The sequence below is a fragment of the uncultured Campylobacter sp. genome, assembly GCF_937996225.1.
In the GTDB taxonomy this organism is placed as follows: domain Bacteria; phylum Campylobacterota; class Campylobacteria; order Campylobacterales; family Campylobacteraceae; genus Campylobacter_B.
Window position 1 is genome coordinate 1 of sequence record NZ_CALKTC010000010.1, and the last position, 57671, is coordinate 57671.

40 protein-coding genes (1 of these 40 running past the window's edge) are annotated in these 57671 nt (G+C 46.9%); 4 read left to right on the top strand and 36 right to left on the bottom strand.

Features of this window, described 5'->3' with window-relative positions; translation table 11 throughout:
* Positions 1-367: 367 nt before the first annotated feature.
* From Q0174_RS01090 to groES, 11 genes are all read right to left on the bottom strand, one after another.
* The gene (locus Q0174_RS01090) at positions 368-2449 is read right to left on the bottom strand and encodes an RNA degradosome polyphosphate kinase (protein WP_298041065.1); all 2082 of its coding nucleotides are present in this window, start codon (positions 2447-2449) and stop codon (positions 368-370) included.
* A gap of 113 nt (positions 2450-2562) precedes the next feature.
* Entirely contained in the window at positions 2563-3348 is a 786-nt protein-coding gene (locus tag Q0174_RS01095) for a hypothetical protein (protein ID WP_298041066.1), read from the bottom strand.
* 187 nt (positions 3349-3535) lie between these two features.
* Positions 3536-4072 carry a hypothetical protein gene (locus Q0174_RS01100; protein WP_297944650.1) on the bottom strand — a complete coding sequence of 179 codons (537 nt, stop codon included), beginning with the start codon at positions 4070-4072 and terminating at the stop codon, positions 3536-3538.
* Complete coding sequence (locus tag Q0174_RS01105; RefSeq protein WP_298041069.1) at positions 4069-4608, bottom strand: hypothetical protein; 540 nt, start codon at positions 4606-4608, stop codon at positions 4069-4071. The genes Q0174_RS01100 and Q0174_RS01105 overlap by 4 nt, the downstream gene beginning before the upstream one ends.
* Positions 4609-4617: 9 nt before the next feature.
* Complete coding sequence (locus Q0174_RS01110; RefSeq protein WP_298041071.1) at positions 4618-4815, bottom strand: hypothetical protein; 198 nt, start codon at positions 4813-4815, stop codon at positions 4618-4620.
* Between the two features lie 11 nt (positions 4816-4826).
* Positions 4827-7019 (bottom strand): hypothetical protein, encoded by a 2193-nt coding sequence (locus Q0174_RS01115; RefSeq protein WP_298041073.1) that lies wholly within the window; start codon positions 7017-7019, stop codon positions 4827-4829.
* Entirely contained in the window at positions 6973-9054 is a 2082-nt protein-coding gene (locus Q0174_RS01120; protein ID WP_298041075.1) for a replicative DNA helicase, read from the bottom strand. Before Q0174_RS01120 ends, Q0174_RS01115 begins: the two co-directional genes overlap by 47 nt.
* 992 nt (positions 9055-10046) lie before the next feature.
* On the bottom strand, positions 10047-11114 hold the full coding sequence (gene ispG, locus Q0174_RS01125; RefSeq protein ID WP_298041076.1) for a flavodoxin-dependent (E)-4-hydroxy-3-methylbut-2-enyl-diphosphate synthase: 1068 nt from the start codon (positions 11112-11114) through the stop codon (positions 10047-10049).
* A 629-nt stretch (positions 11115-11743) separates the two neighbouring features.
* Positions 11744-12808, bottom strand: a complete 1065-nt coding sequence (locus Q0174_RS01130; RefSeq protein WP_298041078.1) for a hypothetical protein — start codon at positions 12806-12808, stop codon at positions 11744-11746.
* A gap of 586 nt (positions 12809-13394) precedes the next feature.
* Positions 13395-15032 (bottom strand): chaperonin GroEL, encoded by a 1638-nt coding sequence (gene groL, locus Q0174_RS01135; RefSeq protein WP_298023126.1) that lies wholly within the window; start codon positions 15030-15032, stop codon positions 13395-13397.
* A 12-nt stretch (positions 15033-15044) separates the two neighbouring features.
* On the bottom strand, positions 15045-15308 hold the full coding sequence (gene groES / locus Q0174_RS01140; protein WP_298041081.1) for a co-chaperone GroES: 264 nt from the start codon (positions 15306-15308) through the stop codon (positions 15045-15047).
* A gap of 207 nt (positions 15309-15515) precedes the next feature.
* Here groES and Q0174_RS01145 point away from each other — a divergent pair, with 207 nt between their 5' ends.
* A complete protein-coding gene (locus tag Q0174_RS01145; RefSeq protein ID WP_298041083.1) occupies positions 15516-17762 on the top strand; it encodes a hypothetical protein in 2247 nt (748 codons plus the stop codon).
* A gap of 379 nt (positions 17763-18141) precedes the next feature.
* Here the strand turns inward: Q0174_RS01145 and Q0174_RS01150 are convergent, their stop codons facing one another.
* From Q0174_RS01150 to alaS, 11 genes are all read right to left on the bottom strand, one after another.
* Complete coding sequence (locus Q0174_RS01150) at positions 18142-18777, bottom strand: hypothetical protein (protein WP_298041086.1); 636 nt, start codon at positions 18775-18777, stop codon at positions 18142-18144.
* Positions 18778-18829: 52 nt separating this feature from the next.
* Positions 18830-19447 carry a hypothetical protein gene (locus Q0174_RS01155; RefSeq protein ID WP_298041087.1) on the bottom strand — a complete coding sequence of 206 codons (618 nt, stop codon included), beginning with the start codon at positions 19445-19447 and terminating at the stop codon, positions 18830-18832.
* 134 nt (positions 19448-19581) lie between these two features.
* Complete coding sequence (locus Q0174_RS01160) at positions 19582-20025, bottom strand: GatB/YqeY domain-containing protein (RefSeq protein WP_298041089.1); 444 nt, start codon at positions 20023-20025, stop codon at positions 19582-19584.
* A gap of 287 nt (positions 20026-20312) precedes the next feature.
* The gene (locus Q0174_RS01165) at positions 20313-22550 is read right to left on the bottom strand and encodes a nitric-oxide reductase large subunit (RefSeq protein WP_298041092.1); all 2238 of its coding nucleotides are present in this window, start codon (positions 22548-22550) and stop codon (positions 20313-20315) included.
* Between the two features lie 317 nt (positions 22551-22867).
* On the bottom strand, positions 22868-28276 hold the full coding sequence (locus Q0174_RS01170) for an Ig-like domain-containing protein (RefSeq protein ID WP_298041093.1): 5409 nt from the start codon (positions 28274-28276) through the stop codon (positions 22868-22870).
* 22 nt (positions 28277-28298) lie between these two features.
* Positions 28299-30050, bottom strand: a complete 1752-nt coding sequence (locus Q0174_RS01175; RefSeq protein WP_298041094.1) for a Calx-beta domain-containing protein — start codon at positions 30048-30050, stop codon at positions 28299-28301.
* Positions 30037-30627, bottom strand: coding sequence for a hypothetical protein (locus Q0174_RS01180; protein ID WP_298041095.1), 591 nt, complete (start codon positions 30625-30627; stop codon positions 30037-30039). The genes Q0174_RS01175 and Q0174_RS01180 overlap by 14 nt, the downstream gene beginning before the upstream one ends.
* Before the next feature lie 145 nt (positions 30628-30772).
* A complete protein-coding gene (locus Q0174_RS01185; RefSeq protein WP_298041096.1) occupies positions 30773-32683 on the bottom strand; it encodes a PBP1A family penicillin-binding protein in 1911 nt (636 codons plus the stop codon).
* The gene (gene maf / locus Q0174_RS01190) at positions 32677-33222 is read right to left on the bottom strand and encodes a septum formation inhibitor Maf (protein ID WP_298041098.1); all 546 of its coding nucleotides are present in this window, start codon (positions 33220-33222) and stop codon (positions 32677-32679) included. The genes Q0174_RS01185 and maf overlap by 7 nt, the downstream gene beginning before the upstream one ends.
* Positions 33222-33731 (bottom strand): hypothetical protein, encoded by a 510-nt coding sequence (locus Q0174_RS01195; RefSeq protein ID WP_298041100.1) that lies wholly within the window; start codon positions 33729-33731, stop codon positions 33222-33224. The genes maf and Q0174_RS01195 overlap by 1 nt, the downstream gene beginning before the upstream one ends.
* Positions 33728-36271 carry an alanine--tRNA ligase gene (gene alaS / locus Q0174_RS01200; protein WP_298041102.1) on the bottom strand — a complete coding sequence of 848 codons (2544 nt, stop codon included), beginning with the start codon at positions 36269-36271 and terminating at the stop codon, positions 33728-33730. Before alaS ends, Q0174_RS01195 begins: the two co-directional genes overlap by 4 nt.
* 121 nt (positions 36272-36392) lie before the next feature.
* On the opposite strand from alaS, the gene Q0174_RS01205 reads away from it, so the two are divergent.
* Positions 36393-37265 carry a Gfo/Idh/MocA family oxidoreductase gene (locus Q0174_RS01205; RefSeq protein WP_040304050.1) on the top strand — a complete coding sequence of 291 codons (873 nt, stop codon included), beginning with the start codon at positions 36393-36395 and terminating at the stop codon, positions 37263-37265.
* Entirely contained in the window at positions 37262-38413 is a 1152-nt protein-coding gene (gene hemH, locus Q0174_RS01210; RefSeq protein ID WP_298041104.1) for a ferrochelatase, read from the top strand. The genes Q0174_RS01205 and hemH overlap by 4 nt, the downstream gene beginning before the upstream one ends.
* A 157-nt stretch (positions 38414-38570) precedes the next feature.
* On the opposite strand, the gene Q0174_RS01215 is transcribed toward hemH, so the two are convergent.
* The 14 genes from Q0174_RS01215 to sstT all read right to left on the bottom strand — a co-directional run bounded on the left by Q0174_RS01215 (position 38571) and on the right by sstT (position 56503).
* A complete protein-coding gene (locus Q0174_RS01215) occupies positions 38571-39884 on the bottom strand; it encodes an ankyrin repeat domain-containing protein (protein ID WP_298041106.1) in 1314 nt (437 codons plus the stop codon).
* A gap of 238 nt (positions 39885-40122) precedes the next feature.
* On the bottom strand, positions 40123-41358 hold the full coding sequence (locus tag Q0174_RS01220) for a nucleotide sugar dehydrogenase (protein ID WP_298041108.1): 1236 nt from the start codon (positions 41356-41358) through the stop codon (positions 40123-40125).
* 389 nt (positions 41359-41747) lie between these two features.
* Positions 41748-43568, bottom strand: coding sequence for a penicillin-binding protein 2 (locus tag Q0174_RS01225; RefSeq protein WP_298041110.1), 1821 nt, complete (start codon positions 43566-43568; stop codon positions 41748-41750).
* A gap of 68 nt (positions 43569-43636) precedes the next feature.
* Positions 43637-44314, bottom strand: a complete 678-nt coding sequence (aat, locus tag Q0174_RS01230; RefSeq protein ID WP_298041112.1) for a leucyl/phenylalanyl-tRNA--protein transferase — start codon at positions 44312-44314, stop codon at positions 43637-43639.
* Complete coding sequence (locus Q0174_RS01235) at positions 44314-46695, bottom strand: AAA family ATPase (RefSeq protein ID WP_298041114.1); 2382 nt, start codon at positions 46693-46695, stop codon at positions 44314-44316. Before Q0174_RS01235 ends, aat begins: the two co-directional genes overlap by 1 nt.
* Before the next feature lie 15 nt (positions 46696-46710).
* Positions 46711-47016, bottom strand: coding sequence for an ATP-dependent Clp protease adaptor ClpS (locus Q0174_RS01240; protein ID WP_298041116.1), 306 nt, complete (start codon positions 47014-47016; stop codon positions 46711-46713).
* A complete protein-coding gene (locus Q0174_RS01245; protein WP_298041118.1) occupies positions 47006-47704 on the bottom strand; it encodes a TlpA family protein disulfide reductase in 699 nt (232 codons plus the stop codon). The genes Q0174_RS01240 and Q0174_RS01245 overlap by 11 nt, the downstream gene beginning before the upstream one ends.
* Before the next feature lie 55 nt (positions 47705-47759).
* Positions 47760-48224 (bottom strand): SsrA-binding protein SmpB, encoded by a 465-nt coding sequence (smpB, locus tag Q0174_RS01250; protein ID WP_298041120.1) that lies wholly within the window; start codon positions 48222-48224, stop codon positions 47760-47762.
* Between the two features lie 125 nt (positions 48225-48349).
* A complete protein-coding gene (locus Q0174_RS01255) occupies positions 48350-49093 on the bottom strand; it encodes a 4-(cytidine 5'-diphospho)-2-C-methyl-D-erythritol kinase (protein WP_298041122.1) in 744 nt (247 codons plus the stop codon).
* Positions 49094-49913: 820 nt separating this feature from the next.
* Entirely contained in the window at positions 49914-50762 is an 849-nt protein-coding gene (gene truB, locus Q0174_RS01260; protein ID WP_298041124.1) for a tRNA pseudouridine(55) synthase TruB, read from the bottom strand.
* Positions 50755-52815 carry a UvrD-helicase domain-containing protein gene (locus Q0174_RS01265; RefSeq protein WP_298041127.1) on the bottom strand — a complete coding sequence of 687 codons (2061 nt, stop codon included), beginning with the start codon at positions 52813-52815 and terminating at the stop codon, positions 50755-50757. The genes truB and Q0174_RS01265 overlap by 8 nt, the downstream gene beginning before the upstream one ends.
* Positions 52812-53219 carry a hypothetical protein gene (locus Q0174_RS01270; RefSeq protein ID WP_298041129.1) on the bottom strand — a complete coding sequence of 136 codons (408 nt, stop codon included), beginning with the start codon at positions 53217-53219 and terminating at the stop codon, positions 52812-52814. Before Q0174_RS01270 ends, Q0174_RS01265 begins: the two co-directional genes overlap by 4 nt.
* Before the next feature lies 1 nt (position 53220).
* Positions 53221-55134 carry a M3 family oligoendopeptidase gene (locus Q0174_RS01275; RefSeq protein ID WP_298041130.1) on the bottom strand — a complete coding sequence of 638 codons (1914 nt, stop codon included), beginning with the start codon at positions 55132-55134 and terminating at the stop codon, positions 53221-53223.
* A gap of 109 nt (positions 55135-55243) precedes the next feature.
* Positions 55244-56503 carry a serine/threonine transporter SstT gene (sstT, locus tag Q0174_RS01280; protein WP_291936613.1) on the bottom strand — a complete coding sequence of 420 codons (1260 nt, stop codon included), beginning with the start codon at positions 56501-56503 and terminating at the stop codon, positions 55244-55246.
* Between the two features lie 144 nt (positions 56504-56647).
* Here sstT and metK point away from each other — a divergent pair, with 144 nt between their 5' ends.
* A protein-coding gene (gene metK, locus Q0174_RS01285; protein ID WP_298041132.1) for a methionine adenosyltransferase crosses the window boundary here: on the top strand, positions 56648-57671 show its 5' portion. The gene runs 176 nt beyond the window's last position; only the first 1024 of its 1200 coding nucleotides appear in the window; the start codon lies at positions 56648-56650; the stop codon falls past the right edge of the window.

A 57671-nucleotide genomic window follows, 5' to 3' on the forward strand; every position in this document is an offset into this window, starting at 1 on the left:
TTAAAGAAATCCCTAGCCTTGCGCCCTTATCTCCTAAATTTACGTTTTTTAAAATCAGAAATTTTTACTTTAAATTTTAAAGTTTTTCATGAAATACTAAACGATGACGGGGTAAATAAATTTTGAAATTTTAACTTGAGAAATTTCAAAATTTTATCATAAGTAGGCGGAATTTATCTACGCACGTAGTATTTCGGGCATCATGCGGACCGGCATTTTTACGAAGCTACGTCCTGCAAAATTTATAAAATTTCGAATTTCCGTAAATTTATTGCGCGTTTGCGGCGCAAAATTTTGCATTTATAGGCTCGGTTTGCGCGTGGGCTAGGTGCGCAGCTAGCCCTGGCGCAAACCGAACAGAGCCGCGTTAGCTCTCCTTTAAAAGCTTAGTTAGTGCCGTGCTGCTTTCATCATGCTTGCGGATGTTTTTATAAATTTTACTAAAATAAGCTTCTAAAAATTCTTGATCGTCGATCCTCTCTTCACCTTTTTTAGGCTCTATCTTTTGGTATTCGCCGCTGCTTTGCAGCTCGAATGCAAGCTCGTTGTCGCTTAGCTGAAGCTTTAAAATTTCTTTGAGTTTGTTTTGCAAATTTTCGTTGTAGATCGGGCTCATCAGCTCCAGTCTGCGCTCCAAATTTCGCGGCATCCAATCCGCGCTCGCGATGTATAGGCTAGGCTGCGCGTGCGCGAAATAAAAAATTCTAGCGTGCTCTAGGTATTTGCCGACGATCGAGATCACGCGGATATTTTCGCTGACGCCCTTGAGCGCCGGGCGCAAGCAGCAGATGCCGCGCACGATGAGATCGATCTTTACGCCCGCGGCGCTTGCTTTATACAGCGCCTTGATCATATCGCCGTCGACAAGAGCGTTCATCTTAGCGATGATCCTGCCGGCAGAGCCTTTTTTCTCCTCGTTTTTTATCATCGCTAAAAGCCGCTCTTTGATCTGCATCGGCGACATAGCGAGGTTGTCAAGCTTGCGGGTTTTGTTGTAGCCCGAGAGGATATGGAAGAAATTTGTCGTGTCCTTATCGAAGCGATCGCCGCAGGTAAAAAAGCTCACGTCGGTGTAAATTTTAGCGCTCGAGCCGTTGTAGTTGCCCGTGCCTAAGTGGATATAAAATTTTAACTTGCCGTCCTCTTTTTTGATGATCTGAGTTACTTTGGCATGGACTTTAAAGCCCGTGATGCCGTAGATCACGTGCGCGCCCGCGTCTTCGAGCGCTTTCGCCCAGTGCAGGTTGTTTTCCTCATCAAACCTCGCCTTAAGCTCGACCATCACCGTCACCTGCTTGCCGTCGCTTGCGGCCTCGATCAGGCTTTGAACGATCGGGGAGTTTTTCTCCACCCGGTACAGCGTCATACGGATCGAGATGACCTTCGGATCTTTTGCAGCCTCTTTGATGAGCTTTTGGACGGGATCGAAGCTCTCGTAAGGATGGATCAGCAGGATATCCTCCTTCTCCATCGCGCTCATAACGGAGGTGTTTTCGTTAAAGGGGGGCAGCGTCTTTGGCAGATACTGAGGATGGGCTAGAAAGGAAAAATCCTTATTGGAGGCGATCTCCCAAAGCCCGTCCAGCGTAAGCGGCACGGCGCATTCATATATATCTTTGTAAAAAATTTTAAGATGGGAATTTAGAAATTCTAAAAGCTCGGCATCGGCGTCCTTTTCGATCTGAAGCCGTACAAAAGCCCCCTTGCGGCGCAGCTTAAGCCCCGCTTCTAAAATCATCATAAAATCGTCCGCCTCCTCCTCTTCAATCACGATGTCGGCGTTTCGCGTGACGCGGAAGGCTGCGGAGCTGATGAGCTTGTAGCCCGGGAAAATTTCCTCCGCATGGCGCTTTACGATGGTGCCGATCGGCACGTAGGTATTTTGCGCTACCTGCACGAAGCGCGGGATCACGCGCGGAATTCTAATCATCCCGAAATGCACCGACTCGGGCGCGCCCTCGTCGCAGAGCTTGACTGCGAGGGAGAAGCTGAGATTATTTAGATGCGGGAACGGATGGGTCGCATCCACTGCGATCGGGACGATGACGGGCATTATCTGCGAGAAGAAAAACTCGTCCGCCGCAGGCTTGAGCTCGGGCTGTAGCTCGTCGTAGCTTTTGATAAAAAGCCCATTTTTGCAAAGCTCCTTTTGGATGCCGAAATACTGCTGCTCAAGCTCGGTTTGCTCGTTTCTTAGATAGGAGCGGATCGCGCGTAGCTGCTCAAGAGGCGTCATCTCGTCATCTCCGCTGGTTATAACGCCGGCGGTAAAAAGCTGCTTCAAGCCCGCCACGCGGATCATATAAAATTCGTCTAAATTCGTGCTGTAAATCGCTAGGAATTTTAATTTTTCAATTAGCGGGATATCCTTTTTGCATTGTTCCAGCACGCGAGTATTGAAGCGTAGCCAGCTTAGCTCGCGGTTTATAAAATTATTTTGTGTTTGCATAAAAACTCCTTTTTGAATATTAATTCTAAGATTATAGCCCAATTAAGATTAAATTTTAAAGTCCGAATTTCATGAGCTTGCAAGTGGGGCAATTTAGTATTTAAAATTCTACCCTAATTCCCTATTTTTCCTAAATCCTTGCACATTTGCGTATCACCATCCTCGCAACCTAGCTTTAAATATCGCCTCAAATATAAAATTTGCTCTTTCTCCTCCTCGCTCATATCAAGCACCCATTTGCACGCCTCCTTTACATTACCCTTATCGCAAGCCTTCTTGCAAAAATTTTTGCCTTTATTTTTATCTACTTTAGCCCACAATAGCAATCCGTAAGCGTAGCACGAAGGGTAATGCTCTCCATTACAGCCGATTTCATAAAATTTTGTAACCTCGTTTATATCTTTGTCCTCTCTGTTTAACGATGTAGCAAAGTGCCCGCATCCTGCAGGATTTCCCGCATCGCAGGATTTTTTAAAATACTCTTTTGCCGCAAGCTCATCCTTTTTTACGCCCTCGCCGTAAAAATATAAAAGCCCGTAATCGTCGCAAAATTTCGCGTCTAGTTCGCAAGCTCTTTCGTAATATGTCTTGATTTTCGCGTGTTTTTCATCCAAAGACGTAAGCGAATGCGCTCGCCCCATAAAAATGCAACCCTTGGCATATCCCAAACTACATGATTTTTCAAAAAATTCTAATGCCAAATCATCGTTTTTTCGTGTGCAAGATCTATTATTTAGAATTAAAGCCGCCAAATAGCATGCTTCGCTGTCGCCGCTACCGCATTTCTTTAAATTTAAATCGTAAGTATCGCACGCAGGCGCTCCTAGAGAATAAATTTCGCTTACGCTCTCAGCCTTTAAAAGCAGAACCGACGCGAGTATAAAAAATAGTACTTTCATTTTAATACTTACGAATGATATAAATTTAAATTTAGATCGGCAGGCGACGTAAATTTTATCTTTTTACTAACGGCTACGCTTTAGTTGCGCTCTGCCGCGACCGGCATCATTAAGATCAAAGGCACCAAAATTGCGGGATAGAATTCTTTCATTATCGCTCTTTGCCCTTCTTTGGATTTGCCATCTTTTACTCCTTGGTTGAATTTGCGTCGTATTTATCGCTTATTTCCCAAAAGGCTTTTTTCGCACACTTTACGGGATCGTGCTCCTCCTGATCTCGTAAGCAGTTTTCTAAAGCCGTCTTTAGCGCACAAGACTTTAGTTTAAATATTCTTTCTTCTTCCAAGCGCTCTGAATATTTTTCGCAAGCTATAGCGTAATTATGTGCCGCTCTTTTGACATTGCCTCTTATCGCAATATCATGAATTCCTAGGTTAAAACAAGATGCTGCAATACCTGCCTTGCAAGATTTTTCTAAGGGCACAAAAGCCGCTTCTCGCATACCGAGCTCTAAACCCATAACATAGCCCAAATCATCGCATTTTTCCATATTTCCGTCATCGCATTTTTTAGATAAAATTTCTATTAGTTTGGTGCACGAGCTATATTTGCCTTTTCCTTTGTCGCATTCGTTATAAAGATTTTGTTCCTCTGCCGTAGATTTGGCGGATAATGGACAGGACAATATCATAATCAATAAGAATAAAACGCTAATACTTTTCATTTTAGCTCCTCTGCAGTTCTTTTTAAAAGAGCTTTGCCCTTTATTATCGGATTGCATTCTTTATCTTCTAGGCAGCTCTTTAATTCCTCATTCATTCTACAAAAAGGCTCGCTATCCTTCAGCTTGCTATCGCAGACTTTTTCAAAACTCCTAATCGCTCTTTGTATATTGCCGTTAAATTCTATATCTTCCCAACCTAGCCCTATGCAATATTCGACAAAGTCAGCATCGCACAGCTTAATCAGATATTTCATAGCCTCTTCTTCTCTATATAAAGATTGTAAAAAATCGCTTTGCGTAGCACATGAGTCCATATCGCCGCCGTCGCACTTTTTAGATAAAATTTCAACAAGATTATTGCACGCGCTATATTTTCCCTCGCCGTAATCGCAGGATTTAAAAAGCGTCCTTTGCTCTTCGTTATTAAAATCCTCTAACTTTATCAAGCTTGTCAAATGCGATTTTGCCGCAGCGGAGGTCGCCGCAAATGCCGTTATAAACGCAAATAACGAAATTTTAAGATAGAATTTTTTCATTATCGCTCCTTATTTTAAGCGGCGATTATATATAAAAATTTTTAGCAGGCTCTTAAATTTAAGAGGCGCGGTAGCGCAATAAGTGCGCCGTAATCCCGTCCCGCCTGCGCTTAGATTAAATTTTAAAATTTCGCCGCCCGCTACGCACGAAAACTCCATAATCCGCCGTAAAATTTCGCTCGCAACGGGTCTAAGTTGCGCAGGCATAATCCGCTGCCCTACTTCCCGTCTAAATTTAAAATTTCACTCGAAATTTCATCTATCGTCGCGTTGAAATCCTCCGCCAGCGCGCGCTTTAGCTCCTCTTTCGCCGCCATCATATCGCGCACGATCGCAGCTTCAAACTCCTCTCGATTGAGCGCCTCGTCGCCCTTGGCAAACGCAAAATCCAGCCCAAACCACGTAGCCACGGCAAATGCAGGCACGCACACCACCGCGCCCGGACCGCACACGAGCCCCGCACTACCGCTAGTCGCGCTGGCGCCCGCCTTGGTAAGGGTCTTCGCGCCCGTTTTAGCCGCAGTTTTAGCGAGGCTCTTGCTTATCAGCTTTGCGCCCAGCACGCCGCCAAGCGCCCCTAGCCCCGTCCCGCTCGCGCGATACGCCTTGCTTTTTAGGCTGAAGCTCTGCGTGACGTTGAGATCGATTTTCGCGCCGTATTTTTTGAGCGTAAAATTTAGTGAGCTCTCATAATTTTTGACGTTTGCTGCAGCGATTTTAGCGATATTCTCGCCAAAATCTTTCGGGAAGCTTTCGCTCACGAAGCCCGCAAATTTCTCATTCAGATACGCCCCCGCGTCATCGTCCCACACGCCGTGCCACAGCACCAGATAATCGCTCAGAAACGAGTAATTAAAATCCGCCATTTTCTGCGCGCTGAGCCTCGCGCCCTCGTCGTAAACGGCGTCGATGTAGCTATTCAGCGCAGATGCGGCGTTTGCCTCCGCAGCAAAGCGCGTGGCGTTTAGCTCGCCTCTTAGAACGTCCGCCTCGCGCGCGCTTAAGATCAGCCGCTCGCCGCTTTGTAGCACGATCTGCACGCTCGTCTCGACCGCACTTTTAGGATGTGCGCCCTCCGCCCTGCTCGCTGCCGTTCGCGTCTGCGCGGCGCAGATCAAACACAGCGTGACGTAGGCAAGCGCGAAGATCGTGCCGCTAAATCTCCCTATTTTGGGCACGGACGTGGCTCGCGGCATAAAAAGCACGAAGGCGCAAAGATGCAAGATCGCGCAGTAAAAGAGGAAATCTCCCGCGCAGATCAGAAACAAAAGAGCGATTTTCAGCGCGCTAGGGCTCTGCGACAGCGCCAGATCAAACAGCGCGTTTTTGTAAAATTTCAAAGCGTAAATTTCATTTAGCAGAGCGGATCTGAAGTGCGCTTGCGGCGCGGTAGATTTTAAAATTTCAAAAATTTCGACTACCGATGCGGGGCTGGTCGCGGATTTTTCAGCCAAATTATCGGCGGACGCGTTCGGCGTGGCAGGAGTTGGAGCTAAATTTAAATTTTGCGCTGCGGCTGAGCTAGTCGTAGAATTTTTAGCGAAGGTCTGCGGCGCAGCGGCGGTATTTGCCTTATAATTTGCAGCCGAGGCGTGCACCGCTCTGACGGAGCCCGCTTTAAAATTTGCAGGCAAAGCGGTAGGTTTTTTGACAGCGTCCGGTGCGGACTTGACGGCATTATCAGTCTCGGAATTTCGCACAACCATGGCGGCGTTATTCGTCGCGGAATTCGTAGCGGATTTAGCGGCGTTATTTGTTTTAAAATTTCCGACGGGCGCGGAAGCGTCGTTTGTCGCGAAATTTCCCATGGATGCGGCGGTGCGGACGGGCGGAGTAAAATTTATCGCGGAATTTTGAGAGTGCGCGATAGTATCTGCGCCGTCTGCGAGCCGCAAATAGGCTAAATTTATAGTGAAATTTACCGCTACGGCAAGCGCGGCGAGCAGCAAAATGCTAAGTTTGAGCGATAAAATTCTAGGATTTTTAATCTCTTTTAGGCTGAGCTTCAGCACCGCTAGGCGCATCAGAGCAAGAGCTGCAGGCAATGCCGCGAGCGTCACGAATAGCTCCGCGCCGCGCAGATCCGCTAGGCCTAGCGCCAAAGTGACGCTCAAGAGGATCGCGCCCGCGCAGGCTAAAACCCCGCTTATCAGCCTGCCTCTAAAAATTTTAATCAAAGTCCCGCTGCTGCGAAATAGTGCCGCATTGGCGCGCTGCTTCGCCTCGTAAAAAAAGCTAAATAGCACCTGAAATAACGCATAAGCCCAAAACGCCGCCAGCGCGCAAAAGCCTGCGTCACTGAAATCCTGCGCGTAAAGCGCGAAACAAAAAACGCTAACGATCAGCGCGAGCCTAAGCGCTATTTCACAGATCCAGCGGCGCGTCATCGTCATCGAGCCTGTTTGCCTCATTGATCTTTGGAATGCCCATCTCTTCGATATTTAAAGGCGGCGCGGGTTTAAATTTCGCCTCGTCCTCTTGCGCTTCAAAAGGCGGCTTATCGCCATCGCCTCTTTCAAAATTTGGAACATCGATTCGCTGCGCACTCCCCGCGCTTTGCGATACACCCTCTGCGCCTTGCTGCGCGCCTTTCGTGCCCCGCGATGTGTCTTTTACGCCCTGCGGAGTGCCCGATAAATTTTTATGCACGTCTGTTTCGGGCGCGACACTGCCCGCTCTTGCATCATCTAAATTTTGCTCCTCAAATTCTTGCTTTCGCGGTGCGTCCTGTGCCGCGCGACGCACCTCTGCTAAGCCCTGCTCTGCGCTAAGCTTAGACTCGCCGTCTATCTCCTCGTCGTCCTGCTCACTGCTTTCGCCAAAGCTAGGCATCTCATCAAAATCGATATTTACCCCGGAATTTCGGGCGCTAGCGGAGCTTTCGTTTAAGCTTACGCCGCTATTTTGCGCTTCGTTAAAATTTTGAGCTTCATTAAAATTCTGCTGCAAATTCTGCGCCGTATCGAGGCGCGGCGCAGTAGGCTCCTCAAAGCCTTGATCTTGCAGCTGCGAGACGTAGTCGAGATTGTCATTTTCGTTAAAGATCGCGCTCTCGCTGGGCTCGCCGCCGAAGCTCGTATCGACAAAGCGGGTAAATCTGCCCTGAAAGCCCACCTCGATCGTCCTGCCCGCCTCGCCTGAGCGGTTTTTACCGACGATGATTTCGGCTTTTTCCTGATAGTCGTTGCGCCTAAACACGGGCTCGCCCGCGTCCTTGCCCTCGGCCTCCAGCCGCGAAATGCGCTCGCGCTCCATCTGCTCTTTATAAACCTCGTCGCGATAGACGAAAAGTATGATGTCTGCGTCCTGCTCGATCGCGCCGCTTTCGCGCAGATCGCTTAGCATCGGGCGTTTGTTCGAGCGCGCCTCAAGCGAGCGGTTTAGCTGCGACAGCGCGATGATCGGGATGTTTAGCTCGCGTGCTAAGAGCTTGAGTCCGCGTGAAATTTCGGCGATTTGCAGGTGGCGCTCGGAGTAGTTGCTCGTGCTCGTCATAAGTCCGATGTAATCGATCACACAAAGCTCGATATTGGCGTCTGCGGATTTGAGCTTGCGCAGCTGGGTGCGGACTTGGTGGATGTTCACGTAGCCGCTGTCATAGACGAAAAGCGGCATATTTAGCACCGCGTCGCAAGCGTCGTTGAAGCGCGTCCAGTCGTCGTCGCTGAGCTTGGCGCTCATTATGTCGCTTAGCGGGATCGAGCTAAGCGCGCTTAGTATGCGGTACATCAGCTGCACGGAGGGCATCTCTAGCGAGAAAAATACGACGCCTTTGCCGCTTTGCAGCGTTTTCATCATCAAATTTAGCGCAAAGGCGGTCTTTCCCATGCCTGGGCGGGCAGCGATGATGATGAGCTCGCCAGGTTTCAGCCCCTTCGTGCAGTCGTTTAGGAAGCGAAAGCCGGTATCCAGCCCCACGAGCTCCGAGCCTGCGAGCGCCTTTTGGCGCTTCAGCTCCTCTACCACGTCGGCGATGATCTCGTGCGATTTTTTGATGCCGCCGTGGCGTTCCTCGTCGATGAGCTCGTAAATTTTGGAGCTGATTTTATCGGCGGTGTCTTTGCTACGCACGGCTTCGTTTACCATCGAAGGGATCTCGTGCGCGACCTTGATTAGTGAGCGCTTGATCGATTTTTCGCGCAGCTCGAGCGCGTATTTTGGGGCATCGACCACGCCGCTGGTGGCTACGACCTCGGTAAATGCGCCATCGTCGTAGCGCTCAGCTAGCCATTTTTTAACGAAGCTCGGCGCGATCGGCTCGTTGTGCGAGGAGCACTTGACGATCGCCTCGTAGATGTCGGCGTGCGGCTTGTAGAAAAAATCGCCGACCGAGATTATCTCGCTAAGCTCGCCGTATGCGTCCTCGTTTTGCAAAAGCGAGCTTAAAATCGCGCGCTCCATATCCAGATCGTATAAATTTGCAGGCACATTCTGCTTCGTTGCCATCGCTTCCCCTCGTTTCGCGCGCTTTTGCGCGTCTAAATTTTAAGCTCTATAAAATCGTAAATTTTAATCCACAGCCCCGGTACGCGCTTTTGAAAAGCGATGCGGCTTTGAACGCTCGTCGCGAGACCTTAGAACTATCGCAGCTTTGAAAATTTCGCGCTTCCGAAAGCCTGCGAAGCTCGGAGCCTTGCAACCCAAAACCTCGCTAGATCAAACAGCTTGCGATCTTAAAAGCTCGCGCGATTTTAAAACCGCTGCACTCTTATGCCGCACACACACACCGCGGCTATTTAAAGCTGCGCCTAAAGGCAGCCGCGGCGGATTTAAAATTTTGAAATTTCATAGAGCTTGAAATTTCGCTAAGGCTTAGAATTCTTTAAAATTTTAAGCCCGCCCATTAAAATTTAGCGCTACAAGCTCGGGCAGTAAATTTTGCACCCGAGCTGCGGCGAGCGAACCTTTCTAAACTTAAACCGAAGCGTCACGATTTGAAATTTTTCAAACGCCTTAAACAATGAGCCGAATGCCGTGGCATTTAAATTTAACGCTCGCTCGCTGTTTCGCAAACGGTGCGTCCGTCACGCTAAATTTAATGCGGCTCGACTTCCGCGCCGTGCCTTGAAATTTTACGCCGCTGAGCTCTATGGTTTAAAATTTTACGTATCGAAATTTCACGCCGCAAATTTAGCGCCCAATCGCAAGGCTCAAATTTTAAAATAAAATTTCACGGCGAATTGCAAAGTTAAAAATTTCAAAATGAAATTCCAGAGCTAAAATTTAAATCCAAAATTCCAAGCCGCATTCTCAAAAGCTCAAATTTAAAAACGTTGCCCTAAGGATGAAATTTTAAAATTTCACGCCTCAGACGCGCTGTACCGATAAACCTAGACGAACCGCAGTGAGCCCAGCGCGACGAAACACGAAACCGCAGAACTAAGCCACGCGCCGTAGCGGCTTTTAACCACTTTAACCGGCTAGGCGCCCCGCAGCTCTCACGCTTCTTCGCGAGCCCGCACCTCGTCCTCGACCTCTTGCAAAAACCGCTCCACGAGCTTGCTCTCCTCTAGTTTGGCGACCACTTCGCCGTGGCGCATCACGATGCCGCGCCCGTTGCCGAACGCGATCGCTACGTCCGCGCCCTTCGCCTCGCCGATCGCATTTACGACGCAGCCCATGACGCTGATATTTAGCGGCGTTTTGATGTGCGCGGTTTTTTCTTCGACGATTTTGATCGCGCTTAGCAGATCGCTTTGCAAACGCCCGCAGGTAGGGCACGAGATGATATTGACGCCGCTTTTTTGCACGCCCGCGTCCTGCAGGATCGCGCGCGCGACGCGGATCTCCTCCTCAAGCTCGCCCGTGATGCTCACGCGCATCGTATCGCCGATCCCCTCCATTAGAAGCGTGCCCAGCGCGATCGCGCTTTTGATGCTTGCGTGAAATTTAGTCCCCGCCTCAGTCACGCCCAGATGAAAAGGATACTCGCATAGCGGGCGCAGCGCACGATACGCAGCCACCGTGCTCGGCGCGTCCGAAGTCTTAAGCGAGATCGCAATATCGCTAAAGTCCTCATCCTGCAGCAGCGCGGCGTTATACAGCGCGCTTTGCACCATCGCCTCCACGCTGCGGCCGTACTTTTGCTCGAACTGCTCCTCGAGTGAGCCCAAATTTACGCCGATGCGGATAGGTAGGCTGCGAGCTTTGCATGCGCGCACGACCTCTTTAATACGCTCCTTGCCGCCGATATTGCCGGGATTGATGCGGATGGCATCGACAAACTCCGCGACCTGCAACGCCAAGCGAAAATTAAAATGGATGTCCGCTACGATGGGAAGCGGCGAGCTTCTTTTGATACGTGCGAGCGCATCCGCGTCCGCCTTATCGAGCACGGCGCAGCGCACGATGTCGCAGCCGGCGAAATACAGGCGGTTTATCTGCTCTAGCGTGCCCTCCACGTCTTTAGTCTTAGAAAAGCTCATCGACTGCACGGAGATGGGCGCGCCGCCGCCGATTTTGACGGAGCCGACGGAGATTTGGCGGGTCGGATAGCGATTTTTCAAATTTAAGCCTTTAGAATTTTTTGCGCTATTTTATTCAAAACGGGGTTAAAATTTAATAATTCGCACTCGCTAGCCGCCGTAGAATTTTGCCTGCAGGATTTTACCCACTAAATTTTGCTTTCGCACTTACGAAAAATTTCATTTCGCTGCGAAATTTGAGCAAATAGAGTTCTATAAAATTTCGCCATCTAATAAAATTCTAAAAATTCCAGCAGCAAGCGAAACTTTACAAAATTTGATGGCAAGCGAAATTTAATAAACCACGCAGCTAAGCAAAATTTCGCGAACTTGGCAAGCAAGCGAAGTCCTGCGACGTAAAATTACAAAATTAAGCTTTTGAAATTTCCGCGAAATTTTACCCACAGTATCGTCGTAGCGCTCGCTCGCGCAAAAAGAGTGCAGCATGGTTTATCCTAGCAGCGCGGCATGCAGCCGTGAAATTCAAAGCAAGTAGATGAAATATGAACATTCTATCTTTAATTGCAGCATTAGGGCATTGTTTCGCACGGCGGCAAAGCCGAAAAAACATCAGCGTTCGTGTTTACACACCGCGCCAGTATCGCGATCTTATAGAGGCAACAAAATTTAAACCGCCTACGCATATAAATTGCGCCGGCGTGCCGCCTAGGCTAGCGCACTAGCTCCATATTCACCTTGACCCTGCTCATCTTGTCCTGCAGCATATCCATCACCGACTCATTGCGCGACGAAGCGTCATCCGTCGGGGCTTCGTGCTGCTGCCACTTGCTTTTCGGCGCGGCGGGGCCCCACTGCGACGAAAATATCAGCCCGCGCTTTTTCTCGGTCTCAGGCGCAGGCTCGTAAGGCTGTGGAGCGGGCTTCGCCCAACGCTCATCATAACGCATCGCAGCACCTTGCCCTAGCGCATTACCCCGCTTTGGCGACGACATCTTACTAAGCGCGCTACCGCCAGAGCGCCCTATCGCACGGCTAGAGCGAGCAGATGTGGGAAGATAGGGCGCGCGAGCATTTTGACGAGCCGTATACTTCGTGGCGCTCGAATGAGATGCAGCTGTATGCCCCATAGCGCCAGAACGAGTTGCACTATAGCCGTAGCGAGCTTGCGGCTGTGCAATTCGAGTCGTCGTTAATTTTCGAGCTTGTGCGTCTACGGTTTTGCCGGTCTGCTCATCCGCGCCTCCGTGAGTTTGCGCGCTTACGCTTCTCCGCATATCTGCGCCTCTGTAAGTTTGCTCCGTATCGCGGGCGTTTGGCACCTCATCCTCATAAATACGGGTCTTTGGCAAACGCATCAGCGTCGCGACTAGGCTCTTGCTAGCTCCATTCTGACTGCCTGATTGACTAGCCGGGCGCCTAGGTGCTTTATTTCTCGCAGAATGCGATGCGAAATTTTGCCCGGGATTTTTAGTAAAATTTTTCGTACTTTTTCGCGTGGAATTTTTAGTAGAATTTCCAGATGCGCGCGTATTTTTTGTGAGCTTGGAATTTGAAAGACTTTTAGCATTTGTAGGTTTTTTAGCATGTGGCTCGGCAGAGGATCTTGCCGCTATATTTTTACTCGAATGATCTTTGGCTCGCAGATTTTGAGATGAAATTTTATATTTATGGTTCTGCTGCGCGGCGGTAGATTTGTGGCTTTGCTGCGCGGCAAAAGCGCCAGAAAAGCTCGTCAAAATGAACACAATTAAAAAGATACGAGCTAAATTTTTCATCGTTTTCCTTTCCATGGATTTTAGGCGAAATTTAGCAAAGCTTAGATTAAGCCGCGTTAAATTTAATGAGTGAGGCTATGAAATCTCAGCTCTAATTCAAAGCCGTATCGCCAAACAAAAGGCTAAGCTTTAAAAATTCCGCAGCTAGGATTCTGTTTGGCAATAGAATTTTATCACACTAAAAATATGACGCCACGAAAAAATTTTATCTTGTAAGTGTTTAAGAAGGAGAGCTAAAAAATTTTAAAGTTTTAGAATTCTGCGCTTAGATTTTGAGTGGCAAGTCAGAATTTAAGGTAAAAAGCAATCTCAGATAAAGCTTTTAAATTAAGGGGTAAAGCGGCAAAACCGTAAATTTGCGGTGAGATACGAAATTTATAAGATCATGCAGTGACTAAAAATCACACCGCTTAATCGCTAATTCATAATAAATCGCCGCGCTTCAGACGTATCTAAAAACGCGGCGCATATCATTTTAGCGGCGTGTAGCTACAATATCGCCGCACAAAGGCATTGCGGGGGCACCGTAAAATCTCACCACGCCGTTGCAATGGCATAGGAGCGCCGAATGACGCTCCTATGAGGGCTACATCATTCCGCCCATGCCACCCATTCCGCCCATATCAGGCATTGGAGGCATTGCAGGTTTCTCCTCTTTAATCTCGCTGACGGTCGCTTCGGTCGTTAGAAGCAGGCTTGCGACGGAGACCGCGTTTTGAAGCGCGATACGCTCAACCTTGACTGGATCGATGATACCTGCCTCAAACATATTGACGTACTCGCCGTTTGCGGCGTTGAAGCCAAATTTTTTGTCTGAGCCCTGCTCGACCTTATTTGCTACGACACCCGCGTCAAATCCCGCATTCTCTGCGATCTGGCGAAGTGGAGCGAAAAGCGCGCGCTTAACGATGTCCGCACCGATAAGCTCGTCGCCGCTTAGAGCTAGCTTTACGCTAAGTCCAGCTCTGATTAGCGCAGCGCCGCCGCCGATTACGATACCCTCGTCTACGGCTGCTTTGGTTGCGTTTAGAGCATCGTCCACGCGGTCTTTTTTCTCTTTCATCTCGGTTTCGGTCGCAGCGCCCACCTTGATAACCGCAACGCCACCGCTAAGCTTAGCCATGCGCTCTTGAAGCTTCTCTTTGTCGTAATCGCTCGTAGTCTCTGCGATCTGAGCTTTGATCTGCGAAACGCGCGCATCGATATCTTTTTTCTTGCCCGCGCCGCCCACGATAGTTGTGTTATCTTTGTCGATCACGATGCGCTCGGCTTGTCCAAGATCAGCCATGGAGGCGCTTTCTAGCGTTCTGCCAAGCTCTTCACTGATGACGGTGCCACCCGTTAAAATCGCGATATCTTCAAGCATCGCCTTTCTGCGATCGCCAAATCCTGGGGCCTTAACCGCGGAGATGTTTAGCACGCCGCGAAGTTTATTTACGACCAAGGTCGCAAGCGCCTCGCCCTCGATATCCTCGGCGATGATTAGAAGCGGTTTGCCGCTTTTTTGAACCTGCTCCAAAACCGGAAGTAGATCTTTTAAATTTGTAATTTTTTTGTCAAATAGAAGCACTAGTGGAGAAGCTAGCTCGACTAGCATTTTCTCGGCATTTGTAATGAAATATGGGCTTAGATAGCCGCGGTCAAACTGCATTCCCTCGACTACGTTTAACTCATCGTTAATAGATTTTGCCTCTTCTACCGTGATAACGCCATCCTTGCCGACTCTTTCCATAGCGTCTGCGATCAGATCGCCCACCGCGCTGTCGTTATTAGCAGAGATCGTAGCGACCTGAGCGATCTCTTTTTTGCCACTTACTTTTTTAGAGGATTTTTTTAGCTCCTCGATAACCGCAGCGCTAAATTTATCCATACCGCGCTTAACTTCGATCGGATTTGCGCCCGCAGTTACGTTGCGTAGGCCCTCTTTAAAGATCGCGTGAGCTAGCACGGTTGCTGTAGTAGTACCATCTCCTGCTTGATCGTTGGTTTTACTCGCTACTTCGCGCACCAAAGAAGCGCCCATATTCTCGAGCGTATCTTTTAGCTCGATCTCTTTAGCCACGCTCACGCCGTCTTTTGTGATCGCAGGAGCGCCGAAGCTCTTTTGGATTAAGACATTGCGACCGCGAGGTCCCATCGTAACTTTTACAGCGTCGTTTAGCTTCCTAACGCCCGCGTAAAGCTTGTTTCTTGCGTCGTCTGAAAAAATAATCTCTTTTGCCATTTTCAATCCTTTTTATTTAATTATGCCTAAAATATCTTCTAAATTTAAGATAAGGTATTTCTTATCGTCTAAGCTAATCTCGCTGCCTGCGTATTTTGCAAACGCTACGGTATCGCCATTTTTGACACCTTCACATTCGCTGCCGACGGCTACGATTTTACCGGTCGAAGGCTTCTCTTTTGAAGCATTGTCGGGGATGATGATGCCCGAAGCGGTCTTTTTAGTTTCCTCCTCGCGCTCGATTAGAACGCGCTTGCCAAGTGGTTGAAATTTCATTTCAGTCCTTTCTTTGATTTGTGATTTTCTAAAATTGGCACTCAATGTGTTTGAGTGCCAAGATTATATGCAAAATTTATATTCTTGTCAATAGTTTATGAAAAATTTTTATAAAACTTTAGTGATTTAAACTCAAGTATTGAGATTTCAAACGTTAAATTTTAAGGGCTATAATACCCTCAAATTTTAAATTTTTAAGGGGACGAAATGAAAATTTTCGGCATAATCGCAGGAATTTTAATCCTGCTTATCGTAGGCGCCGGCTGCCTATTTTTCAGCGATTTTGGCAACAATCTTACCAAGCCTTACATAGAAAATTTGATCAAAGAAAAAAGCGGCCTTGACGTGAAGCTCGATAAATTCGATCTAAATTTCGGCGATTTGGACATCAGCGCCAACGTAAATGATGCTGTGAGCGTAAACGTAAAGGGCAAATACTCGCTTTTTGCGCGCTCCTTCGATCTTAGCTACGACGCAAACGCGCACGATCTAGCCAAACTCGGCATAAAAACGAGCGAAGGGCTAAGCCTCAAGGGGCAAATTTTAGGCGATCTTGGCAAATTCGGCATCAACGGCAGCGGACGGATTTTTGATAGCAACGTAAAATTTTTAGCAAATTTAAAAGACCTCAAGCCGCTTGATCTGCAAATCGACGCTAAAGCTCTAAACATCGAAAAAGCTCTTGCCGTGGCTTCGCTACCGATCTACGCCAAAGGAAATATCGATGTGCTCTCGGACATCAAGGCTGGAGGCAGCGGCGCAGAGGGCAACGCGAGCATCAAAAGCTCAAATTTGATCCTAAACGAATCTGCGTTTAAAGATATGAATATCTCCATCCCAAAGGGCGTGCAGATCACGCTAAACTCGGACATCACGGCGCAAAATGACGTCCTGCGAGCAGCAAGCAAAATTGATTCGACGCTGGGCAAGATCAGCGCCGAAAAATCGGAATTTAATCTGAAAAGCAAAATTTTAAACTCTGATTTTAATCTGAATTTGCCCGATTTAGCGAAGCTCGAAAGCCTTATCGGGCGCAAAATTTCTGGCGACGTTAAAGCAAACGGAAATTTAAAGACCGATTTTTCTACGCTTGAACTTTCAAACTCGCAAATTTCAGCGTTTAAAGACGCACTTAAAGCGGATGCGGAGGCTAAATACGATCTGAAAAACAAAAACGGCGAGCTGTCCGCGAAGCTAAATGCAAACGATCTAGCCGCGCTGCAAAACGTCCTGGGAGTGAAGCTGCAAGGCAAAGCAAACGGCGAGCTTAGCGCAGCTCTAGCGCAAAATGAGCTTAAAAATCTAAGCTTAAATCTAAACGCGATGGGCGGCAACCTGAATGCGAGCGGAAATTTAAGCGATCTAAAGCTTAAAGCGAGCAATCTAAATCTGGCTGTGCTTTCGGCTCTGTTTTATGGCAATGCGATCGGAAACGGCGCGATAAACGGCGATGCGAAGTTAAGCTTAAAGGACGGTATCAACGGCACGGCGCAAATTTCGCTCGCTAACGGCGTGATTTTTAAGAAATTTTTAGACGGCGCGACGGACAAGAACTTCCCGAGCGATCTAAAAGCGGACGCGCAGGCGCAGACAAATATCAAAAATTCCATCGCGACCTTTAGCGCAAGTGCAAACTCCGATCTGGCGCAGCTTCAGAGCTTAAACGGCACCTACGAGCTCAAAAACAAAGCGCTTAAGGCAAACTACGCGCTGCTGATCCCAAGCCTGCAGCGTTTGGAATTCTTACTCGGTCGCAGGTTAAACGGCAAGCTCGCCGCTACCGGCGAGCTTTCGCACGATGGCAAGAGCCTGTTTGCGACCATAAATTCCAAGATCGCGGGCGGCGAGCTGAACGGACAGATCGCGGGCGATGAGGCAAATTTTAAAATCCAAAATTTCATCGTAAAAGAGCTTACGACGCTTCTAAATATCGATCACGTCTACGACGGCACGGGCAATGCGAATCTTACGTATAATACCAGCTCGCACAGCGGAAAATTTGACACGATCATCAACAACGGCCGCCTTCCTAGCGGCGGATTGATCGATAAAATCGGTAAAATTTTAGGCCGCGATCTAGGCGGCGAGGTCTATAACGACGCCAAAGTAAACGGCACGATCAAGCAAAATTTAATCAATTTCAACGCCGATATGAGCGCGCAAAAAAGCAAGCTAAACGTAACGGACGGCACGCTGGATAGTAAAACGGGCGCGATTTCGGTGCCGGTTAAGGCAAACATCGAAAAAGCCGATCTTGAAATAAACATCACCGGCACGATTAAAGAGCCGAAATACAATATCCAATCGGACTATCTAAAGGGCAAACTCGACAAGCAGATCGGCAAGGGCATCGACAAGCTTTTCGGCGTGAAAAAGGACGATAATAGCAGCAAAAATGACGCGAAAAAGGAGCAATCAGACGCGATTAAAGGGCTGATAAATGGGCTATTTTAGCCCATTCGCTCCCATTTGGCGTTTGAAATTTATGGATACTGCTAAACGAGCGCGAGATTTGAAATTTTGAAATCTCGCGCAGTTTAAATTTTGAAATTTTATGCAGTTTAAAATTTAGAATTTTGCACTTGCCGGCATAGCCGAAGCCTAAAAATTTTAAAGCAGGACGCGCACTACTTATCAAAATTTTAAATCTCGTTTCGGTCTGTATTTTAATGACGCTCTGAATTTATCGCCGTAAGCTTATCCTGCTTGCGCCGCCGCTATCCGCAATGAAATGCACGCCGCAAGCCTAGCCCCTTTTAAAATACTTCGTATCAATACTGCGTGCCGTGTTTTCAGGTTATCCAATGCTAATTAAAATTTCGCGGCGCAATGTTTATTGCAGTTGGCGCCATGCTTGATAAAATTTGCCCGCCATTATCGCAAGAAAAATGAGCGTCAAAGCTCCAAATATCGTAGCTGTAAATTTATCATCCGTCGTAGCGTATTTGTCATATCTGAATTTCATCAGATACTCGCGCTGCGGCGGATCGACGCTCGCATTATAATCCAAAAATAAAACTTGATATGCCGTGCCGCGACCCCGAAACGGAAACGGACGGCTTTGATACCAAGCTTTAACTCGCTTGCCTTCCAGCCATTTGTATGCGATTAGCGAGATAGAAGGCTTGATATTTACGCCTTGCCACTCGTCCGCTCCTGAGCGCTTAAAATTAGCTTCAGCAATTGCTGCATTGAGCAAAATTTTATTTTTATAAAAAGAGGTTAAGTTATCCGTATCGCCATTTAAAAAGACTTTGATAAATTTGCGCTCATCCGTAAAAATCTGCATATATTCGCGCCCATCATCGCTTCTGACATCCATGATTATTCCATTTGCGATTTTCAGATCGTCTAAGCTTTTCGGATTCAAGCTAAAAAGAAATCCGTACCACATCGCCGCCAAATAAAATGCGATCATAAATAGATCGAACTTGCGATCTAAGTTATACCAAATTTCGCCGAGCTTCATCGATCATTACATTGTAAGTTTCGCTGCAAGATACGGAATTTCACGGCTTTTATTATCGAGGGCTATATTCCTGCATCATCACCACGGGCAGAAACAGTACCGCTCCCACGATTACCACCGGTATAGCTACGATGCCTCTTATCACATCCGATAGAGCGCTACTTTCGCAGCGCTCCGGCAAAACCTCGATGTGAGCGGGTATCGGAGAGCGCAGCCTATCGCTTGGCTTCATTATTTCGCTAAGATTTTTGATCTGCACTACTCGCGCATCAAAGTTAAAAATAACCTCGATCTCGCCTTTTTTCTCATCGATTTCGATGCGATTTGCTAGAGCTTTGATTTTGGCGACATCTGCACCGGCTGCGGAATTTAAAAACGCACTGAAACTGCCGCGCGCCTCGCCATTTTTCGCATCCGTCACTTCGATCTGCACAAACTCGCGCTTAAGCCCCTTGGCGTATCCGCCGTCGTAAAATTCCGAAATTTTCTTAAGCGACGAGCCATCCGTCAGCACATAGCTGAGCTTCTCGCCTACGATGTATTCCTTGCCGTCGTTTACGAAAAATGCCGTGATCTTTTCTGGCGTTTCATTCGCCCCGGGCGCTACGTTTTGTTTGCACTGGCACCCCACAAGCAGGACGGCTAGTAAAACCGCGATAAATTTTTTCATGATAATCCTTTAAAATTTTAAATTAGCGTATAAACTCCGTAACCAAAATTCTATCCCGAAAGAATTTCGGCCGCAAAATTTTGCGCCGATACAATTTAGCCGCAACCGAACTTAAATTTAGCCCCAAACGCAGGCTACTTCAGTGCCGCTTTGACCGCCTCGCTTAGGCGCTTGCCGTCCACGCTTGAGCCGAGCGCTTCCTTGGCGGCTTTCATCACGCGCCCCATATCCTTTGCGCCGCTCGCACCGAGCTTGGCGATTAGCGAGCTAACCGTAGCGGCAAGCTCGGCATCGCTTAGCTGCGCGGGCAGATAGGACGCGATGATCTCGATCTCGCCCTGCTCTTTTTGCACCAGATCGTCGCGACCGCCCGCGCGATACTGCTCCACAGAGTCGTTTCGGCGCTTGATCTCGCTTTGAAGTATGCTAAAGACGCGCTCGTCGCTAAGGCTGATGCGCTCGTCCACCTCGACCTGCTTAAGCGCGGCGTTAAGCATCCGCAGGCTGTCTCTGCGGAAGTGATCGCCGCTCTTCATCGCCGTTTTAATGTCTTCTAAAATTTGCTCTCGCACACCCATTTTCTACTCCTTGAGATTGAAATTTCGGCGGTAATTGTAGCAAATTTAAAATTTGGCTCGGGTAAATTTAAGAGGATGAAATTTTAAAATTTTAAAGATTTAGCGCGATTTGCGGCTAAGCTTAAAGCTCGCGCGGATATCGTCCGCGGCAAAAGGCTCGCACGGTTCCCCTTTGCAGCAAAAAGCTCACGTACAAAAAGCTCGCGCGAAGTGCGCTAAATTTAAAAAGCCTCGCAAGAATATAAAATTCCTGCGAGGCAAGCGAACGATAAAGGCTCGCGAAGGCTCTATTTAGCGCGTGAGAATATCATTCGCACGATTTGAAGCAAGAAGCACACGCTTCCTACCAAAAAGATCGTATCGCCGATGATGCGCGCCCAGCGGAGCCCGTAGAGGCTGTCTTTTTGCAAAAATTCCGCGCTTCTTGCGTACCACATACCAACGTCGATCGCCGCGAATGCCTGCAAAATTCCGACAGGCAATAGCGAAATCAGCACCATTAGAAGCAAACCTGCGTTAAGCGCCCAAAAGCCGATCTTCATAAGCGTATCGTCGAAGCTTTTTTGCCTGTAGATATACAGCGCCACGAGCCACACGAAGCCGAGCGCCAAAAAGCCGTATACGCCAAATAGCGCCGTATGAGCGTGCACTGCAGTGGTGTTTAAGCCCTGGATGTAAAATAGCGCAAGCGGCGGATTAATTAAAAAGCCGAAAACGCCCGCGCCTAGCATATTCCAAAACGCCACGGCGATAAAGCAGTAAAGCGGCCATTTTAGGCGCTTAGCCCAATCCTGCGCGAATTGAAGCTTGTAATAGTGAAACGCCTCTGAGCCCAAAAGCACCAAAGGCACGACCTCAAGCGCCGAGAAGCTCGCGCCCACAGCCATTATCGGCGTAGTAGTGCCCGCAAAATAGAGGTGGTGGAAGGTGCCCGGAATTCCGCCGATTAGGAAAATCGACGCGCTAGCAATCGAGGTGTAGGTGGCAAATTTCTTGCTTACTAAGCCCAAGGACGCAAACACGAACGCCAAAGACGCCGTTGCGAAAACCTCGAAAAATCCCTCGACCCAAAGGTGCACGACCCACCAGCGCCAGTACTCCATCACAGGGATCGGCGAGCGCTGTCCGTAGAATAGACCCGCGCCGTAAAAAAGCCCCACGGCGATGACCGAAGCGGTAAAAATCGCTAATAAATTCTTATCGCCCTCGGCTCTAAAGCCCGCGATAAAGCCGCGCAGCACGAGCACCATCCAGATCACAAGACCCACGAACAGTATCAGCTGCCAAATTCTACCGAGATCTAAATACTCGTATCCTTGATGCCCGATCCAGAAGCTGCTGCTTGGATCCATCTTGCCCGCAATCGCCATGTATTCGCCCGCGAAGCTGCCGACGACCAAGAAAAGAAGCGCGTAAAAAAGCACGTCCACGCCGAGCTTTTGAAATTTAGGATCCTTGCCGCCGTTGATGATCGGAGCTAGAAACAATCCCGCCGCCAAAAAGCCGGTAGCGATCCAGAAAATGGACGCCTGCACGTGCCAGGTGCGAGCTAGCGAGTAAGGGATATATTGCGAAATATCAAGCCCGAAAAAGGACTGACCCTCGATCGTATAGTGCGCAACAAAGCCGCCGATGAAGGCCTGAAATGCAAACAACGCAATCGCTACGAAAAGGTACTTGCCGAGCGCCTTTTGCGACGGCGTAAGCGCTAAAGCGGCGATCGGATCTGCATTTAGCTTCGCAGGAGCCTCGAAATCCTCGTCCTTTTTGCCGTAGAAATTTCCAAACCAAACCAACAAGCCGATGCCGGTAAGCAAAACAACGAGGCTTACGATAGTCCAAATGACGTTTTCCGTGGTAGGGACATTGTCTATCAGCGGCTCGTGCGGCCAGTTATTGGTATAGGTCGCCTCTCCGCTCGGACGATCCGTAGAAACAGCCCAAGCGGTCCAAAAGATGAAATCCATAAGCTCGGCGCGATGTTGCTCGTTTGCGAGCGTGTTTTCCTTCATCGCGTAATCCTCGCGAAGCTTTTTAAAGCGCGGATCGTTTCCGAAAACGCCCATGTACTCGTCTTTTACTACCGCCATAGCCTTTAAGCGATCATCGCTTAGCTTAACGGTGCCGTCTTTTACGGTGTTGGTGCGGTACTCGGCCTTTGTAAGCGCTTTGATCTGCGCCTTTTGCTCGTCATTTAAGGCGTCAAATTTCACGCCGAAACGCTCCTGCGCCTTGATATCCATAAACGCAACCAGCTCCTTATGTAGCCAATCCGCGCTCCAATCGGGCGCCTGATACGCTCCATGACCCCAGATCGAGCCCACCTGCATACCGCCGATGCTCTGCCAGGCCTCCTGTCCGCGGTAAATGCGCTCGGTGCTGATTAGCTCAGCTCCGCTAGCATCGGTAAATTTTACCACCGGCGGAGACTGCCTATACACCTCGCCGCCGTAAAAACCCAAGAAACTAAAGCCCACGATGAGTACCGCTACAAGCGTCATCCAGAGCTTTTTAAATTCTCCCATTTTCACTCCTTTAACTGAAATTAGGAGAGAATTTTACCTATTTAAATTTCGATAAGCATTGAGGTTCGTCAATAAAAAGATGAAATTTATCTGCTTAAGCTGGAATTTATTAAAATATACTTGGAAGGAGTACGAAACGATTGAGAAAATATACGCATAAATGGCGTAAAGATACGGTAATTAAATAGCGCCGAATTAGTTGGTTTTAAATTTAAATAATCAAGCAGCATGGCAGCACGATGTGCGTGCAACTTAGAGGCAGAAAAAGATATGTAGCAGATAAATGGAGGGCGAGGAATTTTCCTCGCCTAATTTACTTAATTACTCCAGCCGCTTGCGTAAATCTGTGCGATCTGCTCATTAGAGCGAAATTTATCCTCACCGAAATTTACAAATCCTTTATCGCTCGCATAAGAATTTAGATCCTCGATGATCTTTGAAATTTTATCGCTAGTGATGTAATCTCCATCGCCAAGCTCTATTCTCTCTACCGCAGATTTAGAGCTGAACTGGTTTTCTATGGTTAGGCTTTTGCCTGCGTAACGCAATACTAAATCCTTGCCGAAAACCCCGCTTCTGCTAAATGAAATTTCATCCTTGCGAGCACCTTGTAGTTTTAGTACATCTCTGCCGCCGTCTTTTAAGCTTAAATACTCTTTATCTCTAATCACGACGCCGTCTAAACTCGCAGATACGATGTATGTATCATCGCCGTCCGAACCGATAAGCGTAGCGCGATTTGCAGTGGCTATCAGCGTATCGTTCCCCCTCTCACCGTTTGCGATATCGCCCTCCGCCGCAAAGATTACATCGTCACCCTTACCTGCATTGATATGGTTAAATTTACCAAGGCTAATGATGGTATCGTTTTGCTTCGAGCCGTTTAGGATGTTTTTATCACCGGATGAGACGATGGTGCCTGCCGTTTTCAAAGTAGCCGTCTTTTTGAACTGATACCATTTCTTGCTTGGAAGCGTCAGGTTAGAATTTGAGATATTTATCTCAGTGCCGCCGTCAAGAAGAATTTTGCTAAGTTTCATATCTTTTGAGACGAAATAATCCTTAAGCGTCGTATTTGATCTATCGCCATTAATGATCAGATCATTACCCGATCTTGCAAATTTAAGATCCGCCGCCCTGCTTGTAGTCAAATTTAGTGTGTCGCTCGTCTTACCGTCGATTACGATATTTCCACTTCCGTCATTTACGTAGCCAAGGTTTTTAAATTTAAGCGTTTTGGTAACCGAGATACCACCATCGCTAACTTCGATTTTAAATTCCTCTTCGCCAGCGGATTTTGAATTATAAAGATAGCTGCCGTCGGAATTTAGCTTTAAATTTTTACCGCCGCTAATAAGCTTAAAGCGAAGCACATCGCCGTCTACGTCGCTAGCTGCTATCTTACCGGCATAGCTGAAAGTATTTTTAAGAGTGACGGTTTCATTAGGATCTTCTACGATCGGCGCATCATTTACCGGGTTAATTTTTAGAGCGATCTCTTTTTCGCAGCTTAGTCCAAATTCGTTCGTAACTCTGATTTTAAGACTTTGCTCGCCGTTAAAATTTGGTACAGGTTTTACGTGTAGCATTCCATCATCGCCCAGCTCGGTGCTTAAATTCTCGTTCGTAGTTAAAATTTCAAATTTTAATGCGCCGCCTATTTTGTTTTCCACTTCAAGCGCCTCAGCTAGGCTCGTATCCTCATCAAAAATAAATTTTTCGCTTTTTATGTCGGGAGCCGAAACTTTCACGTTAAATTTAATCTCGCTCTCATCGAAGCTGCCTCTGCCGTCGCTCACTTTAATTTTGACACTATCCTCGCCGATAAATTTATCGTTCGGGATGTATTCGTAGCTTCCGTATTCATTTATGCGGAATTTTCCATTTTCTGCGTCTTTTAAAATTTCATAGCTAAGCTTATCGCCGTCAGGATCAATGGCTTCTAAAGCGGATACAAACTGTCTAACGTCGTTTAACTCGGCATTTACGAGCTTATCTTTAAATTTTACAGGATTATTTTGCGGAGGTTCCGCTTCGGATATCTCTTTAATAAACTTATCAAAATCATAAACCTTGCCGTCAAAATAAAATTTTTCTATCTTGCCTTCGGTGTAACCTTTTTTTATAGTTATGCCGCCTATAATTTCGGTTTTATTATATGGATTGTAGACCGAAATTTTCATATCGTCGCCCTCGCGCCTAAACTTTAGATCCTCAGAGCTTAAAAAGGCAAATCTCAATACATCCGCTCCGCCGTCATCGTAGATGATGTCCTCACCATCGCCTAAATAGTATTCGTAGATATTCCTATCCTTCGATCCGATTAGCAGATCGTTACCGGCTCCGCCGTTAAGAATGTCTATACCGCTGCCGCTCATTAAGATGTCATTTCCTGCACCACCGTAAATCTCGTCGTTAAAATCCGAACCCACTACGAGGTCGTTGCCCTCTTTTGACGAGATGATAACGCCCGAACGCTCTTTGCTATAATCAAAGGTCTCGCTAGTTTTATCGCCAAATACATGCTTGCCGATAACGCCCGTGATCTCGTTTCCTGAAAGACTAAATTTTATACCGGTTTTAGCCAGAAGTGACGAAATTTTATCATCGCTTAAATAACTCTTATTGAGCTTAAAAAGCGCGTAATTATAGTCTCTTTTTAACACCGATGCTAGCAGATTGATCGCTAGAGCCGTTTCGCTTGCATTCGCTTCACCGCTAATTATGCGAGCTAACTTTAAATTTAGAGCGTTAAACATAAGTGCGCAGCTTTTCGCATCCTCGCCAAAAAGTTTATTTGCTAAAATTTTACTGATAGAATCAAATTTTATATTCTCGTATTCTTTAAGCACCGCGGTAATTATATACGGATTCGCCCTTTGTTCTGCGCTAAGCCTTGCACCGCGGAAAGCCTCCACAACGGAGATTTTCTTTTCGGTTTCGTCGTCTAGATCGCTAAGGGCGATGCTTTGCTTTTTGCTCGTCTCAAACCACACGTCGCGTACTATGCCGCTACTGCCGTCGGTTCTTCTAAATTCCCCGCTTGCGGTTATTTTATTGCCGTTTTCGGTTTGAGTATCCTCCGTAGATTTTAAAGATATCGATGAAATTCCAAGCTCTTTTAGACCTTTTACTTCATCTTTCTCACATTTGCCGTCTCCGTTGTCCTGCCAAAGAAGCAATTCGCCAAATCTCTCGTCTCTTTCGTCGATCACGCCGTTATTATCGCTATCGAAATCCTTTAGAGCCTGCACGCCGTCCTTTGCGTAAGTGCCGTTTTCAAGCTTGGAATTTGATCCGAAAAGCTCGAAAGAATTATTGATAATCCCGTCTTTATTGATATCTACGGCTAAAATTCCATCGCCTTTTTCTATCCATGCGGTTTTATTTCTCCTGCCGTCATTTATATAGTCAAAATATGCCTGCGAATTATCTAGCGGCGTGGATGTGATACCGTTGCCGTTAAGATCAAGCACAACCGGCGGCAGCGATAAATCCTGCGAGCCGAAATTATCGTTTAAAGCCCATTTGTCTAAAATTTTATCCATATCCGAACTTAGCTCATCAAACGCTTTATCTACCACGCCCGCTCTATACTCTTGCACGCTTTGCTTCAAACCATTATCGCCCGCCATAGCGTCGTTTAGCGATCTGACTTTGCCGCTTCCTGCGAGGCTTGAAAGATCTCCCTCTTGCTCTGCATTTTTTCTTTCGTAGATCGTATCTAGAGTGTCGGATTTAAACCATCTATTTTCAAAGCTAAGCTCCCCGTCGTTAGCACCTATTTTAGCTCCTCCAGAGCCTGTATAGCCGCTACGTATATCGATGCGCTTGATGCCTGCATTAGATAGTGACTTTATGCCGTTTTTAGGGGTTGGGTTAGGAACGACCGGACCCGAATGATCTTTGTTGCCATGATCCGGTAAAATTTCGTCTTCTCCTATTTGCCTAAAGCATAGTCTTTTGAATCCTTTAGTTTCTCCATCTTGAGAAAATGGGATAGCGTTACCAATGATCATATTATCATTTTCATGCCATATATCCCCTTTAGGACCTTCTACAGATATAATAATAATACTGTCTATGCCTAATTCTTTTAATGTTTTTAATTCACTTCTTTGACTTATTCCGTCGCCGTTATCCTGCCAAACTAAAATCTCATTAAATTTATCGTCCTTTTCGTCTAAAATTCCGTTATTATCGCTATCGAATTTCTTTAACGCCGCAAGACCTCTATTTATATAATCATTATTTTCCCATCCTTCAAATTTTTCGCCTATTAGTTCAGTGGCAGGATCGATATATCCATCTCTATTTATATCCATAGCAAGTAGCCCGTCACCTTGCTCTATCCAACCGCTTCTTTTAATCTTGCCGTTTATATTAAATTTAGGTGAGGAATCGTCGCTTGGCGAAATAGAAGTGATACCGTTATTATTTAGATCAAGCACAAAGGCGTTTAAGGAATTATCAATTATCTTATTTTCTTGGGCGCGATTATATATTTCTTCGTCATCCCAACGGGCACCATCTTGGAATATAAGTGATTGTAAGCTTGAATCCCCCTTGATATATATCTTATCGCTTAGCTCATCGAAACTCTTGCCTTCTTCCTTTAACGCCACCTCATATGATATACCGTCGAACAAATCATGATTCTTTCTGATAATAATGTCATCAGCAGTAATGCCTTCTTTAAATTCTATATACGCATAGGGAGGATCGTAATAACGCGAATAATTCCCCTCCGAACCGTCTATGGTGTCTTTCCCGTCTCCTCTTCCAAATTTGAAGGTATTCCAACTCTCAAGGCGCCTTTCTAAATACATAGTAATCGTATCGTCTCCTTTACCTGCGTCTATGATGTTATGCCCGCTACCTATGAATATCATATCATCGCCATCGCCGGCTTTAATTTCATAATCATCATCTCCGCAAACTATCAGATCGCTTTTATCGGTACCGTTGTATAAAAAATCGAGATTTAATCTATTGCCGTCCGATAAAACAATATTTTCTATAACTCCGGTAGTTCTTCTTGGTGCATCAACAGCTCGCTTGTGTCTAGAACGGGTATCTGCGGATGGATAAGCCACCTTATTCGCAATATTGTTTTCCAAGGCAGCCGCCTCTGGTGTCGCTACCGATGCATCGCCAGCAATAGCATAATCTACTCCAAAGTTTATAGTAATTACGTCCGTTATTTTGCTTAAATCCTCATCCTTGGTAGCGATACCGTTTTTGACGTAAATTTTAATACATCCATTTGCCTTTTCGATGATTAAATTCTCCTTACTAATCCCCTCGTCAAGTTTTAAGGTATCTATACCGTTCCAATCATCTATATTGACCTTGCCGCTTCCTCTTTCATAGGTATAAAGAGTGTTGCCTGGGGTATAGTATTCGCTCTCTTTTAGATTTACCTCGCTCGAATATCTTATTTCATTCAAATCCCAAGGTGCAGCATCGGAAACCAAATGAATCGACCTAGGATCGCTATATTCAGGCTTCTGCTTATCTAAATTTAGCTCCTTTATATCCTTATAAAAGATAACCTCTTTTACTCTTTTTAGCCCTTGGTCTGTTTGCAGAGTAAGGTCTTTTGTTTTATCTCCCAAGAATGCTCTTGCTCTGTCGTCTCCGTAAACATATAAATTTATAGAGTTATCGTCATTATTTTTAACGTAGATGTAATCATAAATTTTGTCGCTTTTATCGATCTTCATATCATGATTTCTATCATATCCGCTAAGAAGAGTATCCAGATAATTTAGAGATATCGATTTGATCGGCGAGTTGGCGTCGTTTATAAGAGATCAGCTCGCCCTCATCCGTTTTGGCATTGCGATTTTTATCTATCCAGATGCTTAGGCCGGAGTTGTCCTTGCTATCTATCACCCCATCTTTATTGGTGTCAAAATCTCTAAGCAGAGATAAAGTATCCAGGGTGGTTTCACCCTTGGAATTTAGATATCTGTTGCCTATAATCTCGCTGCCGTTATCAACTATGCCGTTACGATTTGTATCGTTTACCAGCACTCCCTCGTCTTGTCCGAACCAATCAAGCATCCTCTCTTTAAATCCGTCGGAATTCATATCGAAATAGAGTTTATTGCCGGATTTATCAGTATCGGTAGTACCCGATAAATTTAACGCAGCTCCGCTCTGCTTGGAATTTGCATTATTCGCATTTGAAGCAAAGCCCGCCTTGTTTTTGTCTTTATCACCGGAGCCTGAATTCTGCTCGGAGCGGTTAGGTACACACATACCGTCGGAGCAAGAGCCTGAATTATCATTTTCGTTCGCGGCTTGGGAATTTAATGGGTTAGAATTTGCGGGGGCGGTATTGTTTGCCGCCTGCGGTATTTTTGCTATCAGCATAGAGTTAAACTCCGGCTCGTCAGGGCACTCTACATAAGGGATGTCCGGGCTCGGCTGTTTGGAAGGAATCGAGATGCTAGGAACCGAGCCTATGCTCCAAGACGCACCTCCGCCGGCTCCACCTCCGCCGCCTCCACCAAATCCTCCACCTTCGCCGTATGAGGTAGAGCTAGGTAGATTAAAGCTTAGATCGAAATTCTTGTGAGTTGGTTGAGGGCATTTATCTTCTGGAAAGTCAATGATGGTACCTAAACCAGCAGCGAATTTAGTCACGTTTTCTACATCATATCCACTATAATATAAACTTTCTGCAACTAACAAAAATACTTCCTTGCCTTCTGTTTTACCGTCCCTTACAATTTTTACCTTTTGAGTGATGGAGGTAACCCCTGCGGATATTTTCGCAAAAATATAATTTTTCTTTTCTTCGCCTATTCTGCCATAGTCTTTCTCTTCTAATGCGCTTCCCTCTACAGTAAATAATCTTAAATTCAAATCCTTTTCCAATGCCTTGTCTATACTTACAGTAAATATAGCTTCTCCATCATTTTCTATAATACGCAAATTTGAAACGGTAAGATTTACCTTGTTAGGATCTTGTAAATAAGTTTGGACTTCATCGGAATGCAAATATTTAGCGTATTCAAGAAATTGAGCTTCTCTTACTTTCTGTTTATAGTCTTCATATGTTTCCATTCTGTCCAATTTCCAAGCTATAAGCGTTAAGATCATCCCTCCTATCGCGCAACCTACTCCCAAAGGAGTTGGAAGCACCCCTATTGCCAGTAATGCATCTGCGGCAGTAGCTGCCATAGATGAGGGGCGAACTGAACCATACTTTTTTATATCATCCTGCATTGTTTTGACATCCAGATCAAAACTAGCTGGGAGCGTAGCTAAACCGGCTCCCTTTACCTTTAATCCAGTAAAAAACGAAGTAATATCAATAACGGCCTTCTCTGCATTTGATTTGCTCCCATTATTTTCATCAAAATATTTTTCAGCATTTTTTACTGCGTCATAAAGAGTGCTTCCACTACCAACATATGAACCTACAGCGGGAGTATTCAAAATATCCTTTATTATATCTAATCCCACTGATGGATTAATGCTTGCCATAATTTTCTCCTTTAAATTTTGATATGGTATCTAGAATTATAAAAATTAAAACCATATGAGACATTGCTAGCATAAACCATTTCTTCGGTGTAATATAATATCCTCTATCCGCAAATCTCATAAAATATCTATTCCCTTTTATGCTTTCTCGTTCGCCTAAATTATCGTCTAAAATAAGAATTTGATAAGCCGTTTTCGTTTTAAACGGAAAGGGGAATTCAGAATACCAAATCCTAACTTTGCGATCTTGCAAAAGATCAAAACGTAGTATATTTCTTTGTTTGTCATATATATAAAATTCATCTATCCCTTTATAATTTAGTCCCAAGGAAACCTTCTCTACGGCTTTTCTTTCGCTATCATAAAATTGCAATAACCACCAGCTTCCTCCCCTTAACGCGGAATCGCTAGTAAAACCTGTTACTATGCCATCTGTGATTTTGAGATCACTTAAATTTTTTGGATTAGACAAAGCGACTATATAATACCATGCGTAAGCGACAAACATTAGGCAAAAGTAAATTTTTATCTTATTCCAAATGCTTAGCCATTCGTAAAAATTTTTAATTGTCCTCACATTAGTCTCTTTGTTTAAATATTTTTTATTTTACCGCTATATGACTTAAAAAGCATACAAAAATAAATTTTATTTAAGCCATTTAATTCAACTTCCGCTAATTTATATTCTATACTCCAAAACACTATAAAAAATTAATTCAAATTTAAAATGATCCGTCGCTGCTACTTTCGCGAGGTTTAGGAAGCGGCGAAATTTTAGTGTAATACTCCTCTTTGCCGTTGTATGAGCTGCTAAAGACGCCGTCTGGGACGGTGAAGTTGCGCTTGGTTTGCGGATATTCTTTTAAATAGGCATCTAAAAATTTTGCAAACACCGGTGCTGCGGTACGACCGCCGCCCTCAACCTTTCGCATAGGTTTATAATCGTCGTTGCCATACCAGATGATGATCTGTAGATCGGGCGTAAAGCCGCAAAACCATGCATCTATGCTGTCGTTTGAGGTGCCGGTTTTGCCCGCGACGTCGATTCCTTGCACGCGCGCGCGAGTGCCGGTGCCGCGCTGCACGATATTTTTTAATAGCGTAGTCATCAGATATGCCTGCTCCGGGCGCAGCACGCGGCGGCGCTCAGGCTCTATAAAGCGAGTTTTGCCGTCCTTATCGGTAATCGAAACGATAAATTTTGATTTTGCAGTAATCCCAAGCCCCGGGAACATCGAATACATCGTGGAGTATTCAAGCGGCGAAATTCCGTAGCTGCCGATAGCCACTGACAGGGCGGGCGGGACGTTTTTAAAGCCGAACTCGCTAAGCTTTTTTACCGCGCGATCAACGCCGATAGATTGCATCAGATTGATCGAGGCAAGGTTGCGCGAGCGTGTTAAAGCTTCTTTGATCGTGATATAGCCGCTGTAAGTCTTGTCGTAATTTTTCGGCTTCCACGTTTTATCGCTGCCATCGTCGAATTCTCTAGCTATATCGGGAACTTCGGTCATCGTCGAGTAGCCCATATCAAGGGCGATTTGATAGACGAAAGGCTTGAAGCTGGAGCCGGTTTGGCGCTGGGATTGGCTGGCACGATTGAAATTTGATTTCGCGTAATCCACGCCACCTACTAAGGCTAAAATTTCGCCGTTTTGCGGATGCGTGACGACCATAGCGCCGTTTACGTTGCTTGCATTGGCGTCTTTGTTGCGCTTTAAAATTTCATTGTAGCCGAAAACTAATGCCTCTTGCGCCATCGCTTGCGCCTTTAGATCAAGGCTCGTATCTATGCGGTATCCGCCCGTGCGGACGTCCGGTAGAATTTTTTCCGCTTCTTTTATGATCTCATCTACGGCATACGGCGCTGCGTTTTGCGTGAGTGTTTCGTTGTAGATCGTAGGCTGCTCGTTCATCGCAAGCTCATATTCGGTCTTATTTATCCAGCCGAGCTCATGCATCCTATAAATCACGTTATTGGCACGCGAAAGCGACAAATCCAGGTGCTTAGTAGGATCAAAGCTGCTAGGAGCTTTCGGCAAGCCCACTAAAATCGCGATCTCTTTAAGGCTTAAATCTTGCAAATCCTTTTTGAAATATCCCAAAGCCGCCGTGCGAATGCCGTAATATCCGTGCCCAAAATACACTTCGTTGAAGTAACGCTCTAGAATTTGTTCCTTGCTTAGAGCGTTTTCTATTTTAAGCGATAGGATCGCTTCTTTGATCTTGCGATCAAGCTTCTTTTCGCTCGAAAGAACTAAATTTCGCGTGATCTGCTGCGTAATCGTGGAAGCCCCTTCGACAAATTTCATCGCTTTGACGTCCTTAATGATCGCCCTAAAAATCGCCTCGACATTCACACCGCCGTGTTCGAAAAACGCCGTATCCTCGATAGCTACAAGCGCCTCGATCACGCGGCCTGGGATCTCGTCGAATTTTACGTAAATTCTATTTTGTTCATTAAAAACGTTAGCTATCAAATTACCGTTGCGGTCATAAATTTTAGTCGTAAGCTCGGGATGATAATCGATGATCGAGTCCGATTCCAAGCGGATTTGCGAGTAAAAATACAAAAAAATTCCGCCTGCGGCAAACGCACAAACCGTAATAAAACTAAATAAAACTCTTACCATACAAACCTCTTTAAAATTTCCAGATCAAGCCCCATCGCCGTGAATTTTGACCCACGCGAGCTTTTAATATATTTTTCGTTAAAGCCTTCGATACTCATCGCACCCGCCTTGCCACGCCAATCGCCGCTAGCGATATAGCCTTTTAAATCCGCTTCATTAAATTCCGCAAATTCAAAGCTTGCGACGCTAAGTGCCGAAAGCTCTAGCGCCTTACTGCAAAAAATCATCGCAGTATAAACGGCGCAGCTAGCACCGCTTTGAGCTCGTAGCATTTTTAATGCGTCCGCTTCATCCCGCGCCTTGCCTAAAATTTCGCCGCCAGCAAGCACGGAGCTATCGGCAAACAGCACTCTATCATAATTTTTATAAATTTTAAAAAACTGCGTTTTCTTGGCCAAGACAACGCGGTAAGCATAGGTGCGTGCATCGTCCTTGCTAATGCCGCTTTCATCGAAATTAAAAGGAATTTGCGTAAATTCTACGCCGTTATCCTTTAGAATTTGTGCTCTAGTAGGCGAACTGGAAGCTAAATAAATCATCAAAACTCGCCCACCGTCACGCCTAGATAAACGCAAATCAGCGTGACTACGATATTTAGCGGGATGAAATATTTAACGACGATGATTAAATGCTCATTCGCCTCAAGCTCATCTCCTGCATCCAAAGCTCGCTTCAAAGATGAAATTTTATAATGCATGTAGATAAAATTTAGTAGTATAAAGCCGGCGCCAGCCCACAACGTGGCAATCGCACCTTTTACCATAGGATCTGAAAATTTAAAACTTCCGCCGTCCGCAAGAAAAAATCCACTTACGCAAACGATCACCAAAAATAGTGCAAAGAACTGCTCATAGCGTTTCATATATCGCAAAATTTCTGCAAATTTTACATCCTTCGCATCCGCTTGACTTTTACTGCTTAAATTCATAAAAATCCGCGCGATCAAAAATACGCAGATCTGCGCGCAGACCAAAAAAATCACGCTTAAAATATGAATCAGCGGCAAAATTTGCGAGGCTTTGATGAAGCCGGTATTGATTTCGTTCAAATTTTACCTTTTGCGTAAGAGATCGCCTCTTTGATCGCTTCTTCGATTTTTAGCACGTCCTTGCCGCCTGCGGTTGCAAAATCATCGCGTCCACCGCCGCCGCCGCCTAAAATTTGCGCCGCTAGCTTAACCCACTCGCCCGCTTTGATCGGCGCGTTTTTAACGCCTGCCGCGATTGAAATTTTGCCGTCAGTGCCTACTTGCATCAGCATTATCGCCGCCTTTTCGTGGCTATTTTTAAACTCATCTATCATAGTTTTTATATCACCGCTTTCGACTGAGGCTACGCAAAGTTTGATATCGCCGACATTTAAAAATGCCAGTGCATGAGAACTGCTTGCATGCTTGATCTGATCTTTTAGCGATCTGATCTCATCTTTTAATTTCTCAATCGCGCGGAGAGGCTCAATCCCTTTTAGCTCCGCAGAAATTTCAGCAAGCTTAGCGCGATTTTGAAGCGCCAAATTTAAAGCCGCGCGCGAACAAACTGCCTCGATACGCCTAACACCCGCACTTACGCCGCTTTCTTTGACTATAAAAAACGGTCCTATCTCGCTTAAATTACGCACGTGAATTCCGCCGCAAAGCTCCTTACTAATCTCTCCGAAGCTCACAACGCGCACTTTTGAGCCGTATTTTTCGCCAAAAAGCGCGATTGCACCGCTGTTTTTAGCGTCATCTATATCCATAATCTCAGTTTTTGCCGCACAGCCCTTGCAAACGGCGTTATTTACAAATTCCTCGATTTTAGCTAGCTCCTCGCCGCTAAGTGCCTTAGGATGCGAGAAGTCAAATCTTAAGCGATCCGCTTCGACTAAGCTTCCTGCTTGAGCAATATGAGCCCCTAGCACCGCACGAAGTGCCGCGTGCAAAAGGTGCGTCGCGCTGTGATGACGTGCAATCTGCTCACGCTCCTCAGAAACCTTGAGCCCGACGATATCGCCGATTTTCAGGTTACGATTAAGGCGCAAGTGGGATAAATTTAACCCATAAAATTTCTGAGTATCAAACACATCGGCTATGGACTCCACTTCGCCGCTATCGCCAGTCTGACCGCCACTTTGTGCATAAAATGGAGTGATATCAAACATCGCCCAGCCGATATCGCCGGCTTTGAGCTCATCCACTTCCGCAAAATCCTCGTTAAGCAGCGCTAAAACCTTGCTCGTGCGGCTAAGCTCTTCGTAACCGCTAAATTTATTCTCGCCGAATTTCTCTAGCAGCGCCTTGAAATCGCCACGGACGTTTTTATCGCCACTGCCCTTCCATGCGGCTTTAGCTATCTGCCTTTGCTCGCTCATAAGCGCGTCAAATTTAGCCTCATCCACGCGCAAATTTTTCTCGCGCAGCATATCGGCGGTCAGATCGAGCGGAAAGCCGTAGGTATCGTATAGTTTAAACGCGACCTCGCCGCTAAAAATTTCTTTAGTGCGCTTAAGCTCCTCGTTAAAAAGCTCGATGCCGTTTGCCAAAGTGGCGAAAAACCGCTCCTCTTCGAGCTTGATCTGCTCCTTTACGGCTTGCTTTTTCTCATTCAAATATGCATAATGCCCGCCCATTAGCTCGCATACTTTATCCACGAGGCGATACATAAAAGGCTCTTTTATACCAAGCAAATAGCCGTGGCGAACAGCACGACGCAGAATTCTACGCAAAACATATCCCCTACCCTCGCGGTTAAAATTTGTTCCCTGCGCTAGCAAAAACGTAACCGAGCGGATATGATCGGCGATGACGCGGTAGCTAGCGCCGCCTTCATAAACGTAAGGCTTGCCGCAAAGCTTCGCGACCTCGTTAATTAGCGGCATGAAAAGCGAGCTGTCGTAGTTGCTAAACTTGCCCTCCTTAATCGCCGTGACGCGCTCAAGCCCCATGCCCGTGTCGATGCTAGGCTTTGGAAGCGGGCTAAGCTTGCCGTCTTTGCTGCGCTCATACTGCATGAAAACTAAATTCCAAATCTCTAAAAAGCGGTCGCCGTCGCCGCCCATATAATCCTCGGATGAGTGAAAATGCTCCTCGCCCTGATCGTAAAAAATTTCGCTGCACGGCCCGCACGGTCCGGTATCGCCCATCGCCCAAAAGTTATCGTGATCGCCGAAGCGATATATGCGCTCCTGTGCTATGTGGCGCGTCCAGAACTCGTAAGCTTCGTCGTCCTTTTCATGCACAGTGACGTAGAGTTTGTCTTTAGGAAGCTTTAAAATTTCAGTGATAAACTCCCACGCATAGGCGATCGCCTGCTCTTTAAAATACTCGCCGAAACTGAAATTGCCAAGCATCTCAAAAAACGTATGATGGCGCGCGGTATAGCCGACGTTGTCTAGGTCGTTGTGTTTGCCGCCGGCACGGATGCAGGTCTGACAGCTCGTGCGGATAGGCGGCGTCGGACGCGGAACGGCTCCTGTAAATATGCTTTTAAAGGGCACCATGCCCGCATTGGTAAAAAGCAAGCTATCATCATCGGGCACTAGCGGCGCGCTAGGAACGATCTGATGGCCCTTGCTCGCAAAGAAATTTAAATATTCGCTTCTAATATCCATGATTTGTCCTATTTCAAGTTAAATTTTAAAGGCGCATTTTAGCCAAATTAGATTTTAAAAATTATAAATTTTAACCATTCTTAGTTATAATGGCGCGAAAGATTAAATTTAGGGCATGGCGATGAAAAAAAAGATAGCGATCATAGGCATGGGCGAGCTTGGTCAAAAGCACTTCAGCGAGCTAAGAAGGAGCGATTATTTCGAGCTTGTAGCGCTTTATCATAAGGGCAGCAGTGAAAATTTCGGCCCACGCTATCCGATCTTTGATAATCTAACCGATCTTTTTAACGTCGCCAAGCCCGATGCCGTAGTCATCACGGCTCCCCCGCCATCGCATAAAGAGCTGATTTTAAAATGCCTGCCGTTTACCAAAAATATCTTTGTAGAATCTCCGCTCGCACAAAGCCTAGCCGAAGCCAGAGAGATAAATTACGCAGTCACTACTAACGGCACGCGCCTAGCCGTAGGCTACTCCGACCGCTACAATCCTGTCATCGTATCCTTGCTACGCGAGCTAGCCAAGGGGGATAAAATTTTTTCGATGAGCTTTGTAAGCGGTTTTGCAAACGATGATAGAGCAGATATCGTCGCCAATGCCCTTTTTAGAGATATCGATCTTGTGCGGCTGCTTTCTCACAGCGAGATCGCCTGCATAGAACTTAGCAAAAATATCTCTAAAGAGCGCACTCTAGCCGCATGCGCGACGCTTCACACAAAAAGCGGCTGCTATTGCACGCTAATGCAGTCCAATCTCTATCCGATCAGGCGCCACGGTATCGAGATTTGCACCGACAGCGGTGTGTATTTCGGCGATCTAATCTCAATAACTCTTTTTAAAATTACGCCTGACGGGCGCGTAAATCTGCGCGTCGATCGCGACGATTTTTCGCTACGCCGCGAGCACGAAGCGTTTTGCGCGATGTGCGACAGCAGCACTAACGCAGGTCTTGCAAGCGTAGAGGATGCGATAAAAATCAGAGAAATCATCTCATGAAAAAAGCCCTAATTTTACTCAACATGGGCGGTCCGAACAATCTGAGCGAGGTTGAAGTTTTTTTAAAAAATATGTTTAACGACCCCTTTATTTTGGGCGTTAAGAGTGATTTTTGGCGAAGCGTTTTAGCCGCGCTCATCGTAAAAAGCAGAACCGCATCGGCGCGCAGCAACTACGAAAAATTGGGCGGGCGCTCGCCGATATGCTCCATCACCGAAGCGCTTTGCGAGCGGGTAAATGAGCTAGCGCGAGCAAAATTAGGCGCGGGATTAAAATTTGAAAATGCAGATGGTGTGCAAAATTTAAAATTTCAGAGCGCAGCTAAATTTCAAAATGAGATAGAATTCCAAGGCGCTGCAAATGAGTCGGCGCAAGATGTTCTATTGCAAAACCAGCCGCCGCAAGACGTCCCGACGCAGGACAAGGCGCTGCAAAACGAGATGCCGCAGAATGAAAAACCAATAGACGAGCTGGTTTGCGATTATGCGATGAATTACACGCCGCCATTTGCGGAGGACGTGTTTAAAAAATATGCAGATTTTGATGAGATAATTTTGATGCCTTTGTATCCGCACTTCTCAAAAACTACGGTGCAATCGAGCCTGTGTTCTGCCGAAGCCGCACTTAAACGGCTCGGTATAAAAAATTATAGAATCATCGACATCTTCTACGACAACGCCGCTTACAACGAAATTTTACTAAATTTAATCGCAAGCTGCGTCGCAAAATTTAGCGCGGATGAAATTTCTCAAATTTCGCTCATATTTTCCGCGCATTCGCTGCCGGTAAAAATGATCGCCGCGGGCGATCCCTACAAGGCGCAGGTAGAGGCGCACGTGGAAATTTTAAAAGATCTGCTAGCTGCGCGCGGGATTAAATTTAAAGAGATTATTTTGGCGTATCAATCGCGCCTGGGCCCCGTGAAGTGGCTAGAGCCCAATGTCGCGGGCGTCTTGCGGGATCTGCAAAGCAAAAAAGCGCTCATATTTCCGATCGCGTTTTGCGTGGATAACTCCGAGACCGATTTTGAGCTGGATATTTTTTATCGAGCTAGGGCGCACGAGCTGGGTTATGAATACTACGAAGTGTGCAAATGCCCGAACTCCCGCGAGGATTTCGCGAAATTTATACTCGCGCAGGCACTGTAAATTTAGAGATTAATTTAGCTTTTCTATTCGAGTTTTTATACTTTTGCGGAGTTCGCAGGCCAAATACAATGCCGATAAAATCGGCGAAATTTCATTTTTAAGCAACCAAAAAGAGCTTTAAAATTAATTATTTCACAGCGGGTTGCTTAGCCGCCTATTATTTTTGATCTTCCGCTTCTTTACTAAATAAATTTCTTTTATATTCTTTATAGTCGTTAGTTAGCCTCTCGACTTCCTCTTTAGATATATGGAAGTTGGGATTTTTTATATGCTTTCTATTTGCTGCAAATTCTATTTTATCAATTTTTTTTTGCCCTACCGCAAATAGTATATACTCTTTAATATTTTTAAAGGTAGCATTCTTGTCGGAACAATGTTTTTGCAAAAATGCTGAGTCAAACATACTTCCCATTTTATAGTATCCTACGGCTATATCATACCTATATGCTTCATAGCACTTATCATCATACATTCTTTTTAAAAATTCATCATTCGGGATTCCGCCTATATCATATTGCAAAAGCAGATCTATCATAGCTCCGGGCTCGGGCACGTCCAGTAGATCGCCATATACCGACATATAAAGTCTAAACTCCTCTACCCCATACTCCTTGTTAGTATTTTTTATATTTTTATAGCCGGATATCTCCTCTAGTTTATTTGAAACGGAGACCTCTCCCATATTGAAAGTGGAGTAGGTATACGGTCTATAACCGCTCTCTAGCACCATTTTCATTATATCGTACATATTGTTTCTAACTAGGTGGGTGATAAAATAATATCGCTCGCCTCCGCCGCTAAAAAGAACCTCTTTCGTGCGGTAATGTATGATCGGCGTAGCGTTTTCGTCAAAGCTTACAGAATCTATCCAGTTTTCGACATCCATAATGCCGTAGGTTTCCTGCACGATCTCTACTTCGTCAAACTTAACTCCGCTATCTAGCAAAAGCCTAACCGACTTAGTGGCGTTATTTTCCATAGCGTATGCCATAGGGGATAGCTCGTAATTATCTTTCTTATGAGGATCGGCCCCCATCTCTATCAGCTTTTTTGCGGTTTTTTCATCATCGTAAAAGCTAGCATACATCAAAGGGGTAACGCCGAAATGAAGAGGGGTATCTACGCTTATATTATTATCCTGCATAAATTTTAAAATTTTATCCGTATCTTTTGATTTTAAGCTCCTGCGCAAAAGTTCCATCGTGGGGTTATCTCTAACCTCCTCTTCGTCTATATCCCAATATCTATAGCCGACTGCGTTTATCTCCTTTTGCGTTACGTATTTAGCTAGCTCGGAGTTAGGATCTACTTTGGTATTTGCAGTGACGGTATAGTGATGGGGGGTTGATTTAAATCTGCCGGTCTGAACTTTGAGCGCCAAGGCAAAAAGACCTATAAAAACAACTATATAAAATATACCTTTAAAAATGTTTTTTATGATTTTAAGCAAGGTCTTCAAAAAGGTCTTCAAATTTGATCCTTCAGCCTTAAAACACTAGCCTGTAAAGAGCTTTAGCTTTTTAGCAAAACCTAAAGCGACAACTCGTTTTATCCCTCCGAAAGTGCCGCGATTATATAACGATGAGGATTAACTTTCACTTATACCAAAAAATTTTATCTATTTTTGCGGTTTAGCATCGTGTTTGAGCTTCAAAACATAAAAAGTAAACCGCACCGATAAAGTCTAAATTTAAACCCCAAGCTAAATTTCAGAGCTTTCCTTGCGCGCCTTTATAGACATTTTTCACGTCGTAAACCAGCGAGCCTGCGTAATCAAGCTCGAAAAACTGCTTATGCGCTACGGCGATTACGACGCAGTCAAATTTGCGCAAGTCGGGCTTTTGCAGCAGATCGATGTCGTAGTATCTCTTGGCGTCGGCGGCGCTCGCCCAAGGATCATAGACGCTTACTTCGCAGCCGAAATTTTTAAGCTCGCTTATCATATCCACGACACGCGTATTGCGGGTGTCGGGGCAGTTTTCTTTAAATGTCAGTCCCAAGATCAAGACCTTCGCGCCCTTTACCTTTTCGTCGTATTTTATCATCATCTTAACGACCTCCGTAGCGACGTAACTTCCCATATTATCGTTGATACGGCGGCTTGAGAGGATGATTTCGGGGTGATAGCCCACCTCGGTCGCCTTCTGCGCCAGATAATACGGATCGATGCCGATGCAGTGCCCGCCGACGAGCCCCGGACGGAAGCTTAAGAAATTCCACTTCGTAGCCGCCGCGTCGATGACGTCGTTGGTGTTTATACCGAGCTTACCGAACAGGATCGCAAGCTCGTTGATAAAGCCGATATTGATGTCGCGCTGGGTGTTTTCGATCACCTTCGCGGCCTCTGCGACCTTGATGCTGCTGGCGCGAAAGGTGCCGTTTTGAAGTATGCTAAGATAGACGCTATCTACAACGTCCAAAGCCTCCGCAGTGCTTGCCGAGACGATCTTTTTGATCTTCGTGACGGTGTGAACTTTATCGCCAGGATTGATCCGCTCGGGCGAATATCCGCAGAAAAAATCACGGTTAAATTTTAGCCCGCTAGCCCGCTGCAACACCGGCACGCAATCCTCCTCCGTAGCGCCCGGATAGACGGTGCTTTCATACACGACGATGTCGCCCTTTTTAAGCACGGCTCCGACGCTTTCGCTGGCCTTGATTAGCGGCGTAAGATCGGGGCGATTTAGCCTATCTACGGGCGTAGGCACGCACACGATATAAAAATTACTCTGCCTCATATCATCTAGCTTTGCGCTAAATTTAAGCCCGTTTTGAATCGCCGCGGCAAGCTCCTCGTCGCTAAGCTCTAGCGTGCGATCGTGCCCGCCGCGCAGCTCGTCTATGCGCTCTTGCGAGACGTCAAAGCCCACGACCTCATGTTTCGCAGCAAACGCCGCCGCCAAAGGAAGCCCAACGTAGCCAAGCCCGATTATCGCTATTTTCATTTTTCCCTCATTTGCTTTCATATTTTCCTCTTTTCTTTGCGTTAAATTTCATCGTTAAATTCCGCAGTTGCACGGGCATACGACGCGAATTTAATAGCGCCGCGTCTTTAAATTTAAACAGCTAAGCTCACTCGCTGTTTTACTTGCGCTGCTTGCGCGACGACAAATTTAAAATTTTGCCTTGATATGAAATTTTACTACCGCGCCAAAATCCCGCGTTACGATAAAATTCCATCGCCGTGCCGTTAAAATTTTACGCCGATAAATTCTATGCCGCTAGAATTCTGCGCTATAAAATTTAAACGCCGTAAAATTTCAAAAAGCCGCGCCTAATTCCGTGAAATTTCATCGCCGCAAAATTTTAAAAAACCTCGCGAAATTTAGCAAATTTAATCTTTAATTTCAACCGCTTCATCCTTGATCTCGACCTTTTGCGTGGCGTTTGCGTCGGCTGCGGGCTTTAGATAGCCCTCCTCTATCAAAATTCCTACCGCCCGCTTAAAGATCGGCAGCGCGTTTTGAGCGGCGTAGTAGCTGCCCCTTTTAGGCTCGCGCACCAAAACGCCGATCGTGTAGCTAGTGTCCGCGTCGTTGGCAAATCCGAAAAACGAGCTGTTATAGGCGCTCGAATAGCCGCCTCCCTTGGCGATGCGCGCAGTGCCCGTCTTGCCGCCGATTTGCAGCCCCGCTACTCGACCCTTGCGTCCCGTGCCGCTCTCGACCGTTTTGATTAAAATTCCTTTGATTACATCAGCGGTAGTTTTAGAGATGACCTGGCGGGTTTCGCTTTCGTTGACGATGTAAGTTTTGCCGTTATTTTCTAGATTTTCGACTAGGCGCGGGCTAATCATGACGCCGCCGTTGTTAAAGACGGTATAGGCATTGAGCATCTGAAGGAAGGTCATCTGCGCGCCGTAGCCGTAGCTGATCGTGGCTTTGTAAATTTTATTATTCAGGCTTTTGATGCTTGGGATATTTCCACTTTGCTCATACGGCAGATCAATGCCCGTTTTTTGCGACATACCGAAGTTCATCAGCCCGTCATAAATAGCCTGCCCCTCCAGCCGCTCTGAAATTTTAATCATTCCTATGTTTGAGCTGTGGATAATGATCTCCTCGCCGCTCATCTGCTTTGCAGGATGCGTGTCGCGGATCGTGCGAGTACCAAGCTTATAGCTGCCGTTATAGGTATTGATGATCTCGCCCGGTTTGACGGCTTTGGCATCATAGGCGATTGCGAAAATTATCGGCTTCATAATCGAGCCCACTTCGTAGGCGTATTCGCTCGCGGTAAAATTTAAATTCTTAAGATCGTTTTTCGTGATGTTTGAGGGGTCATAGCGGGCGTTGGTCGCGAGGGATAAAATTTTGCCCGTTTTGGAGTTCATAATGCCCACCACGATTTCTCGCGCATCGTAATTATCAGCGCCCTCATCGCTTAGGCGCTCTATCTTTCTTTGCAGCGTTAGTGGCACGCTTAGACGGACATTGTAGCCGTCGATCCTGCCCGTTTTTTTGCTGCTGCGCTCTAGAATGATATTGCCGCCGATATCGCGCGGACCCACGATAAACTCATCTCTAACGGGCGCTAGATAATACTCGTAGTACTTCTCGATCCCTTTGATGCCGCTAACCTTTGTAATGCCATCAACCTCTTTTTTATTGATATAGCCGATTAACGGAGTGAGCGAATCGCCGACATTGTAACTGCGCTTCTCGCCGCTTTCGCTCACGCTCATGCGGATAGGCGGATTTAGCCTGCCGTTTGCGCCTATGAAGCTGACGAAGACCTTTTTTAAATTTAGCTTATATGCAAGCTCTTTTAGATGCACGGCAGTTTTGGCGTCGATTTTATACGACAGCACGGTCGTGCCGCCAGAGCCCTCGATAGCGCTTTTGACACGCTTTTCGCTATCGCCCGTATAGATGCAATAAAGCCGCACGAAAAGATCAAGCTTGTTTTTATCGATGCTTCGTGCATCGACGCTAACTTTGTAGAGTTTGACGGAATTTGCCGCGACATAATTATCTTTTGCGATTATCGCGCCACGGATCGCGCTGTTGGTTTCATTGACATCCAGGCGCGGTAACTTGCGCTCGGTGCTGCCCCAAAAATATAAAATCGCCAAAAATACAAAAAGCGCCGCCGGCACGAATATAAACATCACGATAATCATACCGACCGAGGAGCTTTTATCTCTTTGCCACATCTTATTTCTTTAAAATTCTAAATTCCGCGTATTTTTTACGCTGCCGCATTTCAAGCTTTGGCTCACTGCTACGCTCCGCGCGGAACTTTAAGATCCGCAAAGCGCTCAAAGCCGCTATCTTGCGCACTAAGCTCAGCAAATAGAGCGAGGAATTCTGCTCGCGGCATCTCTTTAGCACCCATAAATTTCAGATGCTCGTTCATAATCTGACAATCGATTAAAAAGCCGAAATTTGCAAGCACCTCACAAAGCCTAATCAGCGCGACTTTCGAAGCGTTGCTCTTTAGGCTCAGCATGCTCTCGCCGCAAAACACCCGCCCAAAAATTAGCCCGTATAGCCCACCCACAAGCTCGCCGTCCTCGTACGCCTCGACGCTGTGAGCGTAACCGTCTGCTGCCAAACGCGAGTAAGCCTGCACGATCTGCTCGCTGATCCACGTGCCGTCGCTCTCTTTTTTGCGCACGTCTTTGCAGCGCTCGATGAAGCACTTAAAATTTGCGTCAAATTTCACTTCATATCGCTTAAGATAGGGCTTGATGGACTTTTGCACACGCACTTCGCGCGGATCAAGCACTGCGCGCGGATCGGGCGACCACCATAAAATCGGCTCATCTTCGTTAAACCACGGAAATATCCCTGCGCTATAAGCGCTAAGCAAGCAATCCTCGCTCAGATCGCCGCCACTTGCAAGCGGTGCAAAATCTGGCGCATCCATAGGATCTGGAAAATCGTAAAACCGAGCCATTATTTAACGACACTGCTTTGAGCTAGTGCGGGTTGCTTTTTTTCTATCTGCGGCAAAGGCGTAGAAGCAAAGCTAAAGCTTAGCTCGCCATCTTTTACGCTCACGCTAACTAAGCCACCCTCTTGTAGCGTGCCAAAAAGCAGCTCGCCGCTTATATGATCGCTGATCTGAGAGCTGATCTCGCGCTTTAAATTTCGCGCGCCAAACTCGTCCGAATAGCCGCGCGAGATAATCAAATCTTTTGCTTCCTTGTTTAGACTAATCTTTACGTTTTTTAGCTGCGACTCTAGCTCGCCGATAGTTTTATCCACGATTTTTTCTAAAATTTCGCCGCTTAAGCGGTTAAAATTTATGATTTTATCGATGCGGTTGCGAAATTCCGGCGCAAAGAAGCTTTTTATGGCGCTATCTACTTTATAGCTCTCGTCTTTTGTAAATCCGACCTGCGGCGCTTCTTTCGTGCCTAAATTCGACGTCATTATTATGATCGTATTTTTAAAATCGGTCGTAACGCCGTTGTTATCGGTAAGACTTGCGTTATCGAAAATTCCTAAAAAAATATTCGTCATGCTAGGATGAGCTTTTTCTACCTCATCAAATAAAATGACGCTGTAAGGGTGCTTTTTGATGTTATTCGTTAAAATTCCACCGTTTTCAAAGCCCACGTATCCAGGAGGTGCTCCGATGAGTCTCGAGACGCTGTGAGCTTCCATATATTCACTCATATCGTAGCGCTCAAAATGTACTCCGAGCTGCGCGGCTAAGACCTTGGCTAGCTCACTTTTGCCCACACCGCTACTACCTGCGAACAAAAATACCCCGATCGGAGAGCTTGCGCCTCCAAGCCCGGCATAAGAGCGCAAAAGTGCCTTGCAAAGGCTGCTAACCGCCTCATCTTGACCGAAAATTTCGCGCTTGATATTAGCTTCCAGATTTTTTAGTACTTGTTTATTATCGACACTACTGCTTAAATTTGCGATATTCGCGCTAATCGAAAGCGTATTTACCAAATCGTCCTTACTGATTTCAAGCGGAGCTTCGTGCGGCTTAAACGCAAAGCTCGCACCCACCTCATCGATGAGATCAATGGCGCTGTCGGGAAGGAATTTATCACTTTGATATTTTTTAGCAAGCGTTACGCTATCTCGCAAAATTTCGTCGCTAAATTTCACGCCGTGAAATTCCTCATATTTTTTGGCTACGCCTTTTAAAATTTCGACGCTATCGTCAATGCTAGGCTCGCTTACATCGATCTTGCAAAACCTGCGGCTAAGCGCTTTATCCTGCGAAAACGAGCGGTATTCGCCGTATGTAGTAGCGCCGATGACCGATAGCTCGCCGCTTGCAAGCGAAGGTTTTAGGATGTTTGACATATCAAGTTCGTTGCGATTGCCCGTGCCTGCGCCAACGATCGTGTGAATTTCATCGATAAATAAAATCGCGTTTTGATTGGCGCTAAACTCGTCTATGAGATCCTTTAGCCTCTCCTCAAACTCCCCGCGCAACGTAGTGCCTGCGATCAGCGCGCCAGCATCAAGGGCGTAAATCACCTTGTTTTTTAACTTTTCTGGCACTTCGCCGCGGACGATTTTTAGCGCGATACCCTCGATGATCGCGGTTTTACCAACTCCTGCTTCGCCCACTAAGATCGGATTATTTTTCTTGCGGCGACAGAGGGTTTGCAGCGTCTTTTCGATCTCTTTTTCGCGTCCGATGAGTGGATCGATCTTACCTTCAAGCGCAATTTTATTGAGATTCGCTGTATAAAGTGAGCTAGGCGAGTCCTTTTTAATATCGCGCTCGTTTATGGCGTCCTTTTCGCCCTCAAACGCAGGCTCAAATTCCGTATTCTGCCACTGCCTGCGGCTTTCGTCATAATTCATCGCATGCGTGATATCATCGATATCGTATGAGTTTAGCTTAATCGCTGCGGCTTCATCGCGAGAAACGACCTCGTCGCGGTGATCGAAAGCGGATTTGTACTTTCGCACGATGAGCTCAAAAATCGCGGCATTGATACCGTAGTGATTTAAAATTTTAGTGCAGTCATTTTCCTTATCATTTAGAATTTTAAGCATAAAATCGAGCTCGTTTTTAGGCTCTTTAGCGTTATTTAATTCGGTATAGAACTGCTTAAATTCTATCGTCTGCGCCGGAGCCTTGCCGCTTGATTTAGGCATCATATCCAAAAGCCCGCCCAGATTATCCAAGATATTTAGGTAGTTAATATCCGGAATTTCTTTGGCGATGAGCCCATGAAAGGGCTTATTGTATTTAAAAATCGCATAAACTACGTGCGAAGTGGTGATGTATTCGTCCTCGCCGTCGTTTGCGACGCTGATTGCTTGTTCAAAATGTTTGTTTAAAAAAAATCCTATCATTGCTTTCCTTTAAATTTAATCCTCTTCGATCTCACATCTAAGAGGGAATCCTGCGGCCTTTGCCGCTTGTAAAACCGCTTGTTGCTTGCATTCGGCTATCTCTTTAGGATACGCGCCGCAAACCGCGCGGCCCTGCTTATGCACTTTCATCATTAAATCTACAGCATCGTTAAAGTTTTTGGCAAAAATCTCCATCAAAATATAAACCACAAAATCCATCGTCGTCACGTCGTCGTTTAGCAAAATTACTTTATACGGACGAGGCACGAAAGATTTTGTTTTGGCGTTAGTGCGAATCTGCACGCCGGTTTTAGTTGCCATTTTTTATCCTGACAATATCGCTTTTTATCACATCGGTATCGACCATGCCTAAGTAATACGGCTTGCCCCGCTCATCGCCCTCGTTGATGTCGGTAAGCCTTTGATATTTCCCGTCTTTAAGCACTACCTTAAAAGGGATCGAAAGCGCGTGGCGATAACCGATGTCGCTTAAAATTTGACCCACTATGCGCTCGTTCTGTTTTGAATTGGAGATGAAATAATACGCGTTAAATTTTTTCGTAAAATTTTCGATCACCTGCGCATCGGTAATATCCTCAAAATAAATCAAGCCGACCATCAGAAAATCCGCGGAATTTTTTAGCTGAAAGTCCATCAGATGCGGCGCTTCGATGCGGCACGGCTGGCAATACGTACCAAAAATATCAAACATTAAAATTTTATCGCTGTCCGCGAGCTTAAAGCCCTTTTCTGTCCGCTCGATCGTTACTTCGCCGCCTACGACGCTTTTAAGCGTAAATCGCTCACCCGTTTTAAACGGCGTAAAAGCTACCTCCTCGCCGCTCTCGCCGCCAATACGCTCGCCATTTTTATCTTGAGCAGAATTTTTTGCCATCTGACTCTCGCTCGCGGCGGAATTCTCGCCCGCAGAGCCCGTCTTTTTCTGCGAATCATCTCCGCAGCCACTTAAAACAAAAATCGCTAAACATAATAGTAAAAATTTCTTCATTGCATTTCCTTCGGGTTTAAATTTAAGCCCGCATTTTAACCAAAGTTTTGTGAATTTAAAATGAATGCTTGTCGTATCGCTTCATCGCGCTTTGCGCTTCGCGGTCGGCTTCCTTACGTTTTAGCGATTCACGCTTATCGTGCAGATTTTTGCCACTAGCCAAAGCGATACGCGCCTTTACGCGGTTTTTATCATTGAGATACAGCGACAAAACCACGATGGTAAGGCCCTCTTTGCTAGCCGCGCCAAGCAGTTTGTCGATCTGCTTACGATGCATTAAAAGCTTTCGCACTGCCCCTTCGTCTGGACGAAAGTGGGCGTTGGTGCTTTCAAGATAGCTGATATGGGCGTTTAGCAAAAACAGCTCACCGCGGATCACGCGACAAAAACTATCTTTGAGATTGCCCCTGCCCGCGCGCAGAGCTTTGACCTCGCTGCCCTTTAGCACGATGCCTGCTTCAAAGCTTTCAAGTATCGTAAAATCGTGAAATGCCTTGCGATTTTTACTCAGTTCTTTCATCTTTTTCCTTCTAAATTTGACCCTAAGCTTAGCCCGTTTTTGCTTAAATTTAAAAGCGATCGCGCGAATTTTAAATTTTATCTTTAAATTTAGCTTTTAAATTTTAACCGCGCGCCTTGGAATTCTTATTTTAAGAAAAACACGCTGCTGCCGCTGCCGCTTAGAAACATATCGCGATACCTGCTCATCTGCGGATATAGCTTTATGCACGGCGCGAAAAGATCATTTAGCAGGGGGCCGTCGTATCGCGCCAGCAGCTGCTCGCTGCTTAAACGCAACATCTCTTGAGCCTGCGCGGCGTCTATGTTTTGCATAAAGCTTACGCGAAACTCATTATAAACCGCACCGGTGGAGCAAAAGATAGCGGGCGTTAAAATTTCGATCGCGGGCAAGAGGTCCTCGAAAGGCTCGATGATCTCGCCGATGCCGCGCACGTTTGCGGCCTCAAGCCCGCTGACAAAAAACGCGACGTCCGCGCCGATATTTTGCGCGATCGCTATAAGCCGCTCGCGCGGAATTTTTAAGCTTAATTCCTCGTTCGCAAGCCGCAAAAACGCCGCCGCATCGCTACTGCCGCCCCCAAGACCGGCACCGATCGGAATATGTTTTTTAAGCACGATCTTATGCGAGCTGAAAAATTCTGCAAGCTCGCGCGCAAAGCCCGCCCGCTCAAGCGCCGCCTTAGCCTTTAAAATTATATTATCCGCGATCTGCGCGGCGTCGCATTCAAGCGCAAAGCCGCTCGCTCGCTCAAAGTTTATCTCATCAAAGAGCTCCCTGCGCAGCACGAAGCGCGAGGCGATCTCGTGGTAGCCGCCGCGCGTGCCGACGACTTTTAAAAAAACATTGATCTTTGCATAAGCCTTCAAATTTTACTCCTTCTGCGCTTTGGCGCACTTGCGTTAAATTTAGACTGCGACAAGTCCATCTAGCGCGATTAAAATTTTAAATCCGTGCGCGAGTTAAATTTCAGCCTGCGGCACGCCCCGTCCGGTGCGATTAAAATTTCAAAACCGCGTGCCGTGAAGTGCGCACCGCGGAATTTAACCCACGATCGCGGCGCCCGATACGTAAATTTTATAAAGCGCGGAAATTTAAATCTGCGACGCATGCGGCAGAATTTCAATCCGCAGCGCAAATCTATCTTAGCGATTAAAATTCCAAGCCGGCAAAATTCTAGCCGCACCACCGCACGCCGCACTAGGTCATAAATTTAGTTTAGCGGTATGTCGCCCGCTGCAAAATCAAACCCATCGGCGCAGACTACGCATTACCGCGAGCTAGAATTTCATTCGGCAGAGGCCGCTTGCTGCGCCGCAATAAGCCCCAACCTGCGCGCTTTTTAAATCGCGAAATTTTAATCTCGCGGCGCGTCGTCATATCGCACCAAAAAGCAAATCAAAACGCCGCTTGGTCGCGTTTAAATTTAACCCCCGCGGATTTATTCCTTTTCACAAGCGAGCGTCGCCTGCCTAGCCGCACGTTTAAATTTACGCCGCCTGAGGCCGATTTGCGATCTATGCGCAACAAAAAAAGCGTGATCTCTCACTCGCTGCTCCGCACGATAAAATTTAACCGCGCGGGACAGCGCGCTATGCGAGCAAATTTAAAACGCGCCGTATTTATAACCGCTCAAATTTCAAGCCAGGGCCGCCCGATCAAAATTCCGCCGCAGGCTGGGGCCGCGGCTTAAAACGCGCCGCCCGCGATCGGAACGTCGTTCCAAAGATACCGAACCTCGCCCGAGCTTATCTCGATGATCGAGTAAAAATCGCCGCAGATAAGCAGATAGCGCCCGTCTGCGCGGCTCACCAGATCCTTTGCGGCAAGCTTTTTGCCCAAGATCACGTCGCGCGCGTCGCCGTCGTAAAAGTTTGGCGCAAGGTCCAAAAACTCGAGCGGATTTAGCGCCGCCTCTTCCGCAAAGCGCGGATCTTGCAGGTCAAAAGCTCCCTCGCTCTCCCGCCTAAGCGCGCTTAGCGTGCCTGTGGCGCCTAGCTTTTCTGCAAAAATTTGCGCAAAAGAGCGCACGTAACCGCCCTCGCTGAGTGCGACGCGAAAGCTCACGAAGGGGTGAGCGTAGCTTAAAATTTCGGCATCAAAAACCCGCATCGAGCTCTCTTTTAAGCTCACCTCTTCGCCCGCGCGAGCGAGCTTGTATGCGCGCACGCCGTCAATTTTCTTGGCGCTGAAAGCGGGCGGGATAAATTTTATCTCGCCGCGCATTTGCGCCATCGCGGCATCTAAAACTTCGCGCGAAAGCGACGGAATTTGTTCCACGCGCTCAATATTTTCATTATCACTGCTTGGGCTTTGCGCGCCTAGCCACAGCGTCGCGACGTAAACTTTTGGCTCCTTTTTTAAAAATCTAAAAAAGCGCGCGTATTGCCCGAATGCCACGATCAGCGCGCCGCTCGCGAAAGGATCGAGCGTGCCGCTAAAGCCCGCCTTTTTCACGCCGTATTTGCGCTTAAGAGCGCTTAAAAATTTATTGCTGCCGATGCCCGCGGGCTTGTCCGCTAAAAACAATCTATTCATAAGAGCCGATCTTTTCTACGAAATTTGACATTATCACGCGCGAAATTCCGCCAAAATTTATAGTGAGTCGGTCGCCGTTTACCGCCGTGATCTGTCCGATCCCAAATAGCTTGTGTTTGATCAGCTCGCCCTTGCTAAAGCCGCTGCTTTGCTCGCGCAGAGGCTCTTTAGCCACCAAACCCGCCTCGGCTATAAACCTGCTCGCATCGAGCCTCTCGCGCTTGCCGCGATAAAAGCGGCTAGCGGCAAAGCTAAGCGTAAGCGTGCGTTTGGCGCGCGTGATCGCTACGTATGCGAGTCTGCGTTCCTCTTCAATGTCATTGCTGTCGCCCAAAAGCGGGAAAAAGCCCTCCTCCAGTCCGATTACGAAAAGGTGCGAAAACTCAAGCCCTTTACTGGCGTGCACGCTCATTATGTTTATCGCATCGCCAGATACGGCGTCCTGATCGCTAAGAAGGCTCAGCTCGTTTAAAAATTCCGCCAGATCAAAATCGGGCTTATTGCTCGCCTCGTCCTTCAGCATCGCCAAAAACTCGTCGATGTTTGCAACGCGATCGGCGCCGTCGGGCAGCGAAGCATAGTAGGCCTTTAGCCCGAAAGCGGGCTCCAGCGCGTCTATTTTTTTGATCGTATCGGCTAGCGCGGAGATAGAAGCGATACCGCTTTTAAGCTCCGCTAGAGCCTGCGCCGCCTTGGCGCTAAGCCCTGCGTCCGGCTCGCTAAAGGCGTCAAATAGGCTTATGAGCCGCAGGCGCGAAAGCTCCTCGAGCTTCGCCAGCGAGACCTTACCGATGCCGCGCTTGGGCACGTTTATGATCCGCCTCATCGAAAAGTCGTCGTGCTCGTCGTTTACCAAGCGCAGATAGGCGATCGTGTCCTTGATCTCGGCGCGCTCGTAAAATTTCACGCCGCCTACCATTTTGTACGGGATTTTGGCTCGATTTAGCCCCTCCTCCAGCGCGCGCGAAAGAGCGTTTACGCGGTAAAGCACGGCGATTTGAGAGGGCGCTACGCCGCTTGAAAGCAGCTTTTTGATAGCTTCTGCGATCTTTGCCGCCTCAATACTCTCCTCGTCCGAGCGCAAAATTTCGATCTTTTCGCCGCCGCCGTTCATGCTAGTAAGGCTCTTGCCGAGGCGGTTTTTATTATGCGAGATGAGCTCGTTGGCGGCATTTAAAATTTCGTCCGTGGAGCGGTAATTTTGCTCAAGTTTGATAAATTTTACGTTTGAGAACTGATCTTTAAAATTTAGAATATTTTCTATCCGCGCACCGCGCCAGCCGTAGATACTCTGATCGTCATCGCCCACCACCACGAGGTTTTCATGCGCGGTGCAGAGCTTTTGCAGCAGCTTGAATTGAATGTCGTTGGTATCCTGATACTCATCCACCGTGATATAAGCGTAGCGGCGCGAAATTTCATCGCATAGCCGCTCATTGGCGTTTAAAATTTTATACGGCAATATCAACAGATCATCGAAATCTACAAGATTATTCGCCGCCAAATACGCCTCGTAGCGCTTATATGCTCTAGCGCAATGCGCGTAAAATCCGCTATACATCCTGCTTAGCTCGTCATCTTTATCGTTTAAAAGCTCGTCAATATCTTTGGGGCCGATTAGAGAATTTTTGTAGGTTGAAATTTTAGCCGCTAATAGCGATGTGGGCAAATTTATCTCAAAGCCCTTGATGATCTTTTTCTTATCGTCGGTATCGATTACTTGGAAGTTTGCGCTGCGTCTAAGCTCGCTAATATGAAATTTCAAAAACAAAAGCCCGAATTTATGAAAGGTGCACAGAAGCGGCACGCCGCTTAAATTTAGCCCGCTTATCAGATTAAGCGCCCGCGAGCGCATCTCGGCGGCAGCTTTATTCGTAAACGTAAGCGTGAGAGTATTTTCCGCAGGCACGCCGTTTGAGAGCAAGTAGGCAAGGCGCGCGGTGATCGTTTTGGTTTTGCCGCTACCAGCACCTGCTAAGATTAGCATCGCTCCGTCCACGTGGCTCGCAGCCTCGCGCTGAGCGGGATTAAGACCTTCTAAAATATCGCTCATTTTGAGAAAATTTTACGCGATTTTTCGCGCTTAAGCCACTCGGACTCGGGCTGGGAGAAATTTACCGCGATGGGCTTACCGTCCACGACGATCTGCAAGACCCCGTAAAACGGCACGCTAAGCGTGCTTGCAAAATCCTGCGGCCCAAAGCCCGCCTCGAAAACCAGCTCATCCTTGCTAAGATGCGCGCTAGAGAGCGTGTATTCCTCCAGCTGCAAAAAGATCGCGGGCATTTTGAAGCTTTTTAAAATTTCCTCCGGCAGCGGCGGGTCAAATTTTATCTGATCCGTCCTCGCAACGATGCCAAATCCGCATCCAAGAGCTAAAACGTAGTCCAAAACCGCGCCTATATTCGCACTGCTCGCAGCGATAAATTTATCGTCTTTTAAAATTTTATCTATCATCCTAACCCCTCACAAACTCATCTACAAGCGCCGCGACCTGCTCTATGCCGATGCGCCAAAACTCGCTTTTATTGATATCAAAGCCGAATTTCGCCACTAGCTTTTGTGGCTCGTCGCTGCCGCCCGAGCTTAAAAACTCGGTGTAAATTTGAACGAAATTTTCGAGCCTGCCGCTCTTATACAGCCCGTAAAGCGCGAGCACCAAAAGCTGCGCGTAGGCGTAGGAGTAGCAGTAAAACGGCGAGTGGATGAAGTGCGGGATGTAGCTCCACCAACTTTTGTAATGATCCTGCAAGATCAGCTCGCCCGCAAACATCTTGCGCGACTCCTCCATCCAAAGCTCATTAATACGGTCTACGCTTAGCTCATCCGCGCTTGCATGCACGCGCCGCTCAAAGGTCGTAAATCCGATCTGGCGGTAAAGCGTCGCGAAGATATCTTCGATCTTTGCCGCAAGCATCGCTCTTAGCGCGGCCTTATCGCTTGCGGTCTGCGAGGGCGTATCCGTATCGCGCGCAGCAAGCTCGCACGAACCCGCAGAGTCTTGCGAAGCGGCGTGTTTTACGGCGTGCTCGCTTGGAATTTCACCGCCCTGAGCCTCTTGCGAAGCGTCGCGTTTAAAATTTTGCGAGCCGTCCGAGGCGGCGGTGCTTTTGAAATACGACAAGCCGTTTAAATTTGAAAAATTTTCGCGCATATAATCAAACACCAGCATCTCGCAGAAAACCGACGCAGTCTCCGCCGTCGTTAGCGGCGTAAAGGAGTTGAAATAGCCCACGCCGTAGCTTAGATACTGATGTATCGCGTGCCCAAGCTCGTGCGCGAGAGTAAATACGTCGCGGCGCTTGCGCGTGAAATTTAAAAGCACGAAAGGGTGCGTATCGCGAGAGCCGGAATGCGAAAACGCGCCGCTTTGCTTATTTTGCGCAGGCATCGCGTCGATCCAGTTTTGCTCAAACGCGATCAGCGCGATCTGCTTAAATTTCGGACTAAATTTTTCAAACGCCGCTAGCACGATCTGCTTAGCCTGCTCGAAGCTAAACTCGCTCTCATCGCCCCCAAGCGGCGCGTATCTGTCGTAATCATACAGCGCGTCGTAGCCTAAAATTTCGCGCTTTTTGGCGTAAAATTTGCCGACCAGACCGAAGCTTCGCTCCGCTTCTGCGATTAGCGCATCGACGCTTGCGATATTTATCTGATTTTCCTCGTGCATCACCGCCTCGGCTTTATCGTAACCCCGCAGTTCGCAGCGAATTTTAAGATCGGTTTTGATCATATTGTAGATGTAGCCAAGCAGGTGGGAGTTTTGCTCTAGCACCGCACTTAGCGAAGCTGCGGCGTCCTTTCGCACCTCGCGATCGGAGCTATGAAGCAAGCTTAAAATTTCCTCCTCGCCAAGCTTTTGCCCGCGAAAATCAAAGCTCATCCGCGCCATGCTCTCGTCAAAAAGTCGCGAAAACGCCTCGCCGCTTACGGGTGAAGTTTTTAAAAGCACGCTTTCTTGCGGCAAGCTTAGCTGGTGAGCCCTGCGCCGTTTAAGCAAGCTCAAATAATATCTAAATCTCCCGCCCCCTGCGATAAACTCGTCCTGTTTTGCGGCGTCAAGCTCGTTAAACTCGAGCTCAAAAAAAAGCAGGCTCTGCGAAATGTCGTTGCAAGCCTGCTCCGTCTTGGCCTGCTGCGCCCCAAGGCTCGTATCTCGCGCAAAGCTAAGATGTGCAAAGCTCATTATCTTGCCGATCTGCTCGCTGATGCCCTCATAAAGCTCAAGCGCGCTTAAAAATTCCTCCGCGCCAAGAGCGTGCAGCTTATCTTTAAATTTAAGCTCAAAATCCCTAGCCTGCGCGGAGGCGCTATCTATCGCGCCGCTAAATTCCGCTTCGTTTGCAAACAGCTCGCCTAAATTCCAATTCATCGTTTTCCTTTTAAAATTTTTGGATAATTTTATCAAAAAAGAATAAGTAAAATTTTAAAAACCGCAAATCCGCCGTACGGACGGAATTTGCGGTAAATTTTAAGGTGAGTTATTTTTGCATACTTTGCGACGCGATCGCCGTAAAAATCACGTCCGTGGAGCTATTGATCGCGGTTTCTACAGAGTCTTGGATTACGCCGATGATAAAGCCGATCGCGACTACCTGCATTGCGATGTCGTTTGAGATATTAAAGAGCGAGCACGCAAGTGGTATCAGCATCAATGAGCCGCCTGGCACGCCGCTAGCGCCGCACGCACCGACCGCCGAGACCACGCAAAGCAGTAGCGCCGTCCAAAAATCGGGACGCACGCCGAGCGTATGAGCCGCGGCAAGCGCCAAGATCGCGATTACCACCGCAGCGCCCGCCATATTTATCGTAGCTCCCAAAGGGATCGAGATCGAGCTTAGCTCGTCGCTGATACCGAGCTTTTTGCATAAATTTAAATTTACCGGGATATTCGCCGCCGAGCTGCGGGTGAAAAACGCCGTGAGGCCGCTTTCGCGCAGGCAGGTAAATACGAGCGGATACGGATTTTTCTTAATCACCGCAAAGACGATGAGCGGATTTACCACGAGGGCTACGAACGCCATCGCACCTACTAGCACGACTACGATTCGTACGTATCCAAGCAGCGCGTCAACGCCGGTTTGATACACGGTAGAAGCTACTAGACCGAAAATTCCAAACGGCGCGAGCTGGATTACAAACTGCACGATTTTGGTTACCGCTTCGCTCAGATCGGTAAAAATTTTCTTTGTTTCATTAGTACAAAATTTAAGCGCGACGCCAAGACCTATCGCCCAGGTTAAAATTCCTACGTAGTTTCCGTGCGCGATAGCGTTTAGCGGATTATCTACAACCTTAAAAAGAAGATCTTTTAGCACGATCCAAACGCTCGCAGGGACCGCATTTTCTGCCGCGCCGACATTACTTAGAGCAAGCTGCGTCGGAAATAAAAAGCTGGCTGCTACCCCCACGCACGAGGCTAAAAAGGTGCCTACGATATATAGAACAACCACGCGTTTTAAGCCGCTTGCGCTACCGTATTGTTTATTTACGATCGAGCTCAAGATCAAGATAAAAACTAAAATCGGAGCTACCGCTTTAAGGGCGCCTACGAATAAATTTCCTAAAATTTCCGCAAAAGCTACTACATTTATTAAAAACGAAGTGTGCTCTGCCGCAATATCGCCTGCCGCTGAACGTGCGGCAAAGCCCAAAATAGCTCCTATTATCAAGCCTGTAACTATGCGCAGAACTAGATTTTTATCTTTGTAGCTAGCTACTAATTTTTGAATCGAACTCATTTTTTACCTTTCAATCAAAACGTCGTTTGAAATATATCGAAATTTTATTTAAGCGCATTTAAATTTGGGCGAAATTTTGTGATTTTTAGTTAATCTTAAAACCTCGTTAGATAAAATGACGCGAAATTTTAATTAGGAGCAGATATGTATCTATTTACCAGCGAGGTCGTAAGCCCCGGACATCCGGACAAGTGCGCCGATATCATCGCAGACAGCATCGTAGATGAAATTTTAAAGCAGGATCCCAACGGACGCGTCGCAGCAGAGGTTTTCATCGCGGGCAAACACGTAGTAATCGGCGGCGAAGTAAACGCCAAGATCGATTTTACTCACGACGATTACCGCCACATCGTAAAGGGCGCACTTAGCGAGATCGGTTACAACGACAACCCCTACTTTACGCGCGCACAGTGCCTGCATCCGCAGGATCTGCAAGTAGACGTATTTTTAAACCAGCAAAGCCCCGACATCAACCAAGGCGTCGATCAAGAGGGCGGCGAGATCGGAGCTGGAGATCAGGGCATAATGTTCGGCTTCGCAAGCTGCGAGACGAAAAATTTTATGCCGGCTGCGATCACCTACGCAAGAGCGCTTTGCGATCACGTTTATGCCTACGCGAAATCCCATCCCAACGAGCTTGGCGTTGATATTAAAACGCAGGTTACGGTCGATTACGGCACGAAGAGCAATTTTGAGGAATGCAAGCCGCAAAGCATCCATACGATCGTGGTTTCCGCGCCATGCGTCGAGAGCATGAGTATCGAGCGCGTCCGAGATCTGATCGGAAATTTGATCGATTCGGCGGGGCTTCCGAAAGAGCTTTACGACAAAAGCAAGACTATCATCTACATCAACCCGACCGGCCGCTACGTAAATCACAGCTCGCTTCACGACAGCGGCCTAACGGGACGCAAACTGATCGTCGATAGCTTCGGCGGCTACAGCCCGATCGGCGGCGGCGCTCAAAGCAGCAAAGACTACACTAAGGTCGATCGCAGCGGGCTTTATGCGGCGCGTTATATCGCCAAAAACATCGTCGCGGCGGGGCTTGCGAAAAAATGCATCGTCCAGCTCAGCTACGCAATCGGCGTCGCAAAGCCCGTCAGCGTCAGCGTCGATTGTATGGGGACGAATTTAGGCGCGGCGAGCGACGATGAGCTATCCGCTT

What these genes read in the sequence shown, in the direction of transcription:
- Q0174_RS01090 (WP_298041065.1), bottom strand. Translation starts at nt 2,449, where the DNA reads ATGCAAACACAAAATAATTTTATAAACCGCGAGCTAAGCTGGCTACGC.
- Q0174_RS01095 (WP_298041066.1), bottom strand. Translation starts at nt 3,348, where the DNA reads ATGAAAGTACTATTTTTTATACTCGCGTCGGTTCTGCTTTTAAAGGCT.
- Q0174_RS01100 (WP_297944650.1), bottom strand. Translation starts at nt 4,072, where the DNA reads ATGAAAAGTATTAGCGTTTTATTCTTATTGATTATGATATTGTCCTGT.
- Q0174_RS01105 (WP_298041069.1), bottom strand. Translation starts at nt 4,608, where the DNA reads ATGAAAAAATTCTATCTTAAAATTTCGTTATTTGCGTTTATAACGGCA.
- Q0174_RS01110 (WP_298041071.1), bottom strand. Translation starts at nt 4,815, where the DNA reads ATGCCTGCGCAACTTAGACCCGTTGCGAGCGAAATTTTACGGCGGATT.
- Q0174_RS01115 (WP_298041073.1), bottom strand. Translation starts at nt 7,019, where the DNA reads ATGAGGCAAACAGGCTCGATGACGATGACGCGCCGCTGGATCTGTGAA.
- Q0174_RS01120 (WP_298041075.1), bottom strand. Translation starts at nt 9,054, where the DNA reads ATGGCAACGAAGCAGAATGTGCCTGCAAATTTATACGATCTGGATATG.
- Q0174_RS01130 (WP_298041078.1), bottom strand. Translation starts at nt 12,808, where the DNA reads ATGAAAAATTTAGCTCGTATCTTTTTAATTGTGTTCATTTTGACGAGC.
- groL (WP_298023126.1), bottom strand. Translation starts at nt 15,032, where the DNA reads ATGGCAAAAGAGATTATTTTTTCAGACGACGCAAGAAACAAGCTTTAC.
- groES (WP_298041081.1), bottom strand. Translation starts at nt 15,308, where the DNA reads ATGAAATTTCAACCACTTGGCAAGCGCGTTCTAATCGAGCGCGAGGAG.
- Q0174_RS01145 (WP_298041083.1), top strand. Translation starts at nt 15,516, where the DNA reads ATGAAAATTTTCGGCATAATCGCAGGAATTTTAATCCTGCTTATCGTA.
- Q0174_RS01150 (WP_298041086.1), bottom strand. Translation starts at nt 18,777, where the DNA reads ATGAAGCTCGGCGAAATTTGGTATAACTTAGATCGCAAGTTCGATCTA.
- Q0174_RS01155 (WP_298041087.1), bottom strand. Translation starts at nt 19,447, where the DNA reads ATGAAAAAATTTATCGCGGTTTTACTAGCCGTCCTGCTTGTGGGGTGC.
- Q0174_RS01160 (WP_298041089.1), bottom strand. Translation starts at nt 20,025, where the DNA reads ATGGGTGTGCGAGAGCAAATTTTAGAAGACATTAAAACGGCGATGAAG.
- Q0174_RS01165 (WP_298041092.1), bottom strand. Translation starts at nt 22,550, where the DNA reads ATGGGAGAATTTAAAAAGCTCTGGATGACGCTTGTAGCGGTACTCATC.
- Q0174_RS01170 (WP_298041093.1), bottom strand. Translation starts at nt 28,276, where the DNA reads ATGAAGATCGATAAAAGCGACAAAATTTATGATTACATCTACGTTAAA.
- Q0174_RS01175 (WP_298041094.1), bottom strand. Translation starts at nt 30,050, where the DNA reads ATGGCAAGCATTAATCCATCAGTGGGATTAGATATAATAAAGGATATT.
- Q0174_RS01185 (WP_298041096.1), bottom strand. Translation starts at nt 32,683, where the DNA reads ATGGTAAGAGTTTTATTTAGTTTTATTACGGTTTGTGCGTTTGCCGCA.
- maf (WP_298041098.1), bottom strand. Translation starts at nt 33,222, where the DNA reads ATGATTTATTTAGCTTCCAGTTCGCCTACTAGAGCACAAATTCTAAAG.
- alaS (WP_298041102.1), bottom strand. Translation starts at nt 36,271, where the DNA reads ATGGATATTAGAAGCGAATATTTAAATTTCTTTGCGAGCAAGGGCCAT.
- Q0174_RS01205 (WP_040304050.1), top strand. Translation starts at nt 36,393, where the DNA reads ATGAAAAAAAAGATAGCGATCATAGGCATGGGCGAGCTTGGTCAAAAG.
- hemH (WP_298041104.1), top strand. Translation starts at nt 37,262, where the DNA reads ATGAAAAAAGCCCTAATTTTACTCAACATGGGCGGTCCGAACAATCTG.
- Q0174_RS01220 (WP_298041108.1), bottom strand. Translation starts at nt 41,358, where the DNA reads ATGAAAATAGCGATAATCGGGCTTGGCTACGTTGGGCTTCCTTTGGCG.
- Q0174_RS01225 (WP_298041110.1), bottom strand. Translation starts at nt 43,568, where the DNA reads ATGTGGCAAAGAGATAAAAGCTCCTCGGTCGGTATGATTATCGTGATG.
- aat (WP_298041112.1), bottom strand. Translation starts at nt 44,314, where the DNA reads ATGGCTCGGTTTTACGATTTTCCAGATCCTATGGATGCGCCAGATTTT.
- Q0174_RS01235 (WP_298041114.1), bottom strand. Translation starts at nt 46,695, where the DNA reads ATGATAGGATTTTTTTTAAACAAACATTTTGAACAAGCAATCAGCGTC.
- Q0174_RS01240 (WP_298041116.1), bottom strand. Translation starts at nt 47,016, where the DNA reads ATGGCAACTAAAACCGGCGTGCAGATTCGCACTAACGCCAAAACAAAA.
- Q0174_RS01245 (WP_298041118.1), bottom strand. Translation starts at nt 47,704, where the DNA reads ATGAAGAAATTTTTACTATTATGTTTAGCGATTTTTGTTTTAAGTGGC.
- smpB (WP_298041120.1), bottom strand. Translation starts at nt 48,224, where the DNA reads ATGAAAGAACTGAGTAAAAATCGCAAGGCATTTCACGATTTTACGATA.
- truB (WP_298041124.1), bottom strand. Translation starts at nt 50,762, where the DNA reads ATGAATAGATTGTTTTTAGCGGACAAGCCCGCGGGCATCGGCAGCAAT.
- Q0174_RS01265 (WP_298041127.1), bottom strand. Translation starts at nt 52,815, where the DNA reads ATGAGCGATATTTTAGAAGGTCTTAATCCCGCTCAGCGCGAGGCTGCG.
- Q0174_RS01270 (WP_298041129.1), bottom strand. Translation starts at nt 53,219, where the DNA reads ATGATAGATAAAATTTTAAAAGACGATAAATTTATCGCTGCGAGCAGT.
- Q0174_RS01275 (WP_298041130.1), bottom strand. Translation starts at nt 55,134, where the DNA reads ATGAATTGGAATTTAGGCGAGCTGTTTGCAAACGAAGCGGAATTTAGC.
- sstT (WP_291936613.1), bottom strand. Translation starts at nt 56,503, where the DNA reads ATGAGTTCGATTCAAAAATTAGTAGCTAGCTACAAAGATAAAAATCTA.